This window comes from Stenotrophomonas sp. 05N37, assembly GCF_056397365.1.
The window spans coordinates 1-56,717 of the sequence record NZ_JBFTNG010000008.1 but is presented as its reverse complement, the minus strand read 5'-3'; the positions used below and the strand labels follow the sequence as shown (position 1 = coordinate 56,717).

The 56,717-nt window shown below is 68.3% G+C and carries 50 protein-coding genes, 1 tRNA gene and 2 riboswitches (1 of these 53 running past the window's edge); of the genes, 22 read left to right on the top strand and 29 right to left on the bottom strand.

Annotated elements, in window-relative coordinates:
- From AC1DGC_RS17720 to dtd, 12 genes are all read right to left on the bottom strand, one after another.
- Window positions 1-705, bottom strand: the 5' end (the start) of a protein-coding gene (locus tag AC1DGC_RS17720) for a hypothetical protein (protein ID WP_478048482.1). The gene continues 1,716 nt to the left of window position 1, outside the view; 705 of the gene's 2,421 nt are visible here — the first part of the coding sequence; it begins with the start codon at window positions 703-705; its stop codon lies beyond the left edge, outside the window.
- A complete protein-coding gene (locus AC1DGC_RS17715; RefSeq protein ID WP_478048481.1) occupies window positions 705-2,399 on the bottom strand; it encodes a lytic transglycosylase domain-containing protein in 1,695 nt (564 codons plus the stop codon). Before AC1DGC_RS17715 ends, AC1DGC_RS17720 begins: the two co-directional genes overlap by 1 nt.
- 229 nt (window positions 2,400-2,628) lie before the next feature.
- Complete coding sequence (locus AC1DGC_RS17710) at window positions 2,629-3,342, bottom strand: hypothetical protein (protein ID WP_478048480.1); 714 nt, start codon at window positions 3,340-3,342, stop codon at window positions 2,629-2,631.
- Window positions 3,343-4,281: 939 nt separating this feature from the next.
- The gene (locus AC1DGC_RS17705; protein WP_478048479.1) at window positions 4,282-4,815 is read right to left on the bottom strand and encodes an HNH endonuclease signature motif containing protein; all 534 of its coding nucleotides are present in this window, start codon (window positions 4,813-4,815) and stop codon (window positions 4,282-4,284) included.
- A gap of 625 nt (window positions 4,816-5,440) precedes the next feature.
- The gene (locus tag AC1DGC_RS17700; RefSeq protein WP_478048478.1) at window positions 5,441-6,136 is read right to left on the bottom strand and encodes a hypothetical protein; all 696 of its coding nucleotides are present in this window, start codon (window positions 6,134-6,136) and stop codon (window positions 5,441-5,443) included.
- Window positions 6,137-6,153: 17 nt separating this feature from the next.
- Window positions 6,154-6,819 (bottom strand): hypothetical protein, encoded by a 666-nt coding sequence (locus AC1DGC_RS17695; RefSeq protein ID WP_478048477.1) that lies wholly within the window; start codon window positions 6,817-6,819, stop codon window positions 6,154-6,156.
- Window positions 6,820-7,220: 401 nt separating this feature from the next.
- Complete coding sequence (locus tag AC1DGC_RS17690; RefSeq protein WP_478048476.1) at window positions 7,221-8,435, bottom strand: tyrosine-type recombinase/integrase; 1,215 nt, start codon at window positions 8,433-8,435, stop codon at window positions 7,221-7,223.
- Window positions 8,436-8,612: 177 nt separating this feature from the next.
- A tRNA-Ile gene (locus AC1DGC_RS17685) sits at window positions 8,613-8,688 on the bottom strand.
- A gap of 78 nt (window positions 8,689-8,766) precedes the next feature.
- Window positions 8,767-9,432: a HipA domain-containing protein gene (locus tag AC1DGC_RS17680; protein ID WP_478048475.1), complete on the bottom strand. Its 666-nt coding sequence runs from the start codon at window positions 9,430-9,432 to the stop codon at window positions 8,767-8,769.
- Complete coding sequence (locus AC1DGC_RS17675) at window positions 9,429-9,626, bottom strand: hypothetical protein (protein WP_478048474.1); 198 nt, start codon at window positions 9,624-9,626, stop codon at window positions 9,429-9,431. The genes AC1DGC_RS17680 and AC1DGC_RS17675 overlap by 4 nt, the downstream gene beginning before the upstream one ends.
- Before the next feature lie 200 nt (window positions 9,627-9,826).
- On the bottom strand, window positions 9,827-11,674 hold the full coding sequence (gene rpoD / locus AC1DGC_RS17670) for an RNA polymerase sigma factor RpoD (protein ID WP_259209798.1): 1,848 nt from the start codon (window positions 11,672-11,674) through the stop codon (window positions 9,827-9,829).
- Window positions 11,675-11,762: 88 nt separating this feature from the next.
- Complete coding sequence (gene dtd / locus AC1DGC_RS17665) at window positions 11,763-12,203, bottom strand: D-aminoacyl-tRNA deacylase (RefSeq protein ID WP_259209799.1); 441 nt, start codon at window positions 12,201-12,203, stop codon at window positions 11,763-11,765.
- Window positions 12,204-12,288: 85 nt separating this feature from the next.
- Here dtd and AC1DGC_RS17660 point away from each other — a divergent pair, with 85 nt between their 5' ends.
- From AC1DGC_RS17660 to AC1DGC_RS17645, 4 genes are all read left to right on the top strand, one after another.
- Window positions 12,289-13,206 (top strand): lauroyl acyltransferase, encoded by a 918-nt coding sequence (locus AC1DGC_RS17660; protein ID WP_478048473.1) that lies wholly within the window; start codon window positions 12,289-12,291, stop codon window positions 13,204-13,206.
- 68 nt (window positions 13,207-13,274) lie between these two features.
- Complete coding sequence (ribA, locus tag AC1DGC_RS17655) at window positions 13,275-14,411, top strand: GTP cyclohydrolase II RibA (protein WP_259209802.1); 1,137 nt, start codon at window positions 13,275-13,277, stop codon at window positions 14,409-14,411.
- Window positions 14,412-14,555: 144 nt separating this feature from the next.
- Window positions 14,556-15,035: a PH domain-containing protein gene (locus AC1DGC_RS17650; RefSeq protein WP_478048472.1), complete on the top strand. Its 480-nt coding sequence runs from the start codon at window positions 14,556-14,558 to the stop codon at window positions 15,033-15,035.
- A complete protein-coding gene (locus AC1DGC_RS17645) occupies window positions 15,032-16,579 on the top strand; it encodes a PH domain-containing protein (RefSeq protein ID WP_478048471.1) in 1,548 nt (515 codons plus the stop codon). Before AC1DGC_RS17650 ends, AC1DGC_RS17645 begins: the two co-directional genes overlap by 4 nt.
- A 282-nt stretch (window positions 16,580-16,861) precedes the next feature.
- On the opposite strand, the gene AC1DGC_RS17640 is transcribed toward AC1DGC_RS17645, so the two are convergent.
- Window positions 16,862-17,920 carry a CDP-glycerol glycerophosphotransferase family protein gene (locus AC1DGC_RS17640; protein ID WP_259209850.1) on the bottom strand — a complete coding sequence of 353 codons (1,059 nt, stop codon included), beginning with the start codon at window positions 17,918-17,920 and terminating at the stop codon, window positions 16,862-16,864.
- Here AC1DGC_RS17640 and AC1DGC_RS17635 point away from each other — a divergent pair.
- A complete protein-coding gene (locus tag AC1DGC_RS17635) occupies window positions 17,919-18,737 on the top strand; it encodes a glycosyltransferase family 2 protein (RefSeq protein WP_394164816.1) in 819 nt (272 codons plus the stop codon). The genes AC1DGC_RS17640 and AC1DGC_RS17635 overlap by 2 nt on opposite strands.
- Here the strand turns inward: AC1DGC_RS17635 and AC1DGC_RS17630 are convergent.
- The 5 genes from AC1DGC_RS17630 to def form a co-directional block, all read right to left on the bottom strand.
- Window positions 18,722-20,020, bottom strand: a complete 1,299-nt coding sequence (locus AC1DGC_RS17630) for an O-antigen ligase family protein (protein WP_394164815.1) — start codon at window positions 20,018-20,020, stop codon at window positions 18,722-18,724. The two genes, AC1DGC_RS17635 and AC1DGC_RS17630, sit on opposite strands and share 16 nt — an antisense overlap.
- Window positions 20,021-20,128: 108 nt before the next feature.
- The gene (locus AC1DGC_RS17625; protein ID WP_478048470.1) at window positions 20,129-21,853 is read right to left on the bottom strand and encodes an ArnT family glycosyltransferase; all 1,725 of its coding nucleotides are present in this window, start codon (window positions 21,851-21,853) and stop codon (window positions 20,129-20,131) included.
- 25 nt (window positions 21,854-21,878) lie between these two features.
- Window positions 21,879-23,219 carry a 16S rRNA (cytosine(967)-C(5))-methyltransferase RsmB gene (gene rsmB, locus AC1DGC_RS17620; RefSeq protein ID WP_478048469.1) on the bottom strand — a complete coding sequence of 447 codons (1,341 nt, stop codon included), beginning with the start codon at window positions 23,217-23,219 and terminating at the stop codon, window positions 21,879-21,881.
- A 1-nt stretch (window position 23,220) separates the two neighbouring features.
- Entirely contained in the window at window positions 23,221-24,144 is a 924-nt protein-coding gene (gene fmt / locus AC1DGC_RS17615; RefSeq protein WP_259209814.1) for a methionyl-tRNA formyltransferase, read from the bottom strand.
- 99 nt (window positions 24,145-24,243) lie between these two features.
- Window positions 24,244-24,756, bottom strand: coding sequence for a peptide deformylase (def, locus tag AC1DGC_RS17610; protein WP_259209815.1), 513 nt, complete (start codon window positions 24,754-24,756; stop codon window positions 24,244-24,246).
- Between the two features lie 126 nt (window positions 24,757-24,882).
- Here def and AC1DGC_RS17605 point away from each other — a divergent pair, with 126 nt between their 5' ends.
- The 9 genes from AC1DGC_RS17605 to AC1DGC_RS17565 all read left to right on the top strand — a co-directional run bounded on the left by AC1DGC_RS17605 (window position 24,883) and on the right by AC1DGC_RS17565 (window position 34,695).
- Entirely contained in the window at window positions 24,883-26,013 is a 1,131-nt protein-coding gene (locus AC1DGC_RS17605; RefSeq protein ID WP_478048468.1) for a LysM peptidoglycan-binding domain-containing protein, read from the top strand.
- A gap of 73 nt (window positions 26,014-26,086) precedes the next feature.
- Window positions 26,087-27,226 (top strand): DNA-processing protein DprA, encoded by a 1,140-nt coding sequence (gene dprA, locus AC1DGC_RS17600; RefSeq protein ID WP_478048467.1) that lies wholly within the window; start codon window positions 26,087-26,089, stop codon window positions 27,224-27,226.
- A 42-nt stretch (window positions 27,227-27,268) separates the two neighbouring features.
- Window positions 27,269-27,742, top strand: coding sequence for a DUF494 family protein (locus AC1DGC_RS17595; protein ID WP_259209824.1), 474 nt, complete (start codon window positions 27,269-27,271; stop codon window positions 27,740-27,742).
- Window positions 27,743-27,779: 37 nt separating this feature from the next.
- Entirely contained in the window at window positions 27,780-28,541 is a 762-nt protein-coding gene (locus tag AC1DGC_RS17590; RefSeq protein WP_478048466.1) for a GYF domain-containing protein, read from the top strand.
- A 45-nt stretch (window positions 28,542-28,586) separates the two neighbouring features.
- A complete protein-coding gene (locus tag AC1DGC_RS17585) occupies window positions 28,587-29,543 on the top strand; it encodes an RDD family protein (RefSeq protein ID WP_259209828.1) in 957 nt (318 codons plus the stop codon).
- 221 nt (window positions 29,544-29,764) lie between these two features.
- On the top strand, window positions 29,765-32,263 hold the full coding sequence (locus AC1DGC_RS17580; protein ID WP_394164809.1) for a DNA topoisomerase I: 2,499 nt from the start codon (window positions 29,765-29,767) through the stop codon (window positions 32,261-32,263).
- A gap of 106 nt (window positions 32,264-32,369) precedes the next feature.
- Complete coding sequence (gene tsaC, locus AC1DGC_RS17575; protein ID WP_259209832.1) at window positions 32,370-32,930, top strand: L-threonylcarbamoyladenylate synthase type 1 TsaC; 561 nt, start codon at window positions 32,370-32,372, stop codon at window positions 32,928-32,930.
- Between the two features lie 44 nt (window positions 32,931-32,974).
- On the top strand, window positions 32,975-33,787 hold the full coding sequence (locus AC1DGC_RS17570; RefSeq protein WP_394164808.1) for a DUF4124 domain-containing protein: 813 nt from the start codon (window positions 32,975-32,977) through the stop codon (window positions 33,785-33,787).
- 110 nt (window positions 33,788-33,897) lie between these two features.
- The gene (locus tag AC1DGC_RS17565) at window positions 33,898-34,695 is read left to right on the top strand and encodes a hypothetical protein (protein ID WP_478048465.1); all 798 of its coding nucleotides are present in this window, start codon (window positions 33,898-33,900) and stop codon (window positions 34,693-34,695) included.
- Between the two features lie 7 nt (window positions 34,696-34,702).
- On the opposite strand, the gene AC1DGC_RS17560 is transcribed toward AC1DGC_RS17565, so the two are convergent.
- The gene (locus AC1DGC_RS17560; protein ID WP_259209835.1) at window positions 34,703-35,479 is read right to left on the bottom strand and encodes an SDR family oxidoreductase; all 777 of its coding nucleotides are present in this window, start codon (window positions 35,477-35,479) and stop codon (window positions 34,703-34,705) included.
- Window positions 35,480-35,652: 173 nt separating this feature from the next.
- Here AC1DGC_RS17560 and AC1DGC_RS17555 point away from each other — a divergent pair, with 173 nt between their 5' ends.
- Entirely contained in the window at window positions 35,653-35,865 is a 213-nt protein-coding gene (locus AC1DGC_RS17555) for a hypothetical protein (RefSeq protein ID WP_259209837.1), read from the top strand.
- Between the two features lie 692 nt (window positions 35,866-36,557).
- Here the strand turns inward: AC1DGC_RS17555 and sppA are convergent.
- The 4 genes from sppA to AC1DGC_RS17535 form a co-directional block, all read right to left on the bottom strand.
- Window positions 36,558-38,462: a signal peptide peptidase SppA gene (sppA, locus tag AC1DGC_RS17550; RefSeq protein WP_478048464.1), complete on the bottom strand. Its 1,905-nt coding sequence runs from the start codon at window positions 38,460-38,462 to the stop codon at window positions 36,558-36,560.
- 85 nt (window positions 38,463-38,547) lie between these two features.
- Window positions 38,548-39,918, bottom strand: a complete 1,371-nt coding sequence (locus tag AC1DGC_RS17545; RefSeq protein WP_478048463.1) for an MATE family efflux transporter — start codon at window positions 39,916-39,918, stop codon at window positions 38,548-38,550.
- Window positions 39,919-40,064: 146 nt separating this feature from the next.
- Complete coding sequence (locus AC1DGC_RS17540) at window positions 40,065-40,640, bottom strand: DUF3106 domain-containing protein (protein ID WP_394164805.1); 576 nt, start codon at window positions 40,638-40,640, stop codon at window positions 40,065-40,067.
- A complete protein-coding gene (locus tag AC1DGC_RS17535; RefSeq protein ID WP_394164804.1) occupies window positions 40,633-41,634 on the bottom strand; it encodes a hypothetical protein in 1,002 nt (333 codons plus the stop codon). The genes AC1DGC_RS17540 and AC1DGC_RS17535 overlap by 8 nt, the downstream gene beginning before the upstream one ends.
- Window positions 41,635-42,128: 494 nt before the next feature.
- Here AC1DGC_RS17535 and AC1DGC_RS17530 point away from each other — a divergent pair, with 494 nt between their 5' ends.
- Window positions 42,129-44,303 (top strand): primosomal protein N', encoded by a 2,175-nt coding sequence (locus AC1DGC_RS17530; RefSeq protein ID WP_478048530.1) that lies wholly within the window; start codon window positions 42,129-42,131, stop codon window positions 44,301-44,303.
- A gap of 69 nt (window positions 44,304-44,372) precedes the next feature.
- On the opposite strand, the gene AC1DGC_RS17525 is transcribed toward AC1DGC_RS17530, so the two are convergent.
- A complete protein-coding gene (locus AC1DGC_RS17525; protein ID WP_478048462.1) occupies window positions 44,373-44,993 on the bottom strand; it encodes a glutathione S-transferase family protein in 621 nt (206 codons plus the stop codon).
- 99 nt (window positions 44,994-45,092) lie between these two features.
- On the opposite strand from AC1DGC_RS17525, the gene AC1DGC_RS17520 reads away from it, so the two are divergent.
- Complete coding sequence (locus tag AC1DGC_RS17520) at window positions 45,093-45,281, top strand: hypothetical protein (protein WP_478048461.1); 189 nt, start codon at window positions 45,093-45,095, stop codon at window positions 45,279-45,281.
- 51 nt (window positions 45,282-45,332) lie between these two features.
- Here AC1DGC_RS17520 and AC1DGC_RS17515 read toward each other — a convergent pair whose 3' ends face one another.
- A complete protein-coding gene (locus tag AC1DGC_RS17515; protein WP_259210292.1) occupies window positions 45,333-46,094 on the bottom strand; it encodes an NYN domain-containing protein in 762 nt (253 codons plus the stop codon).
- Window positions 46,095-46,256: 162 nt separating this feature from the next.
- On the opposite strand from AC1DGC_RS17515, the gene AC1DGC_RS17510 reads away from it, so the two are divergent.
- Window positions 46,257-47,576, top strand: coding sequence for an NAD(P)/FAD-dependent oxidoreductase (locus AC1DGC_RS17510; protein ID WP_478048460.1), 1,320 nt, complete (start codon window positions 46,257-46,259; stop codon window positions 47,574-47,576).
- Here AC1DGC_RS17510 and AC1DGC_RS17505 read toward each other — a convergent pair.
- From AC1DGC_RS17505 to AC1DGC_RS17490, 4 genes are all read right to left on the bottom strand, one after another.
- Entirely contained in the window at window positions 47,573-47,713 is a 141-nt protein-coding gene (locus AC1DGC_RS17505) for a hypothetical protein (protein WP_478048459.1), read from the bottom strand. The genes AC1DGC_RS17510 and AC1DGC_RS17505 overlap by 4 nt on opposite strands.
- 59 nt (window positions 47,714-47,772) lie before the next feature.
- The gene (locus AC1DGC_RS17500) at window positions 47,773-48,219 is read right to left on the bottom strand and encodes a nuclear transport factor 2 family protein (RefSeq protein ID WP_478048458.1); all 447 of its coding nucleotides are present in this window, start codon (window positions 48,217-48,219) and stop codon (window positions 47,773-47,775) included.
- A 31-nt stretch (window positions 48,220-48,250) separates the two neighbouring features.
- Window positions 48,251-48,730 (bottom strand): hypothetical protein, encoded by a 480-nt coding sequence (locus AC1DGC_RS17495; protein ID WP_478048457.1) that lies wholly within the window; start codon window positions 48,728-48,730, stop codon window positions 48,251-48,253.
- A gap of 68 nt (window positions 48,731-48,798) precedes the next feature.
- Window positions 48,799-49,071 (bottom strand): GIY-YIG nuclease family protein, encoded by a 273-nt coding sequence (locus AC1DGC_RS17490; RefSeq protein ID WP_478048456.1) that lies wholly within the window; start codon window positions 49,069-49,071, stop codon window positions 48,799-48,801.
- A gap of 44 nt (window positions 49,072-49,115) precedes the next feature.
- A riboswitch (glycine riboswitch) is annotated at window positions 49,116-49,210 on the top strand.
- 8 nt (window positions 49,211-49,218) lie between these two features.
- Window positions 49,219-49,310: riboswitch (glycine riboswitch) on the top strand.
- Between the two features lie 92 nt (window positions 49,311-49,402).
- Between AC1DGC_RS17490 and AC1DGC_RS17485 the strand changes: the two genes are divergently transcribed.
- The 4 genes from AC1DGC_RS17485 to AC1DGC_RS17470 all read left to right on the top strand — a co-directional run.
- The gene (locus AC1DGC_RS17485) at window positions 49,403-50,020 is read left to right on the top strand and encodes a trimeric intracellular cation channel family protein (RefSeq protein WP_394164797.1); all 618 of its coding nucleotides are present in this window, start codon (window positions 49,403-49,405) and stop codon (window positions 50,018-50,020) included.
- 217 nt (window positions 50,021-50,237) lie between these two features.
- Complete coding sequence (locus AC1DGC_RS17480) at window positions 50,238-51,392, top strand: MdtA/MuxA family multidrug efflux RND transporter periplasmic adaptor subunit (protein ID WP_478048455.1); 1,155 nt, start codon at window positions 50,238-50,240, stop codon at window positions 51,390-51,392.
- Window positions 51,389-54,496 carry an MdtB/MuxB family multidrug efflux RND transporter permease subunit gene (locus AC1DGC_RS17475; RefSeq protein ID WP_478048454.1) on the top strand — a complete coding sequence of 1,036 codons (3,108 nt, stop codon included), beginning with the start codon at window positions 51,389-51,391 and terminating at the stop codon, window positions 54,494-54,496. The genes AC1DGC_RS17480 and AC1DGC_RS17475 overlap by 4 nt, the downstream gene beginning before the upstream one ends.
- A partial coding sequence (locus AC1DGC_RS17470; RefSeq protein WP_478048453.1) for an efflux RND transporter permease subunit occupies window positions 54,493-56,717 on the top strand: 2,225 nt, incomplete at its 3' end. The genes AC1DGC_RS17475 and AC1DGC_RS17470, both read left to right, overlap by 4 nt.

The window sequence follows — 56,717 nt, the reverse complement described above, 5'->3', positions numbered from 1 at the left end:
TGCTGCGAGCGTGCCAGGCGCGAACCCGGCCGCAAGGCCAGCCGCCACTTGAGCGCTAGGTCCGCCGCCAGCCTCTTTAACCCCCGAGCTTGCCAGCGTCCCGGTGGTGGTCGCTGCCGTCTGGAGGATGGGGTTTGCAGCGAAGAACTGCCCGGTCCGCTGTACAAGACCACGCCCTGCGCTCGCCAAGCCACCCGCCCCCAACGTCAAGGCAGTGCCGGTCAGGCCCTCGCCGACGTCCCCCATAACGCGGTCGCCCGAAGTCTGCGCTTGGGGGAGGCCGAGGGTATTGGCAAATGCCTGCGCTTCCTCGCGATACGGCCGCGCCTCCTGCAACCCAACGGCCCTCGCGATGGGATTGGCGATGTAGTTGTTGAAGGCGTCGCCGCCAGCGGCCCCGATTAGACTTCCAGCGCCCTGTATCGCCGAACGCACGCCGAACGCCGCGTCGCGGCCAACGCCATACGTCCAGCCATCGGGAGCGACCTTCTGCGCCGTGGAGTCAACAGTAGCCGTTACACCGCTGAAGTCAGGCCGCTGCGCCTGCACGGCAGGAAGGTCAGTGATCGGCATCTCACTGTCAGCCGAGACAGCCTGAGCCGCGTAGTTGGCCCACGGGCCTTTGCTCGTGCCTTGGTCGGGCTGTCCTTGAGGTGACGCGGCAACTTCCGCTTCCTGCTGGTACTTTTCCCACGGACCTGCCATCAGATGCGCTCCCAGTTCTTCTTGTCAGCGGGGTTACCCCCCTTAAAGCGATAGCCACCCTCCACGGTGCCGGGCGCAGGGCTGTTCACACCTCGCACCGCATTCGCCCCTTGCGGTGCGGGAGCCGGCAGTGCGCTACCCGCAGCAGAACGCATGCCACGCTCAGTTACCTGACGGGCTCGGGCCTTCTGTGCGATGACCGCAGGCGAGTCGCCGGGAATCGGGAAGTACGTCCGCCGTTCCTGCTCCATTTCATCCTTACCGATCGCTGCGCCGGATTCCTTTCGGAGGTTCGCACGCACCCAGTTGTTCTGAGCCTGGCGGTATTGCTGCCCCTCGTCAGTGGCAAGCGGGTTAAGGACTTCGCCGCCAGCGGTGTAGTAGTCGCGACGATTCGTCGGGTCGTATCCCGCCCCCTCCAGGCGCTGCATCTCGTTGTTCGCCTCGACCATGCGATTGAAGAAGCCGGATGCGTTGCGCTCGCCCTCGCTGGTCTTACCGGCCGGGATGTAGGTCGTGGTTCCGTCGCCGTTGTCGATGACCTGTCCCGCACCACCTGCCGGCATGTCGCGGGGCTTGTTAACAATCTGGATCTGGCCGGTTGGCCCCATCTGGGCTACGGTTCCAGACGGCAGGCCAAGGGATGCAATCTCGTCGACCTTGAGCGTGCGGTAGCTCTCGCGCTCCTTGTCTGCCTTGGCAGGCTTCCATCCGATCTGGGGCGAGTCCTGCCCACCCTGAGCGAGTGCCAAGACCTTGGGAACATAGTGCCGAGTCTCTGCCGGTGCGTTGGCGAGGACCGCATCGACGTTTCCGCCATGGGTTTTCATGGCCCTATCCACGTTCCCCGGCCCCCAGTTGTAGGCGGCAAGCGCCAGTTGCGGGTCGCCGTACTGCTTCAACATGGCCTGCAGGTAATCCTTGCCCACGCGCTCCATTTCAGCGGGCGAGCGGTCCCGTGCCGGGGCGACACCGTAACCCGGATCAACCAGCGTGCCGGGCATGGTCTGCATCGTGCCCATAGCACCCTTAGGCGACACAGCAGCGGGGTTACCGCCCGACTCGATCTGCATTACGGCCTGTTCCAGCGTCGGAACCATGTCCTTCGACAAGAAACCGCTTGTCGGCATCTGCGGCTGCGTACCGAGTGGATCCTGAGATAGGAAACCTTCACTGATGACGTTGCCCTGCAGGTCTCTCAGTTCTTGGGTTGCCAGGTTGCGCAGCACGTTGAGATATCCGGGCTCTCCAGTGCGCGGATTCTTGTAGGCGATCTCCATCGGGTCCCATTTAGCCTGGGGCTGCGCCTTGTTGCGGAGGTCCAGCGCGCCATCCGGGTCGTACCGAGCCAGCTCCGCCCACTTCTCGCTATTGATCGAGCCGTCAGAATTCAGCACGCCCTGCTGGGCCTGCTCAATGGCGGCGTTGCGCTCCATGCCCTGCCGGGTTCGGGCAAGGATTTCCTTCTTGTATCGGGCGTTCTCCATCCCCTGAACGCTTTGATCGACCGCGAGCAACCCTGACTGGATGCCGTCGCTGAGAGAGGCGCCGAAGTTGCCACCATTCTTGGCGCTGAGCATCCCCAGCCCGGCTGCCAGCAGGCCGCGACGCGTAAGAGCGCCTTGATCCTGCTCGCTCATATCCTGCCAGCCGGGGGTCATACGGCCGAAAAAGTTTCGTGGGCTGAAATTCATGAATTGCCGTCCTATGCTCAAGTTGCGCATCGCTTACCGAGTACTCACCGAGGACTCACTGAGTACTCACGGAGCGGTGCGTGACATGCGCGAAGAAGGGAAGGCGGCGCCACCGAAGTGGTCGCCGCCGGGGCCCGCCCTTGGGTAGTTGGAGCCCCTATTACTTTCACCGTTTGGCGGGTGTAAATAGCTCCCAGCCCGGACAGCGGCAGCAGTAGCGGATATCTCGCTAAGCCTCGGCGACTGGCCTGCCTGCGCCAGGGCTCAACAGACCGTCGCCCGCGTTCCAGTCGCGGTTCCCCGCCTCGCCCAGCTCTTCCAAAAGCGCGTAGCTCGCACGCTCCAGCCAGTCCCACAGGACCCGCTCAATCGCGCGAACTCTGTTGCGGTACGCAGACTCCCTAACACCCTCGCTCGCTGCCCCGTCCCTGTAGCTACGCCCAAGACCCAGAAGCCGCGCAGCCGCCTCTCGGGCGTGGTGACGTTCGTGGCCAAGCGCGACCAAGTACAGCTCAACCTGCGGCCACCGCCAAAGCTGCTGGGCGGCATAGAGCATCAGCCAGTCCTCCAGCGGCCCATCCAAGCCGGCGTCAGCGAGCGCCATCAGGACCGGACGAACCGGACGAACCGCAGGGATCACCACAACACCAGGGGACGCCTTGTTGCTCCAAGCATGGACGCGCCTCGTCCTCGACGCGTGCATATCAGGATTTGACGCGTCGGCACGCATGTTTGTCGCGTTGTCGAACGCCTCCACTGTCCGCCTTTTGTCCGCATCGAAAGCGGACAGGGCGGCCGCACGCGCATGTCGTCCTCTGGGAAGGTACTTTCGAGCGTCGTGGACAACCGCGCCACGGCTGTGGATGGCCAAACCGGCAGGATCCACTGTTCCGTCCTCGGCCACGGGAACCTCCACCCAACTTGCATGCCAGACCATCGCCATGCACGCTCCGCAGCCGTAAGCAGCCGCCACCGCTCGGGACGCCCGGTCCACGTTGGTTGAACCTTCCTGCCAAGGCCCTCCCTTCCTTGGCCGAGACGGCAGTTTGCTCTCCGATGCTGCTAGCAGTGCTGTATCGATGCTAGTAGCAGTGCTAGTAGCATCCAAGCCGCCCGCAGTGGCTGGTTCTGTTCGCGGTGGTCTCAGGTCCAAGAGTGCGCCTCCCGGTAGCGATGCCCAGGGGAGCCCATCACACCCAGTGCGCAGGCTGCTCCGCTTGGTAGATATCTAGATAGGTGTGCACATAGCGACCAATAGGGGGTGTGGATAAGTGGCTGACTGCTCCGCATGGCGACCAACTTGGTCTGTATGCGGAGCAAGGATTCGCTCCACTGCTCCGCATAGCGACCAACTTGCTCCGCATAGCGACTACAGTTCGCGCCGTTGCTGCCAGAGGTTCGGTGCCACGTGGGTGGCTGGCTCTTGGTGCTTATGGGACTCATCAATGGGGTAGTAGGTGAGCGCATAAAGCCCACAGCGGTTCCGTCCACCCTTCCGGGTCTCGATGATCCACCCAGCCTCCAAAAGCTCGCGCTTTGCGTCCATGACAGTGCCTTGGCTCTTCCACCCACGGGTCCGCAAGAGGGACCAAGGAATGCTGATGTCCCCATTGCGGCCTGGCCGATACTGCCGTGCAAGCTCGAGCAAGAGCTTTGCAGCGTGTCCTGACAGGCATCCGAACTCGTCTGAGTCGGCAATGCGGTGTTCGATGGACAGGAAGGGCGGGCCCTTGCCGCGACCCTTGATCTGGGGTCGCTTCTTGTCTGACATTCTTGGCGCATGGTCACCTCCCATCGCCCTTACCTCGGCCAATAGGACGTTCCAGACGGCAGTTGTCTGCTCGTTTCATATACCCCCCAAGGGCGATAGGTAGAGAGCCGATCAGGGCTTCCGTTTGTTCTTGGATCGGTCAGTGTCCGGAAGGTGCGTCCAGGTTCGATGGGCTTGGATGTCCCTTACCGTTCTGAGGCTGATCCCCAGGCGCTTAGCCCAAACTCGGTCGGGGACGGCCCCTGCGCTGTCGCGAATTGCCAGGGCCTGCTCGGGAGTCAACTTGCAGTAGGTGGAACGGCATCCGTAGCGCATCAGGTTGCGCTGGGCTTGCCTCGCCCGGTTCTCAGCAGGGGTGACAAGGTCCAGATTGGACAGCGCGTTGTTGCCCGCATCGCTGTCGAGGTGATCTATCTGCATCCCGTCTGGAATGGGACCGTGAGCGGCTTCCCAGACAACTCTGTGCGCGTACCAAGTGACGCGCGCAGAGTTGGCAGTCCCATTGCGGATGACCCGAACGTAGGTATCCGATGTCTGGATTCCAACCTCCAACCCCTCTGCATTAAAGACCCGCCCCGAGGCGAGGCATGCCAAGAGACCGGAGGGACCGTGTGGCACAAGTGCAGGAGTTACTTGCGGCTTCATGACTCTTCCTCCGCCCCTTGAGCTTGCTCGGGGAGGTGCGACTTGAAGTTCAGCCAGGAGGCCCGGACGTTGAGCGGCACGTAGTACTCGGTCACCCAGTACGAGCCGTGGTCGTCCTCATGCGTGGCGTGGTACGCCTCGATAACGCCTCGAGCAACCAGCTGCTGCGCAGCGGGGCGGGATGGAGCTGCTTGCGTACCGTCAGCTGTCCACCCGCCTGCATCAAGGAGGCGCCGCTGCTCTGTCGTCAGACCACTGAAGTCATGGTCTGTCATGACGACCTCGCAGCTTCAGTAAGCAGTCGAGACGGCAGACTGTAGAGGCTGTCCAAATAGACGAAACGCCGGTTGCCGATATGGACGGTTTCGAGCAGACCGGCCTTTGCCAGTTCGTAAGCTTTCGACCGGCCAATACCGACCTTCGTGCATTCCGGGATAAAGGGCCGGAACTCCCTGTGTCCATATGTATCCATTGACTGCACCGTGGAGCCGCTGAGCGGCAGGTGAGTCGAAATCTAAGGATTGGACACGGCCGCAACCATGCCGTCTAAATTGGAAATCTGATATCTGACTCAGGCTGAAGCAAAAATCAAAAGTACGGATCTGACTCAGGGGTCAACCGGGGGTCACCGCTGAACCGGTGCGAGCTTTGAGATGGACGCCTCGTCCAGGTCACTGGCATCGAAGAAGAGCGAGGTTAGGGCCAATACGACTGCCCTATGCGGCGTTCCGAAGTCGCGCTGGAGATCCGTGGTCAGTCGCCTGATAAAGCGGAGCCGCTTAACATTGGGATCATTGGGTTTTTTTATTTCTGTTTTCAATTCCGGTAGCATCAGAGCGCCTTCGTGAATTGCATCGAAGACCAAACCCAGATCAGTCATGATGCCGTGGTAGATGGCAAAGCGCTTCTGAACAAGGTCTTCCTCTTTGTCGTCCTCGTCTGCGAAGTTAACTCCCATTTGTGCTTGGTAGTTCAGTGCACTTTCGAGGGCTGCGCCATCTAATGACGGCTGGAATGGCCAATCAAGCCCGTACCCCTCGCGGTAGAACGGGATCAGCAGCTCGCGCAGCGCCTCGCAGTGGACGACAATCTTCTTCGCCCACGCCTCCCGCTGCTTCTGGGTCATCTTTTCGAATGGCGCCAGTTCGGCGAGTCCCCTGCGGACGGCAGAGAGGATCCAATCCTCCAAGCTCTCTGCCCGGAACAGAGTCCGCCGAGGTTTTCCTTCGAGCGTACGCACACAGAAGGCATACTCTGCCGAGCCTGCGAGAGTGTCTCTTACCATTGTGCTGTTAGGGTCAAAGGCCCTGTTGCTGGACATAAACTGCTCCTAGAGCATTAATTTTCCTCTGGATCCGCGCCTACGCTCAGAGCCGGAGCAGAATCAGGCGAGGCGAGTCTGTGTGCTACAGCGTCCACCAAGATGCTAGCAATTTCTCTGGCCTTGGCCTCAGTGAGCGGCGTTCCCGACGATTTCGCCCTGTCCAGATGCAATTGCGCGCTGTATTCGATCAGCCAGGCTCGGGCCTCCGCTGCCTCCTGCATGCGTGAACGAGCCGCAGCCTTCCTGGCCTCCTCCTTTTCCTTCCTCGCTGCGGCCATCTGGCGCTCCTGAGCCTTAGCCGCACGTTTCAGCACGCCAGCCGGGAAGCCCAGCGGCAGCATCTCATCAGTACTGTCCGTCGCCGACGCATACCAATGGACCCCATGACGGAGGTGGTAGGAGGCTTGGTCGAAGAGCCAGGGACTGGAGCTCGGCTCCAAATCTCGCATGGCCGTCCAGCCCAATTCCTGTGCCCTCAGCACAAGCCCCACGGCATCCACGTCCTGGGTGGCTACAGCTCCGCTCTCGTCGTAATAGCAGAGGCGGAAGCGCTCGTCCTGATGAAGGGCAAGCCACTCAACGCCGCCCGGCTCTAGGGCAACAAGGGCCCGCACAGGGGCGCCCTTCGCCACAAGGCGGTCAATCGGATCGGCAGACGCGGCGAAGTCATTGATTCGCATGGCACTGCCCTCCCATGGTCGAGTAGGGGGTTGCTACGGGTGCGCTAAGGAGTGCCAGTAGCACACCAGTAGCAAACAGAAGGGTGCAGGCCCAGTAGAGGTTGGACTCCCCGTGGTTGGCCAGCCAGAGCTGCAGGCGTCGGGGGCGACGGGTTGCGTTCGGCTGCGTTTGCTTGCGTTCGCCCCAAGCGCTGAAGAGCAGGCTGCAGCCGGCGAGTCCCACGGTGCGGGGGGTATTCGAGGCCACGCGCGCCCGTTCACGCGCAGGTTCTATAATGCTGCGATCCATGATCGACTCCTAATAGTCGGTTTTGGTAGGCCGAGCTAGGGGTTCCAGCCCCTTTCTCGGCCGCTTTGTTTCTGTGCCTCTACTTTTTCGTTCCTCCCTTGTAGGTGAGCCTTTAGGCCCGGTTTTTCCGCAGCGGGACGACCTTGCGGCCGTTCTCACGGAGGGCGTCCAGGTAGTCAGACCATGCCTGCATCATCTTGCGTCGCTCGGGCAGATGGGTGGCGCGGTTGTACGCCCGCCCCAGTGGATCGCGTACGGCATGCGCCAACTGGTGTTCGATGTAGTCCGGACGGAACCCCAGCACCTCGTCCAGCACCGTCCGCGCCATTGCCCTGAAGCCGTGGCCGACGATGGTTGTTCCGTCAAAGCCGAGGTTCCGCAGGGCGGCATTGATCGTGTTCTCACTCATGGGCCGAGACGGACTCCGGACGCCCGGGAACACGTACTCACTGCGCCGGGTCAGCGGCTGCAGCTCCGCAAGCACCTGCACGGCCTGGTCGGACAGGGGGACGATATGGGGGGTCTTCGTCTTGCTGGTGACGTACCGCCACTCCCCGGCATCTAGGTCAATGTCAGCCCACTTGGCGGCACGAAGCTCGCCGGGGCGCACAAAGAGCAAAGGGGCAAGCCTAAGGGCCGCTTGGGTGACTGGAGAGCCTTGGTAGGAATGCAGGGCCCGCAGCAGTTCGCCGATCTGTTCGGGGTCTGTGAGGCTTGCGAAGTGCTTAGTCCTGGGCTGTTCGAGCGCCCCGGCCAAGTCCTCTGCAGGATTCCGTTCGGCACGGCCGGTTGCCAGGGCATAGCGGAAGACCCGGCCCGCATGGGACCGCGCTCGATGGGCGGTTTCGACCACACCCCGCTGCTCAAGCTTACGCAGGGCCGCCAAAAGGATAGGGGCGCTTACGTCGGTGATAGGCATGGCAGCGATTGCCGCAAGATCCTTTTCAATCAGGCGCCGCTCGCGCTTTACCGAGCCTGGGGACAGCCCCTCTTTGGCCCGCTTGGCTAGCAGCTCCAGGCCGATGGCCCCAAAGGTGCTGTTAACACGGTCAGCGTGAGCCGCTCGCTCGGCCCTGGCGACGTGAGCCGGGTTAGCTCCGCCTCGCAGCAACGCTCGCAGCTTGTCACGCTCGGCCCGAGCCTGCTGCAGCGACATCGACGGGTACTCATCGATGGTGACGATGCTCGCCTTGGAGGCGTACCTGTAGCGGTAGCGCCATGCCTTGGATCCGGACGGTCGCACCTCTATGCAAAGGCCATTGGAATCCGCAACCCGGTAGGGGCGGTCCTTGGCCTTCAGTGCACGCAGTTTGGTGTCGGTGAGCATGTGAGTCATCCGCCAGTGAGTCGGGGTAGGAAATTCCCGACCCTTGGCTCACAGCCTGACTCACTTTTTTGCCGGATGCAAGTGGACGCCGACGGACGCCGACGGACGGCAGATCGCTCAATTCCGTGCGTTTCCGCGCTTCGCTCGGACAACCCTGGACGTCGTCGGACTTCAATGTGGTGGGCCCACCAGGATTCGAACCTGGAACCAAAGGATTATGAGTCCTCTGCTCTAACCGTTGAGCTATAGGCCCTTGAGGCCGCACAGTGTAGTGGACGCCAACGGCTGCTTTCCACTGCGAACGTCACCGAAATCGTCTCAGCCGCCGCTTTCAGCCAAACCGCTGCCCCATTGCCTGCACCCTGCGGGCGTTCTCGGCCGCCAGCGCCCGCAGCGCCGTAGAGCGCAACAGCCGCGACCCGGCCACCCGCTGCCAGAAGTCCAGCGCCAGTGGCGCCGCCCATTGCAGGTGCGCAAGGTCGCCACTGCGCTCCGGCGCCACCTGCGCCAGCGGGCGTGCCGTACGCAGCACGCCGGTGCGGGAGGGGGCCAGCGACATCGGCAGCATGCCGTACACCGGTGCCAGTGGCAGCGGGCCGCGATCCACCAGAAGGAAGCCGAGGTTGCCCTGATGCGTGTCGCTATTGCCGATCAGCCGGCCGAAGGCGTGCAGGTGCGCCATGGTCGTGGCGGTGTCGCGATCCACCCAGCGCTGCGCCAGCAGCGCCTCTGCAGCCACGCCCCAGGTCGTGGTCGCCTCGCCGACGAAGGCCGAGGACAGCGCCAGCAGCGAGACGAAGCCGCGTCGCCCCAGTACGTCCGGCGTGCGGTCGAAGCGCTCTACTTCGAGGAAGGTGTGGCTGTCGGTCTGGATCAACTGCGATGCAGCAGCAGGCACGCCTGCATCGCGCAGGCACGTCAGTGCCAGGTGCTCGCATGCCAGCAGATCGGCCCAGCGCTCCGCGGCGTCTCCTGCGGCGGGCTGGGCGAACTTCACCAGTGCGGCGTAGTGGCATCGGCGCGCAGCCGGAACAGCGGCCACTCGCTGCCGGCCGCGGTGGGCTGGCGCACGGCATAGGCGGTAGCGCGGGTACGGCCCAGGCGTACGACGCGGTCGCGCGCCTCGGCGACCAAGCGTGCGAGCGTGGGCCGGGTGATACCCGGACGCGCGGCCAGGGCACCTGCTGGCACAGCTTCGCCGACGGGCAGGTGGGCGGCCGATCCGATGCGCAGCGAGGTGACAACTGGGCGGCCGATCCGGCGCGCGGCGAGGTGACGACTCGGGGCAGCCGATCCAGCGCGCAGCGAGGTAACGCCCACCGCCCCGCCGCCGCCCACAAAAAAGCCCCGCCAAAGCGGGGCTTTTTGAACGCCTTACCGGCCGCCTGGGATCAATCGATATCCAGGAAGCTGCGCAGCTGCTCGGACCGGCTCGGGTGACGCAGCTTGCGCAGCGCCTTCGCTTCGATCTGGCGGATGCGCTCGCGGGTGACGTCGAACTGCTTGCCGACTTCCTCGAGGGTGTGGTCGGTGTTCATGTCGATGCCGAAGCGCATGCGCAGCACCTTGGCTTCCCTCGGGGTGAGGCCAGCCAGCACGTCACGCACGGTTTCAGACAAGTTGATGTTGGTGGTGTTCTCGATCGGGGACTCCACGTTGGTGTCCTCGATGAAGTCGCCCAGATGGGAATCCTCGTCGTCGCCGATCGGGGTTTCCATCGAGATCGGCTCCTTGGCGATCTTCATCACCTTGCGGATCTTGTCTTCCGGCATGTCCATTTCCTTGGCCAGCTCCTCCGGCGTGGCCTCGCGGCCGTACTGCTGGAGCATCTGGCGGGAAATGCGGTTCAACTTGTTGATCGTTTCGATCATGTGCACCGGGATACGGATGGTGCGCGCCTGATCGGCGATCGAACGGGTGATGGCCTGGCGGATCCACCAGGTCGCATACGTGGAGAACTTGTAACCACGACGGTATTCGAACTTGTCCACGGCCTTCATCAGGCCGATGTTGCCTTCCTGGATGAGGTCGAGGAACTGCAGGCCGCGGTTGGTGTACTTCTTGGCGATGGAGATCACCAGGCGCAGGTTGGCCTCGACCATTTCCTTCTTGGCCTTGCGCGCACGCGCTTCGCCGTAGGCCATGGCGCGGCTGATTTCCTTCAGCTCGTCCAGTTCCAGCCAGGTGGTCTTTTCGATGTCGAGCGTGGCCTGCTGCTCGGCAATGATCTGGTCCTTGACGTCACGCAGGGCCGAGGACCACTTCTGCTTGCGCTTCAGTGCGTCTTCCACCCACTCCAGGTTGGTCTGGTTGCCTTCCCAGGAACGGATGAAGTCCTTGCGCGGCATGCGCGCGGTCACGGTCGCCAGGTTCAGCACGCGGCGCTCGTGGGACTTGATGTCGGCCATCACGTCGCGCAGCTGCTTGACCAGCACGTCGGTCAGCGGCAGCGGCAGCTTCAGGGTGACGAACACGGCAGCCATGTCGTCGCGCAGCTTGGCCAGCGGCTTGCGGTCGCCCTTGGCGGCAGCCTTCTTGAAGGCGGCGTAGGCATCGGCCAGCGCCTGCATGCGGCGGGCGACTTCTTCCGGGTCCGGACCGGTCGGGCCGGCTTCTTCCTCAACGTCGTCGCCGTCGTCGTCTTCATCGGCGTCTTCGTCGGCGTCGTCGCTGGTGTCTTCAGCCACGACCGGGGCCGGCACTTCTTCGACCAGGTCGTTGAAGCCGACGATCACTTCGGCCAGGCGCTTCTTGCCTTCCTTGTGCGCGTCGTAGTCGGCCAGCAGCGATTCGACCGACACCGGGAAGGTGCCGAGCGCGGCCTGGACCTGGCCCAGGCCTTCTTCGATGCGCTTGGCGATGGCGATTTCGCCTTCGCGGGTCAGCAGCTCGACGGTACCCATTTCGCGCATGTACATGCGCACCGGGTCGGTGGTGCGACCACCTTCGGTGTCCAGCGCGCTCAGCGCAGCGGCAGCTTCTTCGGCCGCGGTGTCATCGACTTCGCGGTTGCCGGTGTTGCCGTCGTTGAGCAGGAGGGTTTCTGCATCGGGCGCAACTTCATGGACATCAATGCCCATGCCGTTGATCATGCCGATGATGTCTTCGATCTGCTCCGGGTCGACGATGTCGTCGGGCAGGTGGTCATTGACTTCGGCGTAGGTCAGGTAGCCCTGTTCCAGGCCCTTGCTGATCAGAAGCTTGATGTCGTTTTGCTGGGCAGGACGTTCGTTGGCCATGTAGTGCTCGCGCCACCGGCAGGGAGAGGAATAGAACCTAGCATTATACCAGCCCGGCGCCCTGCCGGCCCGGGCGGTGGTCCCGGGGTCAGGGTCTGAGCAGGAAGGTCACTGGACCATCGTTGACCAGGCTGACAACCATATGGGCGCCGAACTGGCCGGTTTCCACCCCCGGAACGTGTTTTTGCCTGCAGATCTCCACCAATCGGTTGAATCCGCGTTCAGCCTCCACGGGCGGCGCGGCGGTGCTGAACCCCGGGCGCATCCCGCTGGAGGTGTCGGCTGCCAGGGTGAACTGGCTCACCAGCAGCAGCCCGCCGCCCGTATCGGCCAGCGACCTGTTCATTTTTCCGCCCTCATCGGCAAATACACGGTAGCCGAGCAGCCGATCGGCCATGCGTGCGATCCCGGCCTCGCTGTCGCCCGGCTCCATGCCCACCAGGGCCAGCAATCCCGGGCCGATCCGACCCACCACCGCGTCCTCCACGCTGACACTGGCCTGGGTGACGCGCTGGATCAGAACAAGCATGGGCGGGCTTCCTGGGACGGGGCGGCCTACCTTAACGCGCCCGGCCCCCGGCGAGGATGGCGGCCAGCGGCTAGACTTCACGGTGATGAAACCGCATACCACTGCCCGTCTGGCCTACCGCGCCGCCGCCCTGTTCACCCGCCTGCCCTGGTCCTGGCTACGCGGCATCGGGGCTGCGCTGGCCGGCCTATGGATCCGTCTCAACGCCCGTGAAAGCCGGGTCACCCGGCGCAACCTGGAACTGGCCTTCCCGGACATGGGGCCCGCCGAACGCACCGTGCTGCATCGCCAGGTGCTGCGCTCCACCGCGATGCAGGCGATCGAAACCCTGCGCCTGTGGACCCGCCCTCGCCAGGACAACCTGGCCTGCCTGGTCGAGCGCCATGGCGAGGCGCTGTACGACGCCGCGCTGGCCGCCGGCAAGGGCGTGATCGTGGCCGCCCCGCACCATGGCAACTGGGAGCTGCTCAACCAGTGGCTGGCCTCGCGCGGCCCGATCGCCATCGTCTACAAGGCCCCCGACGAGGCGGTCGGCGATGCATTCCTGCAACTGGTGCGTGGCGGCGACAACGTCCGCCAGGTCCGCGCCGAAGGCCCGGCGGTGCGCCAGTTGTTCAAGGTGCTCAAGGACGGCGGCGCCACCGGCATCCTGCCCGACCAGCAGCCCAAGGCCGGCGACGGCGTGTTCGCGCCGTTCTTCGGTGTCGAGGCGTTGACCATGACCCTGGTCAACCGGCTGGCCGAGCGCACCGGGGCGACCGTGCTGTACGGCTGGTGCGAACGGGTCGGGCCGGACATGCAGTTCGCCCTGCACATCCAGCCCGCCCCGCCGGCCGTGGCCGATCCCGACCCGCAGGTGGCGGCCACCGCGCTCAACGCCGGGCTGGAGCGGATCGCGCGGCGCGACCCCAGCCAGTACCAGTGGACCTACAAGCGCTACACGCTGCGCCCCCCGGAAAGTGGTGAAGTGGACCCGTACGCTACCGAGCAACATCCGCACTGAATGCGACGCTGTGTCGCGCCGTCGGCGCAATTGGAATCGGCGCCTTCCGTCCCCACTGTGAACCCACGATGTCCCCCACGGCCCCTGCCATGTCTGATGCTGCTTCTCTCCTGTTCGGCGATCCGGCCGCGATCCGCTGCGAGCGGGCAGTGGCCGAATTGCGTGCCGGCCGCCCGGTGGTGATCGATGACAGCCACGGCCAGCGCCTGGCCTTCATCGCGCTGGACAGCAGCACCCGCAGCAGCTTCAGCGCGTTTGCCCAGGCCGCCGATGCGCGCCACTTCCTGTTCCTCACCGCTACGCGCGCGCGGGTGCTGGGGGTGACGGCCGAGCACGGCGCGCGGGTGCCATTGGCCGGCGTCGATTTCGATGCCCTGCCCTCGCTGAGCTACCTGCGCGAGCCGGGGGCGATGCCCGCGGGCTGGAGCGCCGGGCAGGCGCTGGACGACGGTGCGGTGGAAGTGGCGCGGCTGGGCCTGCTGCTGCCGGCCATGGTCGGCGTGCTGCTGGACCCGGCCGATACCCGTTTCGACGGTTGCGCGCAAGTCTCGCTGTGCGACCTGCACCAGGGCGCCGAACAGGCCGCCCACGCCTATGAGCTGGTGGCGCGCTCGCCGGTGCCGCTGCGCGAGGTCGGCATGACCGAGTTCGCGGTGTTCCGCGGCGGCGTGGCCCAACGCGACCAGGTGGCGATCATCGTCGGCACCCCGGACCTGTCCGGCGTGGTGCCGGTGCGGGTGCATTCTTCGTGCCTCACCGGCGACCTGTTCGGCTCGCTCAAGTGCGACTGCGGCGACCAGCTGCGGCGTGGCCTGCGCAAGCTCAAGGACCTGGGCGGTGGCGTGCTGCTGTACCTGGACCAGGAAGGCCGCGGCACCGGCATCGCCGCCAAGATGCGTGCCTACGGCTACCAGCACGACGGCCTGGACACCATCGACGCCGATGCGCAGCTGGGCTTCGGCGCCGACGAGCGCCGCTACGGCAGCGCGGTGGCAATGCTGCAGGGCCTGGGCGTGCAGCGCGTCCAACTGCTCAGCAACAACCCGACCAAGGCGCAGCGCCTGCGCAATGCCGGCATCGAGGTGGTGGACTGTGTGCCGGTCACCGGCGACATCACCACCGAGAACGAGCAGTACCTGCGTACCAAGGCCGAACGTGCCGGGCACCTGCTCGATGTGGACGCACTGATCCAGGCCGCGCAATAGCGCGCGGCAACCTGCTACCGTCTGCGCGACGGGCGCAGCAGCACTGGAACGACGCCCGGCACGCATCCCCTTGCCGAGCGCCCTGCCTTGCCCGACGCCATCGACACCCCCGTCCTTCCCGCCCCGCCCCCGCTGCCGCCGCCGTTGCAGGCTGAACCCCGCTGGCAGCCGTTGCCGTTGCGCGCCGCCGGCATCGCGGCCATCGCCGGTGCCATCGGCGGCACCGCGCTGATCGGCGGCGCCTGCGCGGTTGGCTGGATCGTGCTCGACCTGCCGCTGCGCTGGTATGGCGCGGCCGGCATGCTGGTGCTCGGCGGTCTGATCGGGGCCGGCTTCGGCTTCCGACGCCAGCGCCGCACCTATTGGCGGCTGGACGAGGCGGGGCTGGGCATGCGCCGCGACCTGATGTGGCAGCTGGAAACGCACGTGCCGATCTCGCGCGTGCAGCACCTGGACCTGCGCCGCGGCCCGATCGAGCGTGGCGCGCGACTGGCCACGCTGGTGGTGCACACCGCCGGCAGCCGCTTCAGCGCGGTGACCCTGAGCGGGCTGGATGCCGCAGACGCCGAACACCTGCGCGATACGCTGGCCCACCAGCTCGACCGGGACGACGACGCCCTGTGAGCAGCGTGCCACCGATCGACGACGCCGCGGTCGATCCCGCCCAGGAGCAGCGGCTGCATCCGTGGTCGTGGCTGTTCGTGCTGCTGATGCAGATGCGCCAGTTCCTGCTGCCGCTGGTGGCGTTGCTGGTATTCGGCAATCGCGGTGACCGCGACGAGATGTGGTCCTATGCGGCGGCGGTGGTCGTCATCGCGGTACTGGTCGGCGTCTCGATCCTGCAGTTCCTCACCTACCGCTACCGGATCGGGCGCGACGGGATCAGCGTGCGCAGCGGGGTGGTGTCGCGCAACCGGCGCGAAATCCCGTTCGCACGCATCCACAACGTGGTGGTCCACCAGAACCCCCTGCACCGCCTGTTCGGCGTGGCCGAGCTGCGCCTGGAGTCGGCCGGCGGCGCGCGCCCGGAAGCGGAGATGCGCGTGCTCAAGCTGTCCCAGGCGTTGGCCCTGGAGCAGTTGGTCCGCCACCGCGGCCAGGCGCCGGCCGTGCCGACCGCCGCGACGGCGGAGGTTGCCGCCGCCACGCCGCCGCGTGGCGACGATGCGGTGCTGCTGCGACTGAGTCCCTGGGATGTGGTGCGGATCGGCCTGCTCTCCAACCGCGGTTGGGTGGTGGTGCTGGCCGCGCTGGGCGCCACGATGCAGTTGTTCCCGCGCGGCACGATGTCCGATGCGATCGAATACGGCAGCCGCCAGGCGTTCGGCTACGCCAGCCACCTGCATCCGGCGACGTGGGTCTGGGCGCTGCTGGCGCTGGTGGCGGTGCTGGGCTTCTGGGTGCTGCTGCGGGTGTTCTCGGTGGCCCTCGCGCTGCTGCGCTATTACGGGTTCCAGCTCAGCGAGCACGAGCGGCGCCTGACCGTGGTCAGTGGCCTGCTCACGCGCCTGCGCAGCAGCGTTGCACGGCGCCGCATCCAGGCCTGGACGCTGCGCGAAAGCCCGCTGCAGCGCTGGGCCCGGCGTCGCCACCTGCGCATCGACATCGCCGCGGGCGCCGCCGTGGAGAACGAGCGCCGCGACCTGCGCGAGCTGGCCCCACTGGCCACGCCGGATGCCTGTGATGCGCTGGTGCGGCATCTGTTGCCGCAACTGCAGTGGCCGCCGGCACGCTGGCAGCCGGTGCAGCAACGCGGCTGGTGGCGACTGTGCCTGCCGGCACTGCTGTGGCTGCCGGTGGTGGCGGCCGCAGCCGTATGGAACGGGCTGCCGATGGGGGCCCTGATCCTGCTGTGGCTGCCGTGGTCGGCCTTCCGCGCGCACCGCCAGATGGCCCGCATGGGCTATCACCTGGATGCGCAGTACGTGGCCGCCCGTGGCGGCTGGTGGCAGCGCTGGTGGCGCTTTGCCGAACTGGACAAGCTGCAGTCGCTGCGCCTGAGCCGCTCCCCCCTGGACCGCTGGCTGGGCACCGCCAGCGTCTGGCTGGACACCGCCGGGGCCGGCGGCAGCATTCCCCTGTGCCTGCGCTACCTGCCCGAAGCGGATGCCCGCGCGGTGTATGCGCAGCTGGGCCAGGCCCTGGCCAAGCGCCGCCTGCACTGGTAGTGCCACGCCATGCGTGGCAGCCGTCCAACCCACCGCCCTGTAGTGCCACGCCATGCGTGGCAGCCGTCCGACCCACCGCCCTGTAGTGCCACGCCATGCGTGGCAGCCGTCCGACCCACCGCCCTGTAGTGCCACGCCATGCGTGGCAACCGTCCGACCCACCGCCCTGTAGTGCCACGCCATGCGTGGCAACCGTCCGACCCACCGCCCTGTAGTGCCACGCCATCCGTGGCAGCCGTCCGACCTACCGCCCTGTAGTGCCACGCCATGCGTGGCAACGCCTCAACGCTTCGCCGGCCCCCAGTACCCCAGCTCCCTGCGGATCTGCAGCCCGCGCGTCCACGCGCCGAACGGCTTGCGCTTGAGCACGCCCAGCTCACCGGCCAGGAAGTCCTCGGTGGCGGCGATCACCCGCTCGCTGGAGCAGCCGTCCCGATAGGGGTGGATCGTCTCGGCATAGCGCCGGATCTCGGCCATCAGTGCCGGTTCCGGGGCGAGCGCACGGTCCAGCATCGCCGGCAATGCCGTTGCCTCATCGAAGTCGATCATGTGCGGCTGCGGCACCCGGTTGCGGAAGGTCACCACCGGTTTGTGCTGCACCAGGAACTCGGACACGATCGAAGAGGTGTCCGACACCAGCACGTCGGCGGCGCGCTGCGCGGCCATCACCTGCTCCGGTTCGATGAAGGCGGCATGCGCGCCGGCCAGCGCGCGATACCGCGCAAACAGCGCCTCGCTGCACTTGGGGTGCAGGGTCAGGAGCCAGTAGCGCTCGCCGCGCGCGATGTCGGCCGCGATCTGCTCGTACAGGTGCGGCGCCGCGCTGAGGCGCTCGGTGAAGGTGGACCCGAACAGGATCACCGGGCGGCCGGCAGCCGGCGCCCGCAGTGCGGCACTGGCACCGCCATCCTCGCGGAACAGCGGGTCCAGCTTCGGCCACCCGGTCTGCGCGACGGCGAAGTGTCCCTCGCGCTCGGCCAGCGCACGGAACGGATCGGTGGTGGCGGGGCCCTGCGTGCAGTACAGGTCGAACAGGCCGCGCACCCGGAAGTGACCGCGGGCGCTGTCGCGCTTCTGCACGTTGAAGCCATGGAACACCTGCACCTTGGCCCCGGCGATGAACGGCGGCACCCAGTTGGCGGCACTGAACACCGCCCGCGGGCGCAGCGCGAGCGCCTGCCGGAGGTCCACGTTGGGCACGCCCGGCAACTGCGATCCGGCGGCCCCATCGGCAAACCAGGCCGACACCGATTGACCGGACGCGTGCAACGCCTGGGCCAGTGGGGCGAGAATGGGCAGCGCATAACGCTCCGTCGCAAACAGCAGGTACTCGGCCATCATGTCCTCCACGACCGCTCCCACTGAACGGCCTCGCATCTCGGCCTGCATTATCGCGTTCAATGAAGCCGACCGCATCGGCGACTGCCTGGCGTCGCTGGCCTTCTGCGACGAGATCGTCGTGGTGGACTCCCAGTCCACCGATGCCACCGTGGCGATCGCGACAGCCGCCGGGGCCCGCGTGCTGCAACGCCCGTTCGATGGTTTCCGCAGCCAGAAGGCGTTCTGCGTGGAGCAGGCCGCGCATGACTGGGTGCTGTGCCTGGATGCCGACGAGCGCATCAGCGAGGAGCTGCGCGCGGCCATCCTGGCAGCCCAGGCAGATGGCTTTGCCGGGCACCACGGCTACCGCTTCGCGCGGTTGTCGGCGTACTTCGGCAAGTTCCTCCGCCACGGCAATGCCTACCCGGACCGCGTGCTGCGCCTGTTCGACCGCCGCCACGGCGGCTGGCGCGGCAAGCGCGAGATCCACGAGGCCGCCAGCGTGGATGGCAGCGTCGGGGTGCTGCGCGGCGACCTGATCCACTATCCGTACCGTTCGCTGGAGCAGCAGCTGATCAAGACCCAGCGCTACGCGCGGATGATGGCCGAACACGAGTTCGCACGCGGCAAGCGCGCCACCCTGGCCAAGCTGGTGCTGGCACCGGCGTGGCGGTTCTGGCGCGGGTTGCTGCTGCGTGGCGGCTTCCGCGACGGCTGGCACGGGCTGGTGTACGCCTATGTGCGCGCCAACTACGTGCGCCAGAAGACCATCATGCTGTGGATGCTGCAGCACGGCCAGCCGGTGACCGACCCGCCGCGCGATCAGCCCGGCGCCTGAGCCCGGGCCTGGGCAAGCGCCTGCCGGCGCTGGTGGCCCTGCATCACCGACAGGCCCGCCAGCAGCGCCACGATGGTGACGTAGAAGCTGGCGGTGATCTGGTGGGCGAACATCGACTGGGTGATGCCACACAGCACGTAGGCCACCACGATCATGATCCCGGCCGCGGCCGGCCCGCGGAAGGTGGTTTCACCGCTGCGCCGGTGCAGACCCACGAACACCCACAGCGGCACGCCATATACCGCGAGCAACAGCAGCACGCCGGGCACGCCCTGCGTGGCCGACCACTCGGCCAGGTCGTTGTGCGCGTGGCCAAGGTGGCAGCGCAGCTCACCGGGATCGTCGCGGCATACCGGCAGGCGTTGCATGGCGCTGTCGAAATGGCCGATGCCCACGCCGGTCAGCGGATGGTCCAGGAAGGTCTCATAGGCCACCTGCAGGCGCTCCACGCGCGCCCCGGCCGAGGAGTCGCTGTCGCCGCGCTCCATGCGCACCACGTCGTGCTTGAGTTCGGTCAGGCGCACCTGCTCGCGCAGGCTGGGGATGGTCAGCGCCAGCGCGATGGCGATCGCCAGCACCGTCAGCAGGACCCCGAACCGGGCAGGCCCGGTACGCCAGCGCAGGCTCATGGCCATCACCGCCAGCAGCGCCAGCAACGCCAGCCAGACACCGCGGCTGCCGCTGAGCACGATGGTCACGCAGCCGGCCACCATGCCCACGATCACCCAGCTCCAGCGCCGGTGGGGGCGGCAGAACACCAGCAGCACCATCAGCACCAGCACGATGTCGGCCAGCACGATCGCGTTGGTGCTCAGGTCGGCGCGCGGCGCGCCGCCGGCCACCTGCAGGATCGCCAGCAGCATGGTGCCCAGCAGGCCCACCAGCGAACCGGTCCACAGCCAGCGCAGCTCCGGCCGGAACGCGCACACCCACAGCGCCAGCCAGGGAATCACCGCGAACCGCGATCGGTTGTCGATGTCGCGCAGGCCCTGGTCGAACAGATACATCGACAGCAGCGCCAGGCCGATCGCGGCCAGCATCATCCAGGTGAGCATGGCCACCGGCCGGCCGGCGAGGTGGCGCGCACGCCACAGCAGTTCCGGCGCCAGCAACGTGCTGAGCAGCAGCACGATGCCGTAGGGCAGCAGGTTCTGCGGCACCGTGAGGATCAGCGCCGGCAGGCAGAACAAGCCTAGATTGGCCAGCTGGTGGGCGATCCGTCCCCGGCCCTGCAGCGGCGGCAGGGACATCTCGGGCAGCGGACGGGGGTTGGTGTGCTTCATTGCCACTCTCGACCACACACAGGCATGCATGCCCTTGCACTGCTCGGACGCAACCGGCGCCCGCGGGCATGAACGACGTGCCCTGCGGCGCGCGCCCTGTCATTCGGCTCAATCTTCATCGCCATCGATCTTGTGCAGGGTGCGCTCGCGCTCGGCCTCGGCCGCGGTGGCCACGCAGGGCCCATGGATGTCGCTGGCCGTCACCAGCCACCAACGGCGACGGTTGGCGACCCCGGCCAGGGTCGCGGTATCGCGGTCCACGCAGCCAAGCAGTGCGTCTTCCTGCACCACCAGCCAGCGTCGCGTCGGTTGCGCGGCCTGCCAGGCCACGCCATCGCGCAGCTGCCGGTCCCAGCGACGGTTGAAACCGAAGGTGGTGGCAGGACGGTCGGCCATCAGCAGGTTCTGTTCCTTCCAGGCCACCAGCCCCAGTTCGCCGTCCGGGCCGATGCGCTGGCCGATCTGCTGCATGAGGCCGCGGGCGGAACTGGAATCATTGAACAACGGGTAGCCGACCAGGCCGTAGGCCACCCAGGCCATCGCCAGCGTGGCTGCGACCGCCAGGTGGAAGCGCCGCGCGCCGGCCGCGCACAGGCTGAACACCGCCCAGCAGCCCAGCGCCACGCCCACCCAGCCCAGCGCCGAGGTCAGCCTGGTATTGATGCCGCGCTCGATGATCAGCCGGCTTTCAAACCCGGGCTGGCCGGTCAGCATGGCGATGCCCGCGCCGAGCAGGCCCAAGGCCAGCAGGCCGACGAAGCCGGCCAGCACCCACTGCACATCGCGCCGGCGCAGCAGCCCCGGCAGCAGCGGCGCCAACGCCAGGCAGAACATCGGCAGCGACGGCAGGATGTAGACATCGCGCTTGCCGTGCGGAATCGAGAAGAACAGCACGATCAGCAGCCACCAGCCGAGCAGCAGCAGGTAGCGCGGATCGCGCCGGCGCAGACGCCGCCACCAGGCCGGGATGGCCCACGGCAGGGCCAGGATCGCCGGCACCCACATCGACGGCATGGTGCCGAGGAAATACCACCACGGCTGGTGGTGGTCCCAGGACTGCGCGTAGCGCTTGGCGGTCTGGCGGAACAGGATGTCGTCCATGTAGGCGCGGTACTCGACCGAGCCGCTGGCGGTGGCGGCCAGCACCATCGGCAGCAGCCACAACAGCACCGCCAGCACGAAGGCCAGCGGCCCCAGCCAGAATCGCCAGTCGCGCACGTGCAGGCGCACCCGCGGCCAGCCGAGTATCGAGGCCACCGCCGCCGGCAGGATCATCAGCAGCGCGAGCACGCCCACGCCCTTGGTGATCACCCCCAGGCCGGCGGCGAACCAGCCCAGCCACCACCAGCGCCACGCCGGCCCGCACAGCAGGTGGCGCAGCAGGCCGTAGTTGGCCAGGGTGATGAAGAACACCACCAGCGGGTCGATCTGGGCCTTCTTCGCCTGGAAGGTGAAGTGCACCGCAAACAGCAGCGCCCAGGCCGCATACAGCCCGACCTGGCGCGTCCACAGCCGCCGGCCCAGGTCGTAGACGCAGGCCAGCGTGCCCAGCGCGGCCAGCAGCGACGGCAGCAGGAAGGCCACCCGCCAGTTGCCGAACACGCTGTAAAAGGCCGCCTGCGCCCACATCAGCATCGGCGGCTTGTCCGAGTACAGCTCGGTGCCGCGATGCGGGAACAGCCAGTCGCCGCCGAGCACCATCTGCTTGGCCACGAGGGCGAAGCGGGGCTCGTCGGACGGCCAGGGATCGCGCATGCCCAGCCCGGCGCCGAGGACCAGCAAGGCCATCAACGCAAGCAACCAGAACTCTCGGGACGCGCGGGAATTGAGCATGGGACGCATGGAGGGCAGCAGTGGATCAGCCCTTTTTTAGCAGACGCGCGTAGAAGAAACCGTCAGCACCTTCTTCACCCGGCAGGCGCTGGCGCCCGGCCCAGGAGTCGTGGCCGAAGCGTTCATCCAATGGCAGGAAGCCTGCGCGGGGGGTGCGCTGGAGGAAGTCTTCGACCTGGAACTGGTTCTCTTCGCGCAGGATCGAGCATGTCGCATACAGCAGGGTGCCGCCGGGGGCGAGCATCCGGAAGCAGGCATCCAGCAGACGCCCCTGCAGGGCCACCAGCGCCTCGATGTCGGCCGGGCGGCGGTGCAACAGCACGTCCGGCTGGCGGCGGATGATGCCGGTGGCCGAACAGGGTGCATCGAGCAGGATGGCGTCGAACGGCTGCCCGTCCCACCAGCTGTCCGGGTCGGTGGCATCGGCGGCCAGCACCCGCGCCTGCGCGCCCACGCCGGTCCGCGCGAAGGTCTCGCTGATCCGCTTCAGCCGGCGCGGATCGATGTCCAGCGCCAGCAACTGCAGGGTCGGGTCGCGCTCCAGCAGGTGCGCGGACTTGCCGCCCGGGGCGGCACAGGCATCCAGCACCCGCGCGCCGGGGCGCGGCGCCAGGGCGTCGGCCACCAGCTGGGCCGACAGGTCCTGCACCGACAATGCGCCGGCGGCGAAACCGGGCAGCGCCGACACCGCCACCGGCACCGGCAGGCGGACCGCGTCGCTGCCCAGCGTCGAGCCCTCGGCAGCCATGCCGCCGTCGGCCAGCTGCGCCAACACCGCCTCGCGGCTGCCGTGCTGGCGGTTGACCCGCAACCACAGCGGCGCGGCCACCAGGCTGGCACTGAACACCGCGTCGGCCTGCTCGGGCCAGTCCTGTTCGATCTTGTCGGCCATCCAATCCGGGAAGGCCTCGCGCGCCGGGCGCTGCGGGATGCCTTCGCGCTGGGCGCGGCGCAACAGCGCGTTGACCATGCCGGCCTGGCGGTCGCGGCCCATCGCCCGTGCCGCATCGACCGTGGCCGAGAGCGCCGCGTGCGCCGGCAGTTCCAGTGCGTCGAGCTGGGCGAAACCAACCAGCAGCAGCGCGCGCAACTCATCCTCGCGCACGCTCAGCGGACGCTGCATCCACTGCGCCAGGGCGGCGTCATAGGCGCCGCGCCGGCGCAGCACCGCAAAGCACAACGCCTCCAGCAGCGCGCGGTCGCGGCTGTCGTCCAACTCGGGCAATGCCTTGGCCAGCTCGGCCTTGAGCGAGCGGCCACGGCCGATCACCTGGGCCAGCACCTTGGCGGCCAGCACGCGGGTGGGCACGCCGGGGGCCATTGCCACGCGCTGCGGGGCCTGCTTGTCCTGCTGGATACGGGTCATCTCAGGCGCCCACGCTCAGGTCGCGGCGCGCGTTGAGGTAGTCGGCCGCGGTGATCGCCTTGCCGCCTTCGCGTTGCAGCACGCGCAGGCGCAGCGCGCCCTGCCCGCAGGCGATGTCGATGCCTTCGCGCGCGGCCGCCAGCAGGGTCCCCGGGGCCTTGCCCTGGTTGTCCGGCAGCGCCACCGCCCCGTGGATGCGCACGCGTTCGCCGGCCAGCTGGGCCTCGGCGATCGGCCACGGGTTGAAGGCACGCACGGTGCGCTCCAGCGCCTGCGCATCCTGCGCCCAGTCCAGCCGCGCCTCGGCCTTGTCCAGCTTGTGCGCATAGGTCACCCCGGCCTCCGGCTGGGGCTGGGCGATCGGCTTGATCCCCGCGCGCAGCAGGCCGAGGCCATCGGAGAGCACCTGCGCGCCCAGCTCGGCGAGGCGGTCATGCAGGTGGCCGCCGGTATCGCTGGCGCCGATCGCGACGTGCTGCTTGAGCAGGACCGGGCCGGTATCCAGGCCGGCCTCCATCTGCATCAGGCAGACCCCGCTCTCGCTGTCGCCGGCCTGGATGGCACGCTGGATCGGCGCGGCGCCGCGCCAGCGCGGCAGCAGCGAGGCGTGCACGTTCCAGCAGCCGTGGGTCGGGATGGCCAGCACTGCCTTGGGCAGGATCAGGCCATAGGCCACCACCACCATCAGGTCCGGCTGCAGGTCGCGCAGCTGCTGCTGTGCCTCGGGGGTCTTGAGGTTTTCCGGCTGGAACACCGGAATGCCGCGCGCGATCGCCTCCAGCTTCACCGGCGAGGGCATCAGCCCACGCCCGCGTCCGGCCGGACGGTCCGGCTGGGTATAGACGGCCACCACTTCATGGTGGCGCGCCGCCGCGCGCAGCGAGGACACGGCGAACTCCGGCGTACCGGCAAAGACGATTTTCATGGCGACCCCACTTGCAGAAAGAAAAACGGCGCCGGTGGCCGGCGCCGAACAACCGGGTGCGGCGCGCGGTCAGCCCGCGCGGCCGTGCCCGTGGCCATCTCAGGCAACGTGCTTGCGCTGCTTGGCCAGCTTCTTGCGCACCATCTCGCGCTTGAGCGGCGAGAGGTAATCGATGAACAGCTTGCCGTCCAGGTGGTCCATCTCATGCTGGATGCACACCGCCAGCACGCCGTCGGTGGTCAGTTCCTGCGGCTGGCCCTGACGGTCCAGGAAGCGCACGGTGATCTGGTTGGCGCGGGTGACGTCGGCAAAGATGCCCGGCACCGACAGGCAGCCTTCCTGGTAGACCTGGCCGCCCTCGTTGGCGACGATCTCCGGGTTGATGAACACCTGCGGGGTGTCCTTCTCCTCGCTGACGTCGATGACCATGAAGCGCTTGTGCACGTCCACCTGGCTGGCGGCCAGGCCGATGCCGGGGGCCTCGTACATGGTGTGGAACATGTTGTCGATCAGTTCCTGGAAGGCCGGGGTGGTGACCTCGGCGGCCTCCATCAACGCAGCCTTGGTGCGCAGGCGCGGATCGGGAAACTCAAGAATAGGCAGGATAGCCATGGCAAATACCGGTAGGGGGCGCCGGTCGAAGCGGCGTACGTCGCAATTCTATCGCCAACGCTTGCCCTGCGCCCCGGTTTCTGGACTATAGTGCGCGAACCTGTTGGGGAATCAGGCACCACACCTATGTTTGAACGTACTCGTACGGTCGTCGCCGTGGCGATGTTGACCGTCGCCACCTATGCTACCGCCGTTGAAGTGAATGGCGGGCACCCGGATACCTACGTCGTCCGCAAGGGCGATACCTTGTGGGACATTTCCGCGCGCTTCCTTAAAAAGCCGTGGTTGTGGCCGGAGATCTGGCAAGCCAATCCGCAGGTCAAGAACCCGCATCTCATCTACCCCGGCGACGTACTGAGCCTGGCCTACCTGGACCGCGTCGTGGCCCAGCCCGGCCCGCGCCAGGAAGCGCCGATCAACGGCATCCCGCTGGACCAGGTCGAGCCGTTCCTGAAGCAGCTCAGCGTGGTCGACGAGATCAAGTCCCTGCCGTTCGTGGCCGGGCTGGAAGACAACCGCCTGCGCGCCACCAGTGGCCAGGTCGCCTATGTCCGCGGCCTGGACGGTGCCGAAGTGGGCCAGCGCTGGGCGGTGGTCCGGCCGAGCGTCCAGTACGCACTGCCCAAGCCGACCGAGGACCTCACCTACCGCGGTGACGTCACCCCGGGCAGCGGCAACCTCTGGAAGAACTACATCGTTCCCAGCAAGCGCAACCAGACGCTCGGCTACGAGCTGGTCCAGGTCAACGTGGGCACGGTCACCAAGGTCGCCGCTGGCGACGTGGATGTGACCACCATTGCCCTGCAGACCCAGGTCGGCGGGCGCGAAGTGCGCAAGGGCGACCGCCTGGTTCCGGTCGAGGCCAACCCCTACGACCTGCAGTTCTTCCCGCACGTCCCGGCCGCCCAGACCGAAGGCCTGGACATCCGCGTGCTGGCGGTGACGGACATGCTCCTGGCCGGTGGCCCGCGCGATGTGATCGCCATTTCGGCCGGCAGCGCCAATGGCATCGACAACGGCACCGTGGTGTCGCTGTGGCGCCAGGGGCGCCACGTGGCCAACACCATGAAGTACGGCAACTCGTCGCGGATGGACGATTCGCTGACCGACGGCGCCGGCCGCATCACCCTGCCCGACGAGTACGCCGCCCACGCGATGGTGTTCCGCACCTTCGACAAGGTCAGCTACGCGCTGGTCATGCAGGGGCTCAAGCCGGTCCAGGTGGGTTACGCGGCCAAGCATCCGGACGCGCAGTAACGCGGCATTGCCCTACGCAACACTCCGACGGCGCCCCAGGGCGCCGTCGCTGTATCCGGCCTAGCCTGAGCGGATGTGCCCTTTCTTTACCGATGACTCCGAGGCGCTGCTGCGCCTGGTCCTGGCCGGCGGAAGCGTGCCGCCGCGACGGCGGCTGATCGAGCGCCACGGCGATGCCCTGCAGGCGCTACGCGCCGGCCCGGCCGCCTGGCGTGGCGCCGGCTGCGGCCCGGCCCAATGCGCCCGGCTGGCCCAGCCCGACCCCGCCTGGCTGGCCTGTGCAACGGCCTGGCTGGCCCAGCCCGATCACCACCTGGTCGGCATCGACGACCCGGACTACCCGATCCTGCTGCGGCACCAGCCCGAGGCGCCGCCAGCCCTGTTCGTGCAGGGCGACCCGGACGCGCTCTGGCACCCCGGGGTGGCCGTGGTCGGCAGCCGTACCCCGACGCCGAGCGGGGCCGAACTGGCCGCCGAGTTCGCCGGGGCGTTGGCGCGCAGCGGGCTGTCGGTGGTCAGCGGGCTGGCGGCCGGCGTCGACGCGCGGGCCCACGACGCCGCATTGAAGGTGGCCGGGGGCCGCACCGTGGCGGTGGTGGCCACCGGCCTGGATCGGACCTACCCGCCTGCCAACGCCGGTCTGCACGCCCGGATCGCCGCACGCGCGGCCGTGGTGAGCGAGTACCCGCCCGGCATGGGCCCGGCGGCGCACCAGTTCCCGGCCCGCAACCGAATCATCGCCGGGCTGTCGCTGGGCACCCTGGTGATCGAAGCGGCGGCGCGCTCCGGCGCCTTGATCACCGCCCGCCTGGCCAGCGAGGCCGGGCGCGAGGTGTTTGCCGTGCCTGGCTCGGTGCGCAACGCCCGCGCCCGCGGCTGCCACCGCCTGATCCGCGACGGGGCCCAACTGGTCGAGCATCCCGACGAGGTGATCGCGGGGCTGACTGCCCTGGCCGGCAGCCTGGGCCAGGCCTTGCGAAGCCGGCTGGGCGCCCCCACTGAACAGGCACGACCGGCGCCGCCAAGCGCCCCTGCCCATGCCGACCCGAACTACCAGCGCTTGTGGCAGGCACTGGATGACAACCCAACCAGTATGGATTCATTGATCCAGCGCAGCGGATTGACGACGGCTCAGCTGTCGGCCATGCTGCTGGTCATGGAACTGGATGGAAAGGTGGTTGCCGCATATGGGCGCTACTGTCGAAAACCCTAGTTTCTTCACCTCCACAGCGTCGTTGACGCAGGCCGAGGGGCAATGAAAGAGAGCATTCTGGATGTCCTGCTGTACCTGTTTGAACATTACTTCAGCGAGGATCCGGACCTCGTCCGTGACCGCGACACCCTCCAGAACAGCCTGATACAGGCCGGCTTCAGCCCCACCGAAATCAAGAAAGCGTTCGACTGGCTCGATGCCCTGGCCGACCAGCGCCCCGCCGTGACCCTGGCCCGGGTCGATGGCCCGGTGCGCATCTACCATGGCCCGGAACTGGACAAGCTCGACGTCGAAGGACGGGGCTTCCTGATGTTCCTGGAACAGCACGGCATCCTCGACGCCAACCAGCGCGAGCTGGTGCTGGACCGCGCCATGGCCCTGGACCAGGACGAACTGGACCTGGACGACCTCAAGTGGGTCGTGCTGATGGTGCTGTTCAACCAGCCGGGTTCCGAGGCGGCGTACGCCTGGATGGAAACCCAGATGTTCGTTGACGAACCGGAACCGCTCCACTGACCGTACACTGGGCGCCTTGCGCATTCAGGAGCGTGCCGTGGGCCAGTGGTTCTATGCAGAAGGAAATCGCCAGCAGCGTGGGCCGCTGGCGTCTGACGAGCTGATCGCGCTGTATCAGTCCAGCCGTATCGCCGCCGATACGCTGGTCTGGCGCGACGGCATGGCGCAGTGGCTGCCGCTGCGCGACGTCGCCGAGGAAATCGGCCTGGTGCTGGCACCGCCGCCGGCAGCCAGCACGCCCGCCCCCCCACTCGATGCCACGCCCGGCCCTGCCCCGGCGCCCCGGGTTGCGGTGCCGCCGCAGATTCCCGTGCCACCGACGACGCCCGCCACCGGCACCGCGGTCGCCCCGCGCACCGGCATGTCCGGCTGCGCGATCGCGGCCCTGATCGGCGGCGCCTGCCTGGTGGTCGGGATCGCGGTGGTGGCCATCCTGGCCGCGATCGCGCTGCCCGCCTACCAGGAGTACGTGATGCGGACCAAGACCACGCTGGCCCTGGCCGAACTGGGCGCGGTCAAGGCGCAGGTCAGCCAGTTCGCCAGCGCCAACGGCCGCTGCCCGGTCAACGACGACGACGGCTTCCAGGCCGCCGACGGCTACGCCAGCAGCATGCTGGCGGCGGTGCATATCGGACGTTTCGACAACGGCCATTGCGGCATCGAGGCCGAGCTGGAGGCCAGCAGCCACGCTGCGCTGGACGGCAAGCTGGTGTGGCTGGATTACGACCCGGAGCAGCAGCAATGGGAATGCACGTCGGAAGTCGATGACAAGTACCTGCCGCTGGAATGCCGCGGCTGAAATCGGACGGATGTCCACGGATGAACACACATGGGGATCGAAGCAATGACTGAGTGGTATTACGCCGATGGCCAGGATCGCCAGGGCCCGTTGAGCGCCGACGAACTGCGCCTGCGTTTCCAGCGCGCACAGATCACGCTGGCAACGCTGGTCTGGCGGGAGGGCTTCCCGCAGTGGAAGCCGCTGTCCGAGGCAGTCGATGAGCTGCAGCTGCAGAACCTGGCCAGCGCCGCCGACAACGTCGGCACCGGCATCGACCTGCGCGGGGATTACACCGCCATCGACAACGGCACCGCGCCATTGCCCGGCACCGGCGGCGGCACGTTCTCGCCGTATACCGCGCCCACCTCGGGCGGCAGCCATGCCGAGGCCATGGTGGTCGGCGGTGGCGAGGTGGTGTATGCCGGTTTCTGGAAGCGCTTTGCCGCGGCCATGATCGATGGCCTGGTGATGTCCAGCGTGCTGGTGCTGGTGTTCCTGGTGGGCATGCTGCTGTTCGGCGGCATGGCCAGCTTCATGGGGGGCCTCAATTCGCCGGAAACCTCCCCCGGCATGGCGATCTTCATCGTGCTGGGCGTGTACGTGCTGCCGATGATCATCCAGGCCCTCTACTTCACCCTGATGCACGCCTCCACGCGCCAGGCCTCGCTGGGCAAGCTGGCGGTGGGCATCAAGGTGGTGCGCGGCGACGGCCAGCGCCTGACCAAGGCGCGCAGCCTCGGCCGATGGGCGGCGCTGTTCTTCTCCTACCTGATCAGCTGCGGTATCGCCTACCTGGCCTCGGGCATCATGGCCGGCGTGACCCAGCGCAAGCAGGGCCTGCACGACATGGTGGCCGACACGCTGGTGGTGGACAAATGGGCCTTCACCGACCAGCCCGAGCGGCAGCGCCGCGAGCTGGGCACGGTCACCCTGGTGGTCATCGCGCTGACGGTGCTGGCCGTGCTGGCCTATGCCGGCCTGATCGTGATGACCATTGTGATGGCCGCCGCACAATCGTAAGGAAACCCGGGCAGATCGCCGTACGGCGGCGATCTTCCTCACACCGGGCCGCTTGACACGGATGGCTCGGACGTGATTCCTCTAATAAGCACTAAAGCTGAACGCCCGGCGCATACCCGGGCGTTCAGCGTATGGATATCGCCCGCTGCCCTTCACTAATGCGGCCATTTGCTCCACCCTAGCGCCCTCTCCCGGGCTGCTGCCCACAGAAATAATCAGACATGCCCAAGCACCTGCTCATCGTCGAATCGCCCGCCAAGGCCAAGACGATCAACAAATACCTCGGCAAGGACTTCACCGTCCTGGCCTCGTATGGGCATGTGCGCGACCTGGTGCCGAAGGAAGGCGCGGTCGACCCGGACAACAACTTCGCGATGCGCTACGACCTCATCGAGAAGAACGAAAAGCACGTCGATGCCATCGTCAAGGCCGCCAAGAGCGCCGACGACATCTTCCTGGCAACCGATCCGGATCGCGAGGGTGAAGCGATCAGCTGGCACATCGCCGAAATCCTGAAGGAACGCGGGCTGGTCAAGGACAAGCCGATGCAGCGCGTGGTCTTCACCGAGATCACCCCGCGCGCCATCAAGGAAGCGATGGGCCATCCGCGTGAGATCGCCGGCGACCTGGTCGATGCCCAGCAGGCGCGCCGCGCGCTGGACTACCTGGTCGGCTTCAACCTGTCCCCGGTGCTGTGGCGCAAGGTCCAGCGCGGCCTGTCCGCCGGCCGCGTGCAGAGCCCGGCGCTGCGCATGATCGTCGAGCGCGAGGAAGAAATCGAAGCCTTCATCGCGCGCGAGTACTGGAGCATCGATGCCGCCTGTGCGCATCCGTCCCAGCACTTCAACGCGCGCCTGGTCAAGCTGGACGGGCAGAAGTTCGAACAGTTCACCGTGACAGACGGCGACACCGCCGAGGCGGCGCGCATGCGCATCCAGCAGGCCGCCCAGGGCGCCCTGCACGTCACCGACGTGGCCAGCAAGGAGCGCAAGCGCCGCCCGGCCCCGCCGTTCACCACCTCCACGCTGCAGCAGGAAGCCTCGCGCAAGCTCGGTTTCACCACGCGCAAGACCATGCAGGTCGCGCAGAAGCTGTACGAAGGCGTGGCGATCGGCGAGGAAGAAGGCACCGTCGGCCTGATCTCGTACATGCGTACCGACTCGGTCAACCTGTCCCAGGATGCGCTGGCCGAGATCCGCGACGTGATCGCCCGTGATTACGGCATCGCCTCGCTGCCGGACCAGCCCAACACCTACCAGACCAAGTCCAAGAACGCCCAGGAAGCGCACGAAGCGGTGCGCCCGACCTCGGCCCTGCGCACGCCGGCCCAGGTCGCCCGCTTCCTCACCGACGACGAGCGCAAGCTGTACGAGCTGATCTGGAAGCGTGCGGTGGCCTGCCAGATGATCCCGGCCACGCTCAACACCGTCAGCGTCGATCTGTCGGCGGGCAGCGAGCACGTGTTCCGCGCCAGCGGCACCACCGTGGTGGTGCCCGGCTTCCTGGCCGTGTACGAAGAGGGCAAGGACAACAAGAGCGCCGAGGACGACGACGAAGGCCGCAAGCTGCCGGCGATGAAGCCGGGCGACCGCGTGCCGCTCGAGCGCATCGTGGCCGACCAGCACTTCACCCAGCCGCCGCCGCGCTTCACCGAAGCGGCCCTGGTCAAGGCGCTGGAAGAATATGGCATCGGCCGTCCGTCGACCTACGCCTCGATCATCCAGACCCTGCTGTTCCGCAAGTACGTGGAAATGGAAGGCCGTAGCTTCCGCCCGTCCGACGTCGGCCGCGCGGTGTCCAAGTTCCTGTCCAGCCACTTCACCCAGTACGTGGACTACGACTTCACCGCCAAGCTCGAAGACGAACTCGATGCCGTCTCGCGTGGCGAGGAAGACTGGATCCCGTTGATGGCCCGCTTCTGGGACCCGTTCAACAAGCTGGTGGTGGAAAAGAACGAATCGGTCGACCGCGCCGAGGCCAGTGGCGCGCGCGAGCTCGGCACCGACCCCAAGACCGGCAAGCCGGTCAGCGTGCGCCTGGGTCGCTTCGGGCCGTATGCAGCCATCGGCAGCACCGCCGAGGACGCCGAGGACAAGCCCAAGTTCGCCTCGCTGCGTCCGGGCCAGTCGATGCACACCATTGCCCTGGAAGACGCGCTGGAGCTGTTCCTCATGCCGCGCGCGCTGGGCCAGGACAAGGACGAGGACGTCAGCGTCGGCATCGGCCGCTTCGGTCCCTTCGCCAAGCGCGGCAGCACCTATGCCTCGCTGAAGAAGGAAGACGACCCCTACACCATCGACCTGGCCCGGGCGGTCTTCCTGATCGAAGAGAAGGAAGAGATCGCGCGCAACCGGATCATCAAGGAATTCGAGGGCAGCGAGATCCAGGTGCTGAACGGTCGCTTCGGCCCGTACATCAGCGACGGCAAGATGAACGGCAAGATCCCCAAGGATCGCGAGCCGGCGTCGCTGACCCTGGCCGAGGTGCAGCAGCTGATGGAAGAAACCGGCAAGCCGGTGCGCAAGGGCTTCGGCAAGAAGGCCGCCAAGAAGGTCGTGGCCAAGAAGGCGCCGGCCAAGAAGGCGGCGGGCGAAGCGACCAAGAAGACCGCCACCAAGAAGGCCGCGGTGAAGAAGGTCGCCAAGAAAGCCACGGCGAAGAAAGCCACCAAGAAAGTAGCCAAGAAGGCCGTCAAGAAGGCGGTCAAGAAAGCGTCCTGACCGCCGCGGGCGGCCACGCCCCAAGGCGGTCGGCGCGTGCGGCCAGGGTTGACCCCTCCGGCTACGGCGGGAGGATAATGCCGCCCATGCATCCGGCCTGCCTGTCATGAACGAACTCACTGTGGACACCGCCCCGCCCGTGCTGCGTGCTGGCGGGGTGATCGCCTATCCCACCGAAGCGGTCTGGGGCCTGGGCTGCGATCCCAGCCACGAGGCCGCGGTGATGACGCTGCTGCAGATCAAGCAGCGCCCGGTCGAGAAGGGCATGATCCTGGTGGCCGCCGACCTCGCCCAACTGGAGGGCTGGGTGCGGATGGACGCCCTGCCCGCCGAGTGCCGGGACACGGTGCTGGCCAGCTGGCCCGGCGCCAACACCTGGGTCCTGCCGGCCGGCAACCGCGCCCCGCGCTGGATCACCGGCGACCACAGCGGCATCGCGGTGCGGGTCAGCGCGCACCCGCTGGTGGCTGCCCTGTGCCGGGCCTGGGGCGGCCCGCTGGTGTCCACCAGCGCCAACCTGGCCGGTCATCCGCCCGCCCGCACCCGTGCGGCGCTGGACCCGGCGCTGCTGCCCTTGCTGGCTGGCCTGATCGACGGCGACACGGGCGGACTGGCCCAGCCGACCCCGATCCGCGATGCCCTCAGCGGCCAGGTCCTGCGCACCTGAACCGGGCTTTTGCGCCGCTGCCGGCAAAGCGGCACACTGTGGCCATGCGCCTTCCGACCGCCCTGAGCCTGTCCGTGCTGCTTGCCGTCAGCCTGCCGCTCGCCGCGCAGGACGCTGGCGGCACCGGCAACAACCTGCGCGTGTATCGCTGCGTCGGCAGCAATGGCGCGGTGTCGCTGCAGGATGCCCCGTGTCGCGATGGACGCCAGGAAGTGCGCGACATGCAGCGCCCGCGCGATCCCGCGCCGCGCGTGGTGCGCAGCGACGTCGACCCCACCGCCACGCCGAATGCACCGCCACAGCGCGAGGTACGCCACGTCTACGTGCAGCCGCCGCAACCGCTGTTCGAGTGCGTGCGCGATGACGGCACCCGCTACACCAGCGACAACGGCGACGGCAATCCGCGCTGGGTGCCGGTCTGGACCAGCGTTTACCTGCCCTACGGCCGCGGGCATCGCCCGCCAGGGGGCGGGGGCGGGCACTACCCCACCCCGCAGCCGCTGCCGCCGATCGCGCCGATGGGCGCCGGTTCGATCACCTCCAGCGGCGGCGGGCTTGCCGTCTCCGGCGGTGGCCGGCGTGGTGGTGCCAGCGTCAGTATCGGCAGCAGCAGCACGCAGTGGGAAGGCAGTCGCCAGGCCTACCCGGGCACCTACACCGACACGGTGGTGCCGGCCGGCAACGTGATGGTGCGCGACCAGTGCAGCGTGCTGCCGCAGCAGGAGGTGTGCGCGCGCCTGCAGGACCGTCGCTGGGAGCTGGTGCGCCAGTACAACAGCGCCCTGCAGGGCGAACGCGATGCGCTCAACCGCGAACAACGCAGCGTCGATGCACGGTTGCAGCGTGATTGCCGCTAGCGGCAGCACCGACCGGCGCGTGCTTCAATGCGCCCTCGCCTGATTCTTGTCGAACCGCCTTGATGCCGCCCGCCTGCCTCCCCTCCTCACCGCCGCAGCCCTTGCGCCGCATGCTGCTTGTCGCGGCGCTGGCCGTCGCCGCATGGCCGGCCGGGCTGCCCCACGCCGCGCACGCTGGCGAGGTGGTGCTGTTCCGCTGCACCGACGCCGATGGCGCACTGACCGTCCAGAACGCGCCCTGCCCGGCCGGCAGCACGCAGCGCATCCAGCGTTTCGCCACGCCCGCTGCCGGGTCGCCGGCGCCCTCCGTGGCGGCGTCCACGAGCGGTACGCCGTCCGCGCAGGCACTGCCGCCGGCAACGGCACCTGCAGCGCCACCTGCTGCCGCACCTGCTGCGTCTCCCGCTGCCGGCGTGGCACCCGCCAGCAGCGCGATGTTGCAGCGCGCCCCGCTGCCGGTGCTGCAGGGCGGCGTGCAGACCTCGGTGGAGGCCGAAGGCACCGAGATCCTCGACAGCGACGTGCTACGCCGGGAGGCGCGCGAAAAGGCCGCGGCCGCGGTCGACCCCGACGTAGCCAAGGCGCCGCTGCCGGAGATCTACCGCTGCCTGGGCAGCGATGGCAACGGCTACCTGCACGAGCGCGAACCGGCGCCGCCGCACTGCGTGCTGATGACCGTTACCGGGCTGGGCGGCACGACGCCGGTCAACGCCGCCGGCTGCGAAGTGATCCGCGATGCCTGCGTGGCCGTCCCCAGCGAGCAGCGCTGCAACGCCTGGCAGCAGCGGTTCCGCGATGCCCGTGGCAGCGAACGCTTTGCCACGCCGGAAAACCAGGCCGGCGCCAGCGCCGAGCGCGAACGGTTGCAGGCGGTGCTGGCGGGCAGCGATTGCCCCATTCCCGACTGAGGCGCGGTCAGAAGCCGTACCGCAGGAAGCCACCGTCCACGGCGATGCATTCGCCGGTGACGTAGCTGGCGGCCGGCAGGCACAGGAAGCCCACGGCGGCGGCCACTTCCTCCGGCTCGCCGATGCGGCGCATCGGGGTGCGATCGATCACTTCTTCGTAGTAGTCCGGGTCGGACAGCGGGCCGGACGTGCGGCGGGTACGGATGTACCACGGCGCCACGGCGTTGACGCGGATGCCGTCCTCGGCCCATTCCACCGCCAGGTTGCGGGTCATCTGGTGCATGGCCGCCTTGGTCATGCCATACACCGCGCCGCTGCGCACGTGGGTGAGCCCGGACACGCTGCCGACATTGACGATCGCCGATGCCGCGTGGCGGGCCAGCAGCGGGTGGGCGTAGCGTGACAGTTCGAAGGCCGAGAACAGGTTGGTCTCGAAGATGCCGCGCCACTCGTCCTCGGTGTACTCGGTGGCCGGCTTGGTGATGTTGCCCCCGGCGTTGTTGATCAGCAGGTGCAGGCCATCGCTGTGGTCTTCGACCCAGTCCAGGATCTCGCGACGGTCTTCGTCGTCGGAGACATCGGCGGCCAAGCCGTGGATCTCGCGGTCGGGGAAGGCATCGAGCAGTTCATCGCGCGCCATTTCCAACGCGTCGGCATCGCGGCCGACGATCAGCACATCGGCGCCGAAGCCGAGCAGTTCCCGCGCAATGGCCAGGCCGATACCGGCACTGGCGCCGGTGATCAATGCGGTCTGTCCGTCCAGTCGCCAACGTTGCGCGCTCACATGCATCTCCTGCGTCGGGGCCGGGCCCCGCGTTGCGTGCGCGCGGCACCGTGCCGTGCGCTGTGCTCAGGATAGCGCAGCCCCTGCACGCGGTCCGCCACCCCCTGCCGTCACACACGCGCTGGCGCAGCGGTGCGACACTGCGCTCCCCGGCCCATCGCGAGGAGCCCGCCATGAACATCCGTGCCGTCCTGCCACTCACCGCGCTGCTGGCCCTGGCCGGCTGCAATCGCCCGGTGCCCCCGGCCCCGGACAAGCCACCGGAGCCGCAGGCAAGCGCGCTCCGCGATGCAATGCAGCAGCCGCTGGACAAGGCCAACGCCGCGCGCGAATCGCTCGAAAAAGCCCCCGACACCCGCGCCGCCGACGAAGCCGAAGGCAGGTAGAGCCACCCCATGGGTGGCTGCGCGCGATGCCGGATACAGGCGCGGCCACGCATGGCGTGGCTCTACGGGTCATCCCATCGCATCGGCGACAACGCACCGCATGATCCCAATGCCCATCCATCGGCAATAACGCACCGCACGATCCCAATGCCCGTCCATCGGTAATAACGCGCCGCACGATCCCAATGCCCGTCCATCGGTAATAACGCGCCGCACGATCCCAATGCCCATCTATCGGCAACAACGCGCCGCGTGATCACGTAGAGCCACCCCATGGGTGGCTGCACGCAGTGCCGGATCAAACGTAGAGCCACCCCATGGGGGCTGCGCGCGGTGCCGGATCCAGGCGCAGCCACGCATGGCGTGGCTCTACGGGTCATCCCATCGCATCGGCGCCAACGCACCGCACGATCCCAATGCCCGCCCATCGGCAATAACGCACCGCATGACCCCAATGCCGGCCCATCGGCAACAACGCGCCGCGTGATCACGTAGAGCCACCCCATGGGTGGCTGCGCGCAATGCCGGATCCAGGCGCAGCCACGCATGGCGTGGCTCTACGGGTCATCCCATCGCATCGGCGCCAACGCACCGCATGCTCCCAATGCCCGTCCATACGCGACCACGCGATTCGGCCAAAAAAAACCCGGCTTTCGCCGGGCTTTTTCATGCCGATCCGCTGCCCTCCCGCGTCAGAAACCGCAGAAGCAATACGCCAGCGCCTTCACCGGGCTGCTGCCGCGCGGGTCGCGGGCGGCGTCTTCGACGAAGCGCAGCTGGGTGTCCAGCTCCGGCATCGAACGCGCCAGCATCAGCCGGGCCATGCCCGACTCACCCAGCATCCATGCACCGGCGTGGCTGCCGGCGAAGCCGCTCATGAACTGCGCGAACGGCGTGGCGCCCTTCTCGATGTAGCGCACGCGGACCTTGTCCACGTCGCCCAGCTTGGCACGCTTGGCGGCGTCGGCGACGGCCACCTTGAGCCCACCGAACTCGTCGACCAGGCCACGTTCCTTGGCCTGCGCACCGCTCCACACGCGGCCGCGGGCGACTTCATCGACCGCCTCGACCGGCTTGTTGCGCGCATCGGCGACCTTGCCGGTGAAATCGGCGTAGCCCTTGTTGATCACCGACTGGATGACCTGGCCCACGGCCGGGTCCATCGGGCGGGTGATGTCGAACGCACCGGCGAAGCGGGTGGTGCCCACGCCGTCGGTGTGCACGCCGATCTTGTCCAGCGAGCGCGCCACGTTCGGGATCATGCCGAAGATGCCGATCGAACCGGTGATGGTCGACGGGTCGGCGTAGATGCGATCGGCGTTCATGCTGATCCAGTAACCACCGGACGCAGCCAGGTCGCCCATCGACACCACCACCGGCTTGCCCGCGGCCTTCAGCGCGACCATTTCGCGACGGATCTGCTCGGAGGCGAACACTTCACCGCCGGGCGAATCCACGCGCAGCACCACCGCCTTCACGTCCTTGTCGTCGCGCGCTTCGCGCAGCAGGGCCGAGGTGGACACGCCGCCGACGCGACCGGCCGGCAGGTCGCCACCGGCGATTTCACCGGCGGCCACGATCACCGCCACCTGCGGACGCGAGTCCACCGGCGAACGACGGGTATCGAGCACGGACAGGTACGCATCGAGATTGAGGCTGCGGAAGCCGCCATCGGCGTCCTCGTCGGCCACGCCGCGATCGGCCAGCAGGTCCTCGACTTCCTCGCGGGTCTTCAGGCCGTCCACCAGCTTCTGCTGCAGGGCGAACTTGGCCAGGTCGCCACCGGCGGCGGCGATCCCTTCGGGCATGGTGTCGATGCCGGCGGCCAGCTGCGCGGCGTCGAGCTTGCGCGCCTTGGCGATGTCGCCCAGGTAGCGCTGCCACACATCGTTCATCCAGAACAGGTCCGCTTCCTTGGCCTGCGCCGAGGCGGCGTCGAGCACGTACGGCTCGGCAGCGGACTTGTACTCGCCCACCTTGAACAGGTGCACGTCCACGCCCAGCTTGTCCTGCAGGCCGGCACGGAAGTACTGGCGGTAACGGCCGAGGCCTTCCAGCACCACGCCGCCCATCGGGTCCAGGTAGACCTCGTTGGCCTGCGCGGCCAGCAGGTACTGCGACTGGCTCATGTTCTCGCTGAAGGCGACCACCTGCTTGCCCGAGGCGCGCAGTTCCTGCAGCGCGGCGGCCACTTCACGCATCGAGGCAAAGCCGCTGGGCTGCAGCTTGTCCAGCTCCAGCACCACCCGCTCGATCTTCTTGTCCTCGCGCGCCGCGTCGATGGCGCGGACCAGGTCGCGCAGCTGCACTTCCTCCGAACCGTTGTCGCCCACGACCTTGGCCAGCGCACGGCTGACCGGATCGGCGCTGTACTGCTCGACCAGCCGGCCTTCGGGCGCGATCACCAGCGTGGTGCGGTCCTGCAGCGACTTGCCCGCACTGGCGCTCTTGCCCATCGCGAAGACGAACAGGATCAACACCAGCAACAGCAGGCCGAAGAACATCAGGTTGAGGATCAGCCTGCGGGTAAAGTTCATCACATCCCACAGCCCGATGAAGAAGCTGGCGACGGGGTTGCGACGCGCGGGTTGGTTCATGGGGAAAACTCCAGTTGGCTTCTTGCCGTGGTGCCAGCATAGCCGTTGCCGGCAAGGCCGGCATCGGACACAAGTAAGGGGGTCGTCAAGCGGCGGAGGGCAGTCTGATCCCGACACGGCGGCTGCTGACGCGCAGCCGCCAGGCCATCAGGATGGCCGCGGCGGTCAGGCCCAGGATCAGGCCCAGCCACATGCCCTGCGGCCCCATGCCCAGCCCCAGTCCCAGCCCGGCGCCGAGCGGCATGCCCAGGCCCCAGTACGAGAACATGGCGATGAACATCGGCACGCGGGTGTCCTTGAGGCCACGCAGCGCACCGGCCGAGAGCACCTGCACGCCGTCGGGGAACTGGAACGCGGCCGCATACAGCAGCAGGGTGGAGGCCAGTGCGGCCACGCCCATGTCGGCGGTGTAGACCCCGACGATGGCGTCGTGCCCGAACAGCAGCACCAGGGCCGACAGCGTCTGCGTGCCCAGGATGATCACCAGCCCGGCGATGGCCGCGCGGCGTACGCCCAGCCCGTTGCCGCTACCGACCGCATGGCCGACGCGCACGGTGGTGGCCTCGGCCACGCCCATCGGGATCATGAAGCACAGCTGCGCCACGTTGATCGCGATCTGGTGCGAGGCCGCCTCGGTGGCGCCAAGGCGGCCGATGAGCAGCGCGGTGACGATGAACAGCCCGCCCTCCATCAGCACGGTGATGCCGATCGGCAGGCCGGTGCGCAGCAGGTCCCAGATCGCGGCCCAGCGCGGCGCCTCGAAGTGCGAGAACAGGTGCAGGTGGGCAAAGCGCTTGGTCGTGAACAGGTACCCGGCAAAGCACAGCGCCTGGATCCACATCATCGTGGCCGAGGCGATGCCCAAGCCTTCGGCGCCCAGTTCCGGGAAGCCCAGCTTGCCGTAGCAGAGGATGTAGCCCAGCGGCGCCAGCACCAGCAGGCCGCCGAAGCCGAGCAGCATGGTCGGCAGCGTCCAGTGCATGCCCTCGCTGAGGTAGCGCATGCAGAAGTACAGGGTGAGCGCCGGGCCGCCCCAGCGCACCGCATGCAGGAACGCCGTCGCACCCGGCACGATGTCCGGCGCGATGCCGAACGCCGGCAGCAGCGGCGGCACCACCGTGAGGAAGGCGAACATGATCAGGCCCAGGCCGAGCGCCAACCACAGCGCCTGGCGGAACAGCGGGCCGATCTCGCGTTCGCGGCCGGCGCCGTGCAGCTGCGAGACCGAGGCGGTGAGCGAGATCAACGTGCCGATCGGGATCAGCATCGGCAGCCACAGCAGTGCGGTGCCGATGGTGACGGCAGCCAGCGTCTGGGTGCCGTGGTGGCCGGCGATGACGTTGTCGACGAAGGAAATCAGGCCGGTGGAGACATGGCCCAGGACCAGCGGCAAGGCAAGCAGGCCGGTGGCGCGCACTTCCTGGGAGAGGCGCGGCGTGGGGGAAGCAATGGACATGGAGATCACGGACGGCAACTACGGCAGCGCGCGGAGGGCACAGGCACCGGGTTGCGGACGCACATCTTACGCGCGCGGCCGGGCAAAACCCACGATGGGCGGTGAATGCACGGTTTTGCCCGCGATGCGCGGCGGCGCTAAGCCGGTCAGTGGCCGACGTTCTGCTTCAGCCACGCATCGCGCGCGCCCGGCGCCAACGCCAGGAACTGGCTGCGCACCTGGTCGCGTTCCTGCGGCGGGGTGCGCTGGGCGACCAGGCTCAGCTGGGCGAGCTGGTCGCTGCTGAGCTGGCGCAGGATCGCCAGCGCCGGTTCGCGCTGTTCGGCCGGCAGGTAGCCGAACAGGCCCTGCAACTTGGGGAACAGCTGGCCGAGCTGCGGGCCCAGCAGCCAACCGTCGCGGAAGCGTTGGTCCTGTTCGGCGAAGCGTTGGCGCAGGGTCTGCTGCTGCGCCGGCGGCAGCGCGGCGACCGCGCGGGCGGCCTCGCGGATGCGCGCGCGTTCGGGCTCGGGCAACGCCTGCCACGCGGCATAGCGGCTGCGCAGCGCGCGCAACTGCGCCGGGTCCAGCGCGGCGGGCGTGGCCGGGATGGCCGGGGCGGTGACGGGTGCCGGCGTGGCGCTGGTCGGCGCCGGGGGCGGCAAGTCCAGGGCTTGCGGCGCGGCGGATGCGGTCGCCGCCAACGCGAGGCCGAGGACCAGGCACGGGAACGGCTTATTCATCGGTGCTGGTCTCCAGGCCGGCGGTGGCCGGCTCGGGGCGGCTGGGCTGCGGTTGCGATTCGTCGACCGGGACCGGGCCGCCGGCGGCGAACCACGCGTACAGATCGGCATCGCGGGCCAGCCCCAGCTCCGGGTCGGCCAGCATTGCCGCGTCGCTGGCGGCATCGGCCGGGTCGGCGGGCGCGATGACCGGCAGGTCGTCGGCGGGCAGCTCTTCCACCTGGACCGGTCCGGCGTCGGCCACGGCACCGTCCGGCGCGCTGGCCATCGGCTCCCCCACCTGACGCGCATGCTTCCACCAGGCCGCGCCGCCGAGCAGCACGCCGGCGGTGACCACCACGATCAGCAGGCCCTTCCATGGCAGGCGACGCCCGCCTTTGCGGCGCGGGCGGGCCCGCGCAGGCGTGGCGTCGGCCTTGTGCGGGGTGCGCCAGGACGCGGCCTCATTGGCGGCAGCGGGCGCGGCGACCGGCTGCTGCAGGCGCTGCAGCCGCAAGAGCGGCAGGTCGCGCAGGCGCTGCTGGACCTGCTCGGCCAAGGCACGCCAGGCGGCCGCGTCCGGATGCCCCTGGGCATCCCGCGGGCAGGCCTCGGCCAACGCCTGCTGGTAGTCGGCCACGGGCAGGTCCAGGATCTGCGCGGCGGCCGCTTCGTCCAGGCCGCCGCCGATGCGCAGCAGCAGGGCCAGCCGGGCGGGCGGCGCCAGCGCCGGCAGGTGGGCCAGGCCGGGCGACCACTGCCCGCCCTCGGCCGGCATCCGGATCGGGGTGCGGTGGGCCAGCAGGATCCAGAAACGATCCGGCCACTGCGCCATCGGCACGTCGCTGGCGATGCCGGCGAAGGCACGCATCACCGAGACCAGGGCCTGCTCGGCCACGGTCGGGTCGCCGCACTGCAGCTCGGCCACCACCAGGGCGCGGCGCTCAACGCCACGCAGGAACGCCGACAGCGCACCGGCTGCGGTAGAAGAAACGGGGGCCGTCGCAGCCGTCATAGCAACTCCATCAAGTGCCGAAATGATAGCGATTGCGTCATCGATCGGGCGTGCCGATGTAGGCCGCGTGTGAAGGGATCCGGGACAGGGTGACGCAGCAACGGGCGCAGGTTGTGCACAGCATCAATGAAAACCCGGGTATACAGGCACGTGAGGGGCACGACCCGCATGTTTCAGCTTTGTTTCACAGTTAGGTTGTTGTTTTTATTGACTATTGTCGTATGGCTATTTTTTGACCAAGTTGAGCAAGAGGTCGGAACTCCCTGACCCTGAGCGCGGAGATCAGGAGTGGCGCACAGACTTATCCACAGAAGATGTGGATAAGCCTGAATCTCTCGGCAGGACAGATATTTAGCCGCTATTTAGGTTCACCGGCTCAGGTCCGGGGCGTGTGCCCGGTCGCTGCCGGGGCGTGGCCGGGCCGCTACACTGCTGCGATGCCCAGCTCCGATCCGGCCCCTTCGCTGTCGCTTACCGGCGGCCCCGCCCCCCTGCTGAATGCGCCGACGATCCAGGTCGCGCTGCCCCTGCCCTTGCCCCAGTGGTTCGACTACGCGCCGCCGCCGGGCGAGCCGCCGCATGCGGGCATGATCGGCCGCCGGGTGCGGGTGCCGTTTGGCACGCGCGAGCTGGTCGGGGTGGTGGCGGCGATCGGGGGGGTGCCCGACGGCGGCACCCTGCGCGCGGCGCTGGCGTGGATCGACCCCGCGCCGCTGTTGGGCGGCGAACTGTGGGGCTCGCTGCAGTGGCTGGCGCGCTACACCCACGCCCCGCTCGGCGAGGTGGTCAGCACCGCGCTGCCGGCACCGCTGCGCCGTGGCGATGCCGTGCCCGACACCCACCGCTGGGGCTGGCAGCTGACCGCTGCCGGCGAGGAACAGCGCGCCCGCCTGCGCGCCGGCACCCGGCCGCAACGGCTGGCCACGCTGCTGGCCGACGGGGTGATCGACGAGGACGTGCTGGACACGCAGATGGACGGGTGGCGCACCGCCGCCCGCGCGCTGGCCAAGCGCGCGCTGGTGGAGCGGGTCGCACTGGACCACCAGGTGCCGACGGCACGCGCCGGCGCCGGCCCGCTGCCCAATCCCGAACAGGCCGCCGCCATCGCCGCGATCACCGCCGCCCCCGGCTTTGGCGCCTACCTGCTGGACGGGGTGACCGGCAGCGGCAAGACCGAGGTCTACCTGCAGGCGATCGTGGCCTGCCTGGCGCGTGGTCGCCAGGCGCTGGTGCTGGTGCCCGAGATCGGGCTCACCCCGCAGACGCTGTCGCGCTTCCGCACCCGTCTGGGCATCCCGGTGCACGTGCTGCATTCGGGCTTGAACGACAACGAGCGCGCCCGGGTGTGGGCGGCGGCCTCGCGCGGCGAAGCACAGGTCATCGTCGGCACGCGCTCGGCGGTGTTCACCCCGCTGCCCAACGCCGGGCTGATCGTGGTCGACGAAGAGCACGACGGCAGCTACAAGCAGCAGGATGGCATCCGCTACCACGCACGCGATTTCGCGTTGGTGCGGGCCAAGGCGCTGGACGTGCCGGTGGTGCTGGGCAGTGCCACGCCGTCGCTGGAATCGCTGCACAACGCACAGGCCGGGCGCTACACCCACCTGCGCCTGAAGGTACGCGCCGGCGACGCACGGCCGCCGCGGGTGCGGGTGCTGGACGTGCGCAAGCGGCCGTTGCGCGACGGCTTGTCGCCGGAGGTGCTGCAGGGCATTGCCGACCATCTGCAGGCCGGCCACCAGGTACTGGTGTTCAAGAACCGCCGCGGCTACGCGCCGGTGCTGCTGTGCCACGACTGTGGCTGGACCGCGCCCTGCCAGCGCTGCGATGCACCGATGACCGTGCATGCCGGTGGCCGCCGCCTGCAGTGCCATCACTGCGGTGCCCGCCAGGCCGCGCCGCTGGCCTGCCCGGACTGCGGCAGCCTGGCGCTGCAGCCGCAGGGCATCGGCACCGAGCGCCTGGAAGAACACCTGGTCCAGGCCTTCGCCGACTACCCGGTGATCCGCATCGACCGCGGCACCACCCATCGCCGGGATGCGCTGGAAACCCAGCTGGCCACGCTCGGCGAGCGTGCCGGCATCCTGGTCGGCACGCAGATCCTGGCCAAGGGCCACGATCTGCCCAAGCTCACCCTGGTGGTGGTGGTGGGCATCGATGAAGGGCTGTTCTCGGCCGACTTCCGTGCCAGCGAAAAGCTGGCCCAGCAGTTGATCCAGGTGGCCGGGCGCGCCGGGCGCGCCACCGATCCCGGCGAGGTCTGGCTGCAGACCCACCATCCCGGGCATCCGTTGCTGGAGACCCTGGTCAACGGCGGCTACCACGCCTTCGCCGAGGCCGAACTGCAGCAGCGCGAAGCCGCCGGGTTCCCCCCCTTCGCGCACCTGGCGCTGCTGCGTGCCGAGGCGCAGCAGGTGGAGCACGCCAACGCGATGCTCAGCGCGGTGCGCGGCCTGATTCCCGAGGATGCGCCGGTGGAGCGTTATGGCCCGATGCCGGCGCCGATGCCGCGCCGCGCCGGTTACCAGCGCACCCAGCTGCTGCTGTCCGCGCCGTCACGACGCCCGTTGCATGGCCTGCTCGATCTGATCACGCCGCAGATCCACGGCCTGCCGCAGGCACGCAAGGTGCGCTGGTCGCTGGATGTGGATCCAACGGACCTGTACTGAGGCGGTGGGCTCGCTGCAGATCCGCCGCCCGCGCATGCCGCCTCACCGCCGCGCCCGTGGCAGGGTGCCTCAGGTCAGTGCGGTCATCACGGCGCGCTGGTAGGCCGGGCGCTGTTTGAGGCGTTCGTACCAGGCGGCCAGGTGCGGCAGCTGCGGGCGCTGGATCGGCATTTCAAACCACGCGTAGATGAAGGCGCCCAGCGGGATGTCGCCCATGGCGAAGTCGTCGCCGGACAACCACGGCTGCCGCGACAGCGCCTCGTCGGCCATTGCCAGCAGCTCGCCCGAGCGGACCAGCGCGGCGGCGATGCGGGCTTCGTCGCGATCGGCCGGCGCCGTGCGCAGGGTGCCCCAGAACAGGTCGCGGAAGGAGCCGGCAAAGGTCGAGGTGGTCCAGTCCATCCACTTCTCCGACTGCGCACGCGCCACCACGTCTTCCGGGTACAGCGTGCCCAGCGCATAGCGTGCCGACAGATAGCGCACGATGGTGTTGGACTCCCACAAGGGCAGGCCGTGGTCTTCGATCACCGGCACCAGCCCGTTGGGATTCATCGCGCGGTAGTCCGGCGACTGGGTGCCGCCAAACGCACCGCCGACCTGGATCGACTCGTACGGCACGCCGATCTCCTCGGCACACCACAGCACCTTGCGCACGTTGCTCGAATTGTGGCGGCCCCAGATCTTCAGCATGGTGGGTATCTCTGTCGTAATGAGCGTGGCAGCGGGCCACGCGGTGCGGCTACGATACGCCGATCGGCGGCGTGCCCGTCACCTCATGGATGAAATGGAATGTTCGCGCAGATCCTCGAAATCAGCCTGATGTGCGTAGGCCTGGTGCTGCTGGTGGTGGGCTATCGCCGCAACCACCGCAACCTGATGCTGGCCGCCGCGCTGCTCCTGATGGCGTTCGGAACGCTGCAGGACGTTGGTCGCGGCGTCATCGACGGCTACCAGCAGGCCGACGCGCGGACGCTGTAGCCGGATCCACGCCGTACCACTCGCGGTGCCCGTCCGCGGGCCCTGCCGGCCTCACTTGGCCGGCTTGCCGGCGCTCTTCCTGGGCAGCGCGCGCACGTAGGTGGACTTGCCGTCCTTCTTCATCTCGAACAGCCCGGTCGCCGCCAGCAGTTCGCTGAGCTTGCCGTACCCGTAATTGCGCGAATCGAACGAGGCCTGGTTGCCGATCTGGCTGCCGACCGGCCCCAGGTGCGACCAGCCATCCTCGGCTTCGGCCGAGGTCACCGCACGGCGCAGCATCTGCACCAGCCGGGTGTCGCTGCGCAGCTCCGGGCCACTCTTGCGCGGGCGGGTTTCCTCGTTGTCCTGCTCCACTTCCGGGTCGGTGGCGTGGCCCTGGCCCAGCGCTTCGAGGTAGGTGAACTTGGAGCAGGCGTTGACGAACGGCTCCGGGGTTTTCTTTTCGCCAAACCCGTACACCTTGACCCCATCGGTGAGCAGGCGCATCACCAGCGGGGTGAAGTCGGCATCGCTGGAGACAATCGCAAAGCCATCCAGGTTGCGTGCGTAGAGCATGTCCATCGCATCGATCACCATCGCCATGTCCGAGGCATTCTTGCCACGGCTGTAGGCGAACTGCTGGATGGGGCGGATCGCGTACGCGTGCAGCACCGACTCCCAGCCTTTCAGCCGCGGGCTCTTCCAGTTGCCGTAGGCACGGCGCACGTTGGCCACGCCATAGCGGGCCACTTCGGCCAGCACCACGTCGATCTTGGACGAGGGTGCGTTGTCGGCATCGATCAACAGGGCGATGCGCTTTTCCGGTTCGGTCATGTCGGCCTCCACAGCGAATGGACACGGCCACCGGCAAGCGCGATGGCCCCTGAACCCAGTATCTGTCATCGGCGTGAATACCCTGCTTCACGTGCGACGATAGGTCGCGTCGACCATGAACCCATGGGGCCGGACGGCCGGCCCCCGCCAAGGAGTCCTTGCATGACCCGCGATCCCCTGCCCCACCTGGTCATCATCGGTGGTGGTTTCGCCGGCCTTTGGGCCACCCGCGCCCTGGCCAACGCGCCTGTCCGCATCACCCTGGTGGATCGCCGCAACCACCACCTGTTCCAACCGCTGCTGTACCAGGTCGCCACCGCCGGCCTGTCCGCGCCGGATATCGCCGCACCGCTGCGCCACATCCTTGGCGAGCAGCGCAACGTGGAAGTGCGCCTTGGCGAAGTGACGTCGATCGACAAACACGCCCGCCAGATCACCCTGGCCGACGGCAGCCAGCTTGGCTATGACACCTTGATGCTGTGCACCGGCGCCACCCACGCCTACTTCGGCCACGACGAATGGGCCGCCGATGCGCCCGGCCTGAAGACCCTGGACGATGCGATCGCGCTGCGCCGCAAACTGCTGCTGGCCTTCGAGCGCGCCGAAGCCGAACCGGACCCCGCACGCAAGGCGGCATGGCTGAGCTTCGCCGTGGTGGGGGGTGGCCCCACCGGCGTGGAGCTGGCCGGCACCCTGGCCGAGATCGCCCGCCACACCCTGCGCAACGAGTTCCGCCATATCGACCCGGCCAGCGCCAAGGTGCGCCTGGTGGAAGCCGGCCCCCGCGTGCTGTCCACCTTCCCGGAGGTGCTCTCGCTGAAGGCACGCCGCCAGCTGAAAAAGCTGGGCGTGGAAGTGCTCACCGGCACGCCGGTCAGCGACATCAACGGCGACGGCTTCCAGCTGGGCAACCAGTTCGTTCCGGCGCGCACCGTGGTGTGGGCCGCCGGTGTCGCGGCCTCGCCGTTGGCACGCACGCTGGAGGTGCCGCTGGACCGCGCCGGCCGCGTGCCGGTGCAGCCGGACCTGACCCTGGAGGGCTACCCGGACGTCTTCGTCGCCGGTGACCTGGCCGCGCTCAACCAGGCCGACGGCAAGCCGGTGCCGGGGGTGGCCCCGGCCGCCAAGCAGATGGGCAAGCACGTGGCCGCGATCATCCGTGCGCGGCTGGAAAACAAACCGGCGCCGGGCCCGTTCAAGTACCAGGATTTCGGCAACCTGGCCACGATCGGGCGCATGGCGGCCATCGTGCACCTGGGCAAGCTGCAGCTGTCCGGCGTGCTGGCCTGGTGGTTCTGGCTGGCCGCGCACGTGTTCTTTCTGATCGGTTTCCGCAACCGCATCGTGGTGCTGCTCAACTGGGCGGTGGCGTATTGGAGCTACCAGCGCAGCGCGCGGATCATTTTCGGGGATGACCGGGAGGACCGCCGCGCACGAGCGCCGGCCCCACAGGTGGAAGCTGACACGACACCACCCCGCTAGCGCTGCGGTGCCGCTGCATGGGGCGCCGCGCGGGCGTCGTCCCAGCCCTCGGCACTGCGCAGGCCCCAGACTCCTTCCCCATCGGCCACGCGTTTGACGAAGTAGTCGTAGCGCACCTCCGGCCGCGTCTGCAGCACGGCGTCGAGCTCGTTTGGCCCGAATCGATACCCCCACTCAGTGGCGGGGTGCGTCGTCGTCACTTGGCTGTTGCCTTGGGCTTGCTGTACCACAGCGCATTGACGATGACCCAGCGCTCGCCGAACCGGCCCATGTGGAAGTAGTCCACGAACCACGGCGTTTCCAGCCGCACCGAGGCGGCGTTGCCGGTAACGTCGAGCAGCGTGCAGCGGCGGTTCCACTGGACCTTGGGGGTTTTCAACGCGCCCTGCCGGGTGAGTTCAACCAGCTCCTCCTTCGACATCCGGCGCAGGCCGAGGCGCTCATCCGGGGTATCGCCGAGGATCGCGCGCTTGGCCAGGTCCGGGTGCAGCGAGCGCGCCACGCGGGCCGGGTCACCCTCGAGCTGGCCGTCCACGTAGTCCAGGCAGGTGGCTTCAATCGCGGCACGCGTAGCCGGATCGATGACGGGGGCGGCAGGGTTCGTAGCGCCGGCAACGGCGAGCAGCAGGGCAAGCGGGGTCATCGCAGGGTGTCCCTCGGGTAGGTGGAGCAGCTCATTCCTCGCGGAACAGCGCCAGTTCGGTCAGGCCCAGCTGCAGGTAGGTGAAGGCGGCGGCTTCGTCGCTCATCAGCCCGCCCACCGGCCGGCTGTCCAGCCAGGCGGTAATCGTCGCGTTGTGCGGGTTCACCGCGTCGGCCATCGCCTCCTTGCTCGCCTGGCTTTCCGCGTCCTGCATCCCTTCGCGGATGGCGTCGTCGCAGATGCCCCAGTACTCGGCCAGCGGCATGATGCCCCGGAGTTCGACTGGCACGTGGGTCGGATCGAGGCGAATGCGCGCGCGCTCCACGGCATCGGCGGCGAGCCTGGCGCGGAATGCGTCGGCGGTGCCGCTCTCGCCGTGGCGCAGCGCTGGCGAGTACGCCGCCGTCGCTGCGGGTGGCGCGTCGTCCCGGCCCGGCGACCGGCGCAGGGCCGGTGGGCGGGACATGGCCGCGCGCAGCCAGGCAAGCCGTCTGCGATGGAGATCGAACATCCCGGTTCCCTCCGCGTGGTGGCCGATTGTGGCCTACCTTGCAGCCCCCAACCAGTACCGACGCACCCTCAGGACGAGGTGTCTGCCGCCTGCAACCAGGCCAGTTTGTGCGCGCGTGGCTGGCGCTTGAGCTGCCATTCGGCCCGGGAGGCGGCCGCCCGGTCCGGATAGGCGCGCATGGCCAGCAGCTTCAGCGGCGGGTTGGCGCGCGTGTACCGGGCCCCCTTGCCGGCCAGGTGGGCCTGGAAGCGCGCGTCCACGTCGTTGCTGATGCCGGCGTAGTAGCTGCCATTGCGGCATTCCAGCAGGTAGACGTACCAGGGGGCGGGTTCAGCGGGCATACCGGGATTATCCACCGGGGCGCGGCCGCTGGCTGCTAGAATCCGCCCCGGATGCAGGAGAGAGGTGCCACGCTGGCACCCGCCGAAGGCGCAGGCTCCCATAATCGCTCAGGCCGGTGGTTCGATACGCCACCAACCATGCATCCAGTACGCCGATCTGGAGAGAGGTCTTCAATGACCCGCCGAAGGGGCACGTGGCCTTGGCCACTGAACTCTCAGGCAAAAGGACAGCGGGAGCGGCAACGGTTTCCCCACCCCCACGACAGTGCCCTGCGCTGGTGTGCCGGGTGCGTGTTGCCGTCCCCCGCCTGACGCGTCCGGATGCTTTCCCATGCTGCTCTCCCTGATCTACCTCATCGCCATCTCCGCCGAAGCCATGACCGGCGCGCTCTCCGCCGGGCGCCGACGCATGGACCTGTTCGGCGTGGTCATCATCGCCTGCGTCACCGCACTGGGCGGAGGCTCGCTGCGCGACATCGTGCTGGGCCACTACCCGCTGGGCTGGGTGAAGCACCCGGAGTACCTGGGGTTCACCATCTGCGCGGCCTTGATCGCCACCTGGGTGGCGCGCTGGATGCACCACTTCCGCCGCACGTTCCTGGTATTGGATGGACTGGGGCTGATCTGTTTCACCCTGATCGGCTGTGCGGTGGCGCGCGATGCCGGCCACGCCGCGCCGATCGTGCTGATCGCGGGCATGTTGACCGGCGCCTTCGGCGGCGTGCTGCGCGATGTGCTGTGCAATGAGGTGCCGCTGATCTTCCAGAAGGAACTGTATGCGGTGATCACGCTGTTCACCGGTGCGGCGTACCTGGGCCTGCTGGAGCTGGGCGTATCGCTCAACGCGGCCACGCTGTGGTGCCTGGGCGGTGGCTTCCTGCTGCGCCTGCTGGCGATCCACTTCAAGTGGGAAATGCCGAAGTTCGTGTACCGCGACGAGGTGCATTGAACGGCACGTTCAATGCACTCTTCCATGACCAAGGTCATGTGAACGCGGCAGGCCTCTCGCGGTACCATGGCGCCCCCGCCCCTCCCGGGACGGCATCCAGCCACGCTGCGGCATTCGACCAGCGGCCCCGCCAGACAACCCCCATTTCGCCTCACCTGCCCCCACGGGCCGGTACACCATGGACGCGCCGGCTGTTGGGCTTGCGCGCAGGATGCCCATGTCTGCTTCGCCGCCGCGCCGCCGTCTGTTGAAACCGCTGTTGGTCCTGGCCGTGCTGGCCGCCGCCGTGATCGCCTGGCGGGCCCTGTCGCCCGCCCCCGCCGCCGATCCCGCGCCTGCCGCCAACGCCACCCCGGTGCGCGTGGCCACGGTGGTGCGCGACGACCTGGTGGTGCGCCTGAAGGCACTGGGCACGGTCACCCCGTTGCACACGGTGAGCCTGCGCAGTCGCGTGGATGGCGAGCTGCTGCGGCTGTCCTTCCGCGAGGGTGAACACGTCAAGGCCGGCGACCTGATTGCCGAGATCGACCCGCGCCCGTACCAGGTGGCGCTGGCGCGTGCGCTGGGCACCCAGCAGCAGAACCTGGCCGAACTGGACAACGCGCAGACCCAGCTCAACCGTTACAGCGAACTGCAGGCCAAGCACTTCGTCTCCGCGCAGGACCTGAGCGACCAGCAGAGCAAGGTGCGCCAGCTGCAGGGCCGGCGCCAGACCGACCAGGCCGCGGTGGATGAAGCCCGCCTGCAGCTGCAGTACACCCGCATCACCGCGCCGGTGGCCGGGCGCATGGGCCTGCGCAACGTGGACGTGGGCAACCTGGTGCGCAGCAGCGACAGCGAACCGTTGGCCACCATCACCCAGACCACGCCGATCAGCGTGCTGTTCACCGTGCCCGAGCCGGACCTGCCGGCCGTGGTGGCGGCCGTGCGCGCCACGCCCGACCTGACCGTGGAAGCCTGGGACCGCGAGGAGCGCACGGCGCTGGGCGACGGCGTGCTCGCCAGTCTGGACAACCGCATCGATACCGCCACCGGCACGCTGAAGCTGCGCGCGCAGTTCGCCAACGCCGACGAGGCGCTGTTCCCCAACCAGTTCGTCAACATCCGTCTGCAGGTCAGCAGCAGCGATGCCGTGGTGATCCCCAATGCCGCCGTGCAGTTCGGCAGCAAGGGCAGCTATGTGTACGTGATTGCCCCGGACAACACCTCGCACCTGCGCAACGTGGTGCTGGGCCCGGCCGATGGCGAGCGCGTGTCGGTACGCGACGGCCTCAAGGCCGGCGAGCGGGTGGTGGTGGAAGGCATCGACGGCCTGCGCGAAGGCGCCAAGGTGGAGGTGGTCAGCCAGGATCCGCCGCGGACCGGCGCATGAACCTGTCGCGCGTCTTCATCGAGCGCCCGGTGGCCACCACGCTGCTGATGGTGGCACTGCTGCTGTCCGGCGTGATGGCCTACCGGCTGCTGCCGGTGGCGGCGCTGCCGCAGGTGGACTACCCGATCATCCAGGTCACCACGCTGTACCCCGGCGCCAGCCCGGGGGTAACCACCAGCGCGGTGACCGCGCCGCTGGAGCGCCAGCTCGGGCAGATTCCCGGGCTGAAGCAGATGTCCTCCACCAGCTCGGGCGGCGCCTCGGTGATCACCCTGCAGTTCTCGCTGGAGGTCGCGCTCGGCGTGGCCGAGCAGGAAGTACAGGCGGCCATCAACGCCGCAGACAGCTTCCTGCCCGACGACCTGCCGGTGCCGCCGGTGTACCGCAAGGTCAACCCGGCCGATACCCCGATCCTGACCCTGGCGGTGACCTCGCAGGGGCTGTCGCTGCCGCAGGTGCACGACCTGGTGGACACGCGCATGGCCCAGCGCCTGTCGCAGCTGCCGGGCGTGGGCCTGGTCAGCCTGGCCGGCGGGCAGCGCCCGGCAGTACGCATCCAGGTGAACCCGTCGGCGCTGGCCGCCAACGGGCTGAGCATGGCCAGCATCCGCACCGCGATCGGGGCGGCCAACGTCAACATGCCCAAGGGCAGCTTCGACGGCCCCACCCGCGCGATCATGCTCGATGCCAACGATCAGATGCGTTCGGTGGCCGAATACCAGGCGCTGATCCTGGCCTACAAGGACGGCGCGCCGCTGCGGCTGGGCGATGTGGCCACGATTGAAGACGGCGCGGAAAACCGCCAGCTGGCCGCGTGGTCGGGCACCACGCCCGCGGTCCTGATCAACATCCAGCGCCAGCCCGGGGCCAACGTGATCGCCGTGGTGGACCAGGTGCGTGCATTGCTCCCGCAGCTGCAGGCCTCGCTGCCCAAGGGCGTGGACGTGGCGGTGCTGAGCGATCGCACCGAATCGATCCGCGCCTCGATCCGCGGGGTGCAGCACGAGCTGCTGATCGCCATCGCGCTGGTGGTGATGGTCACCTTCGTGTTCCTGCGCAACCTGCCGGCCACCATCATTCCCAGCATCGCGGTGCCGCTGTCGCTGGTGGGCACCTTCGGTGTGATGCTGCTGGCCGGGTTCTCGCTCAACAACCTCACGCTGATGGCGCTGACCATCGCCACCGGTTTCGTGGTGGACGATGCGATCGTGATGCTGGAAAACATCGCCCGCCACATCGAGCGCGGCGCCACGCCGATGCAGGCCGCGCTGAAAGGCGCCCGCCAGATCGGCTTCACATTGATCTCGCTGACCCTGTCGCTGATCGCGGTGCTGATCCCGCTGCTGTTCATGGCCGACGTGGTGGGCAAGCTGTTCCACGAGTTCGCGATCACCCTGGCGGTGGCGATCGGCATCTCGCTGCTGGTCTCGCTGACGCTGACGCCGATGATGTGCGCGCGACTGCTCAAGGCCGGGCATGCCACCCGCCGTGATGCCGACGGCCAGGAATCGGCGCAGCAGGGCGACCTGTTCGACCGCGTGGTGGCGATCTACGACCGCCAGCTGCAGTGGGTGCTGCGGCGCCAGCCGCTGATGCTGGGTGCCACCGTGGCCACGCTGCTGCTCACCGCGGCGCTGTACGTGTGGGTGCCCAAGGGGTTCTTCCCGGTGCAGGACGCCGGCTTGATCCAGGGCATCAGCGAGGCGCCGCAGTCGATCTCGTTCCAGGCCATGGCGCAGCGCCAGCAGGCGTTGGCCGATGCGTTGCTGGGGGATGAGGACGTGGCCAGCCTGTCCTCGTTCATCGGCGTGGACGGCAACAACGCCACGCTCAACAGCGGCCGGTTGCTGATCGAATTGAAACCGCATGCGCAGCGCAGCAGCGACGCGCAGGCGATCATCGCGCGGCTGCAGCAGCGCGTGGCGCGCGTGCCGGGCATCACGCTGTACCTGCAACCCGTGCAGGAACTGGGCATCGAGGACCGCATCAGCCGCACCCAGTACCAGTTCACCCTGACCAGCCCCGACAGCGACCAGCTTGCGCAGTGGACGCCCCGGTTGCTGGCCCACCTGCAGCAGTCCGCGGCCCTGGCCGACGTGGCCAGCGACCTGCAGGACCAGGGCCTGCAGGCGCACGTGCTGATCGACCGGGTCGCCGCCGCACGCCTGGGCATCCAGGTGGACGCGGTGGCCGATGCGCTGTACGACGCGTTCGGCCAGCGCCAGATCTCCACCATCTTCACCCAGGCCAACCAGTACCGCGTGGTGCTGGAAGCGCGCCCGGACGTGGCCTTCGGGCCGGACGCCATCGCGCGCCTGCACGTGGCCGGGCCGGATGGCAAGCAGGTGCCGTTGAATGGCATCGCGCGCATCGAGCAGCGCCCGGCGCACCTGTTGATCAACCACGTGGGCCAGTTCCCGGCGGTGACGTTCTCGTTCAACCTGGCACGCGGTGCGTCGCTGGGCGAGGCGGTGCAGGCCATTGAAGGCGCGCGTGCAGCGATCGGCCTGCCCACCGGGGTGGAGCTGCGCCTGCAAGGCGCGGCCGACGCCTTCCGCGCCTCGCTGTCGAGCACGCTGTGGCTGGTGCTGGCCGCGGTGGTGGTGATGTACCTGGTGCTGGGCGTGCTGTATGAGAGCTTCATCCACCCCATCACCATCCTCTCCACCCTGCCCTCGGCCACGGTCGGCGCCCTGCTGGCGCTGCTGCTGAGCGGGCGCAGCCTGGACCTGATCGCGGTGATCGGCATCGTGCTGCTGATCGGGCTGGTGAAGAAGAACGCGATCATGATGATCGACTTCGCGCTGGAGGCCGAGCGCGAGTTCGGCCTGGCCCCACGCCAGGCGATCCACCAGGCTGCGCTGCTGCGCTTCCGTCCGATCCTGATGACCACGTTGGCCGCGCTGTTCGGCGCGATCCCGCTGATGTTCGCCAGCGGCTCCGGTGCGGAGCTGCGCCAGCCGCTGGGCGTGGTGATGGTGGGCGGGCTGATCGTCAGCCAGGTGCTCACCCTGTTCACCACGCCGGTGATCTACCTGTTCTTCGACCGCTTCCGCCGGCGCCCCGCCGAGGGTGCGGACGATGCGGCCGAGGCCCACGCGTGAGCCCGCTGGCGCGCGCGATCGGCTGGTTCGTGCAGCACCCGGTGGCGACCCTGCTGCTGTCGGTGGCGGTGGTGCTGGCCGGCCTGCTGGGCCTGCGGCTGCTGCCGGTGGCACCGCTGCCGCAGGTGGACTACCCGGCCATCAACGTCAGCGCCAGCCTGCCCGGGGCCAGCCCCGAATCGATGGCGGCCAACGTGGCCACGCCGCTGGAACGCGCGCTGGGCACGATACCGGGGTTGAGCCGGATCGACTCGGCCAGCACCCAGGGCTCGACCCAGATCGAGCTGCAGTTCGAACTGGGCCGCGATGTGGACAGCGCCGCGCGCGACGTACAGGCGGCGATCAACGCCGCCCGCGCGCAGCTGCCCAGCGGTATGCCGGGCATGCCCCAGTACAACAAGGTCAATCCTTCGCAGGCACCGATCCTGGCCCTGGCACTGAGCTCGGACAGCCGCTCGCCCGGGCAGATCTTCGACGTGGCCTCCACGGTGATCGCGCAGAAGCTGGCGCAGATTCCGGGCGTGGGCGAAGTGCAGGTCGGCGGCAGTTCGCTGCCGGCGGTGCGCGTGTCGCTGGACCCCAATGCGCTCAACCAGCAGCGCATTGCACTCGATGACGTCGCCGCGGCGATCCGCACCGCCAATGCGCTCAAGCCGCTGGGCAACGTGGCCAGCCAGGGCCGGCAATGGCAGCTGGAGGCCAGCCTGCAGCTGCGCACGGCCGCCGAGTACCGCGACCTGATCATCGCCATGCGCGAGGGCCGCCCGGTGCACCTGCGCGACGTGGCCCAGGTCGGCGAGGGCGTGGAGGACCGCTATGCCAGCGGGTTCCACAACCAGCGCCCGGCGGTGCTGCTGATCGTCAGCCGCCAGCCCGACGCCAACATCATCGAGACCGTCGACGCCATCCACGCGCAGATGGACACGTTGCAGGCGTTGCTGCCCGCCAGCGTCGACATGCAGGTGGTGATGGACCGCTCGCCGGTCATCCGCGCCACCCTGCACGAGGCCGAACTGACCCTGCTGCTGGCCATCGCCCTGGTGGTGCTGGTGGTGCTGGCCTTCCTCGGCCACTGGCGCGCGGCGCTGGTGCCCACCCTGGCCATTCCGGTGTCGTTGCTGGGCGCACTGGCGGTGATCGCGCTGCTCGGTTTCTCGCTCAACACGCTGTCGCTGATGGCGCTGATCGTGGCCGCGGTGCTGGTGGTCGACGATGCCATCGTGGTGCTGGAGAACATCGCCCGCCATCGCGAAGAAGGCGCCTCGCCGATGGACGCCGCCCTGCGCGGTGCCGGCGAAGTGGGCGCCACGCTGTTGTCGATGAACATCGCACTGGCGGTGGTGTTCGTGTCGATCCTGTTCCTGGACGACTTCGTGGAGAAGCTGTTCCGCGAATTCTCGCTGACCCTCGTGGCGGCGATGGGCGTGTCGCTGCTGGTTTCGCTGAGCCTGACCCCGATGCTGTGCGCGCGCCTGCTCGGGCGTGAGCGCCCGGGCACCGGCAACGTGCTGCAGCGGGGCGGCACGGCGTTGTTCGAGCGACTGCGGGGCGGGTACGTGGCCAGCCTGGAGAAGATGCTGCGCTGGCTGGCCGTTCCGCTGCTGCTGTTCGGCGCGGTGATCGGGCTGAACGTGTGGCTGTTCCAACAGGTGCCCAAGGGAATCGTGCCCAAGCAGGACACCGCGCAGCTGCGTGGTTTCGCGCGCGGCGACGACGGGCTGTCGTTCCAGGTGATGCAACCCAAGATCGATGCCTACCGCACGCTGCTGCTGGCCGACCCGGCCATCAGCGACATCATCGGGTACATCGGCGGGCGTAGCGGGGTCAACAACGCCTTCATCATGATCAAGATGAAGCCACTGGCCGAGCGCAAGGTCTCCAGCCAGCAGGTAATCGACCGCCTGCGCGCCAACATGCCGAAGATTCCCGGCGGCGGCATGTTCCTGTGGGTGGACCAGGACATCAAGCTGGAGGGCAGCGGCGATAGTGGCCAGTACGAGTTCCAGCTGCTGTCCGGCGAGCTGGAGCCCCTACGGCAATGGGCGCCCAAGGTCGCCGACGCGCTGCRTGCSCTGCCCGAACTGGTGGACGTGGAATCCAAGGGCGACGAGGGCATGCGCCAGGTGGTGCTGGACATCGACCGCGACGCCGCCGCCCGGCTCGGTGTGGACATGCGCATGATCGCCTCGGTGCTCAACAACGCCTTCAGCCAGCGCCAGGT

What these genes read in the sequence shown, in the direction of transcription:
- AC1DGC_RS17715 (WP_478048481.1), bottom strand. Translation starts at nt 2,399, where the DNA reads ATGAATTTCAGCCCACGAAACTTTTTCGGCCGTATGACCCCCGGCTGG.
- AC1DGC_RS17710 (WP_478048480.1), bottom strand. Translation starts at nt 3,342, where the DNA reads ATGGCGATGGTCTGGCATGCAAGTTGGGTGGAGGTTCCCGTGGCCGAG.
- AC1DGC_RS17705 (WP_478048479.1), bottom strand. Translation starts at nt 4,815, where the DNA reads ATGAAGCCGCAAGTAACTCCTGCACTTGTGCCACACGGTCCCTCCGGT.
- AC1DGC_RS17700 (WP_478048478.1), bottom strand. Translation starts at nt 6,136, where the DNA reads ATGTCCAGCAACAGGGCCTTTGACCCTAACAGCACAATGGTAAGAGAC.
- AC1DGC_RS17695 (WP_478048477.1), bottom strand. Translation starts at nt 6,819, where the DNA reads ATGCGAATCAATGACTTCGCCGCGTCTGCCGATCCGATTGACCGCCTT.
- AC1DGC_RS17690 (WP_478048476.1), bottom strand. Translation starts at nt 8,435, where the DNA reads ATGCTCACCGACACCAAACTGCGTGCACTGAAGGCCAAGGACCGCCCC.
- rpoD (WP_259209798.1), bottom strand. Translation starts at nt 11,674, where the DNA reads ATGGCCAACGAACGTCCTGCCCAGCAAAACGACATCAAGCTTCTGATC.
- dtd (WP_259209799.1), bottom strand. Translation starts at nt 12,203, where the DNA reads ATGCTTGTTCTGATCCAGCGCGTCACCCAGGCCAGTGTCAGCGTGGAG.
- AC1DGC_RS17660 (WP_478048473.1), top strand. Translation starts at nt 12,289, where the DNA reads ATGAAACCGCATACCACTGCCCGTCTGGCCTACCGCGCCGCCGCCCTG.
- ribA (WP_259209802.1), top strand. Translation starts at nt 13,275, where the DNA reads ATGTCCCCCACGGCCCCTGCCATGTCTGATGCTGCTTCTCTCCTGTTC.
- AC1DGC_RS17635 (WP_394164816.1), top strand. Translation starts at nt 17,919, where the DNA reads ATGTCCTCCACGACCGCTCCCACTGAACGGCCTCGCATCTCGGCCTGC.
- AC1DGC_RS17640 (WP_259209850.1), bottom strand. Translation starts at nt 17,920, where the DNA reads ATGATGGCCGAGTACCTGCTGTTTGCGACGGAGCGTTATGCGCTGCCC.
- AC1DGC_RS17630 (WP_394164815.1), bottom strand. Translation starts at nt 20,020, where the DNA reads ATGAAGCACACCAACCCCCGTCCGCTGCCCGAGATGTCCCTGCCGCCG.
- AC1DGC_RS17625 (WP_478048470.1), bottom strand. Translation starts at nt 21,853, where the DNA reads ATGCTCAATTCCCGCGCGTCCCGAGAGTTCTGGTTGCTTGCGTTGATG.
- rsmB (WP_478048469.1), bottom strand. Translation starts at nt 23,219, where the DNA reads ATGACCCGTATCCAGCAGGACAAGCAGGCCCCGCAGCGCGTGGCAATG.
- fmt (WP_259209814.1), bottom strand. Translation starts at nt 24,144, where the DNA reads ATGAAAATCGTCTTTGCCGGTACGCCGGAGTTCGCCGTGTCCTCGCTG.
- def (WP_259209815.1), bottom strand. Translation starts at nt 24,756, where the DNA reads ATGGCTATCCTGCCTATTCTTGAGTTTCCCGATCCGCGCCTGCGCACC.
- AC1DGC_RS17605 (WP_478048468.1), top strand. Translation starts at nt 24,883, where the DNA reads ATGTTTGAACGTACTCGTACGGTCGTCGCCGTGGCGATGTTGACCGTC.
- dprA (WP_478048467.1), top strand. Translation starts at nt 26,087, where the DNA reads ATGTGCCCTTTCTTTACCGATGACTCCGAGGCGCTGCTGCGCCTGGTC.
- AC1DGC_RS17595 (WP_259209824.1), top strand. Translation starts at nt 27,269, where the DNA reads ATGAAAGAGAGCATTCTGGATGTCCTGCTGTACCTGTTTGAACATTAC.
- AC1DGC_RS17585 (WP_259209828.1), top strand. Translation starts at nt 28,587, where the DNA reads ATGACTGAGTGGTATTACGCCGATGGCCAGGATCGCCAGGGCCCGTTG.
- AC1DGC_RS17580 (WP_394164809.1), top strand. Translation starts at nt 29,765, where the DNA reads ATGCCCAAGCACCTGCTCATCGTCGAATCGCCCGCCAAGGCCAAGACG.
- tsaC (WP_259209832.1), top strand. Translation starts at nt 32,370, where the DNA reads ATGAACGAACTCACTGTGGACACCGCCCCGCCCGTGCTGCGTGCTGGC.
- AC1DGC_RS17570 (WP_394164808.1), top strand. Translation starts at nt 32,975, where the DNA reads ATGCGCCTTCCGACCGCCCTGAGCCTGTCCGTGCTGCTTGCCGTCAGC.
- AC1DGC_RS17565 (WP_478048465.1), top strand. Translation starts at nt 33,898, where the DNA reads ATGCTGCTTGTCGCGGCGCTGGCCGTCGCCGCATGGCCGGCCGGGCTG.
- AC1DGC_RS17555 (WP_259209837.1), top strand. Translation starts at nt 35,653, where the DNA reads ATGAACATCCGTGCCGTCCTGCCACTCACCGCGCTGCTGGCCCTGGCC.
- sppA (WP_478048464.1), bottom strand. Translation starts at nt 38,462, where the DNA reads ATGAACCAACCCGCGCGTCGCAACCCCGTCGCCAGCTTCTTCATCGGG.
- AC1DGC_RS17545 (WP_478048463.1), bottom strand. Translation starts at nt 39,918, where the DNA reads ATGTCCATTGCTTCCCCCACGCCGCGCCTCTCCCAGGAAGTGCGCGCC.
- AC1DGC_RS17540 (WP_394164805.1), bottom strand. Translation starts at nt 40,640, where the DNA reads ATGAATAAGCCGTTCCCGTGCCTGGTCCTCGGCCTCGCGTTGGCGGCG.
- AC1DGC_RS17535 (WP_394164804.1), bottom strand. Translation starts at nt 41,634, where the DNA reads ATGACGGCTGCGACGGCCCCCGTTTCTTCTACCGCAGCCGGTGCGCTG.
- AC1DGC_RS17525 (WP_478048462.1), bottom strand. Translation starts at nt 44,993, where the DNA reads ATGCTGAAGATCTGGGGCCGCCACAATTCGAGCAACGTGCGCAAGGTG.
- AC1DGC_RS17520 (WP_478048461.1), top strand. Translation starts at nt 45,093, where the DNA reads ATGTTCGCGCAGATCCTCGAAATCAGCCTGATGTGCGTAGGCCTGGTG.
- AC1DGC_RS17515 (WP_259210292.1), bottom strand. Translation starts at nt 46,094, where the DNA reads ATGACCGAACCGGAAAAGCGCATCGCCCTGTTGATCGATGCCGACAAC.
- AC1DGC_RS17510 (WP_478048460.1), top strand. Translation starts at nt 46,257, where the DNA reads ATGACCCGCGATCCCCTGCCCCACCTGGTCATCATCGGTGGTGGTTTC.
- AC1DGC_RS17500 (WP_478048458.1), bottom strand. Translation starts at nt 48,219, where the DNA reads ATGACCCCGCTTGCCCTGCTGCTCGCCGTTGCCGGCGCTACGAACCCT.
- AC1DGC_RS17495 (WP_478048457.1), bottom strand. Translation starts at nt 48,730, where the DNA reads ATGTTCGATCTCCATCGCAGACGGCTTGCCTGGCTGCGCGCGGCCATG.
- AC1DGC_RS17490 (WP_478048456.1), bottom strand. Translation starts at nt 49,071, where the DNA reads ATGCCCGCTGAACCCGCCCCCTGGTACGTCTACCTGCTGGAATGCCGC.
- AC1DGC_RS17485 (WP_394164797.1), top strand. Translation starts at nt 49,403, where the DNA reads ATGCTGCTCTCCCTGATCTACCTCATCGCCATCTCCGCCGAAGCCATG.
- AC1DGC_RS17480 (WP_478048455.1), top strand. Translation starts at nt 50,238, where the DNA reads ATGTCTGCTTCGCCGCCGCGCCGCCGTCTGTTGAAACCGCTGTTGGTC.
- AC1DGC_RS17475 (WP_478048454.1), top strand. Translation starts at nt 51,389, where the DNA reads ATGAACCTGTCGCGCGTCTTCATCGAGCGCCCGGTGGCCACCACGCTG.